A 57,671-nucleotide genomic window follows, 5' to 3' on the forward strand; every position below is an offset into this window, starting at 1 on the left:
CTCTCAGGCGATCGCGCGGGGAATCACAAAGACGGGCGTGACGGTTGAGATGATGAATCTGCGCTCAGCCGATCCGCAAGACGTCAACGAACTAGTAGGACGAGCGCGGGGCCTTGTCATCGGCATGCCACCGGCATCAGATGCAAAGGGTGCCCAAGCCGCTCTAGGGACTATTTTCGCTGCGGTCAATGACAAACAGGCTGTGGGTCTATTCGAGTCTTATGGTGGAGATGATGAACCCATCGACACGTTGACAACGCGATTCCAAGATCTAGAACTTCGCATTGCCTTTGCCCCCATCCGAGTTAAAGATACTCCTGACGAAGCAATTTATCAGCTTTGCGATGAAGCTGGGACGGACTTAGGTCAGCTGCTGGCACAAGCGAAAAAATTGAAAAAGTTGAAATCCCTTGATGCTGACTTGCAGAAAGCTTTGGGACGTATCAGCAGTGGCCTTTACATTATTACAGCTCAGAAGGGAGACGTTTCCAGCGCTATGCTAGCTTCCTGGGTCTCTCAAGCTAGTTTTCAACCGTTGGGCTTCACAGTCGCCGTTGCTAAGGACCGGGCAATTGAGTCCCTGATGCAGGTCGGTGACACCTTTGTGCTGAACATTTTAGAAGAGGGCAACTATGCGCCTCTGATGAAGCACTTCCTGAAGCGCTTTCCACCGGGTGGCGATCGCTTCGCAGGCATCCGTACCCGCCCCGCTCAAAACGGCTCTCCCATTTTGGGCGATGCTTTAGCTTATCTAGAATGTACTGTTACCAGCCGCATGGAAGTCAGCGATCATTGGGTTGTTTACTGCACTGTCGAAGAGGGTAAAGTATCTGACCCTGAGGGCATGACCGCAGTTCATCACCGTAAAGTAGGTACCTACTATTAAGACAATCCAACGCAAATAGGACTTACGAAGAAGGGTGCATTTCTAGGAATGCACCCTTCTTCATCCTGCCAAGAAGCCCGTCACCTAGACGTAACCGTGCAAAAAATCGTGGGGTTCATCTTCCCAGCAAGGCTCAGGATACATCCGAGCTAAATAACGATGAACATCGAGAGTGATGTCTTGAATCAGATCATTGTCAAAATCGAAAAGCGCTTCCAGAGCCTGGCGATCGCCCTCCCGCAGCTCTGCCAAAGGACTGGCGTGATGAACATCCAGACTTGGCGAAGTTACTTCGATTGTCTTAGCTGTGGGCAAAATAACGCTCTCGTCTGAACGCGACAAATACAAAGCATGAGTCGCGTCATGAAACGTCGTAGCGTATGAAGTTTGAACTGTCAGTGCAAACGATTGATTGTTGTTGCCATTCCCCCAAACCCTTTTGTTCCAAAAGGGAATTTCGGGGTTCCGTGAGATTAACCCTTCATCCATTCGATTTGATGCTGCCTAAATAAGACTGGTCCGACGAGCGCCAGAACTGGTAACGTACAGAGATTTAAAGACCCTACGATTTTGCAGAGTTTTTTGCTCTGGGTTTCGCTAAAAACAAAGCCCTAACGCCTATTTTCCAATCAAGTTCGGAACTGCGGACACCCTTCGGTAACTCTACTGTAACTTGCTATCGAAGTTTAAGGTGGGGTTATCCCCATATTCCATCTATTTTTTTGATGTTGATGACAAATTCTCGCTGGATGTACCAGGGGCAAATCTTGCTATCGTTTGAGTCTGAACGCTCTGTTTATTCTCAGCGTTAGGAACGGGAACTTATTTAAGTATCAACTTTGAGCTTTGGATTCGCTGATAACTCAATCATTCAAAACTCAAAACTGAGAACTTAAAATTCATTCCTTAATTGTCTGATAATTCCTTCATGAAAGGCTTGATGGCAACGTACACAGGTCCTGAGGCACTAGCTCGCACTGAAAGACCTGAGCGAATTGTTTTTCTAAAACAGGTTGAACTTGCAGTCGATCTAAACCCTGCTGAAATTCAGAAAGACTACCCACAGCTTTATCGGCAATACCGCAAGGAACGATGTGCTGAAACCCTGATAGGTCTGGGCAAATATTCAAGGCAAACCCATGCATTGTGATCCAACGACTCGCTTTGATACCGATCGCAGCTACTTTTCGGCCCTCAACCCACACTCCAGTCAATCCATCCGAGCGTTCTCCATCAATCTCAAAAGCCGATACGGTTCTGATAACAACCTCCTCTAGCTGCCGTAAATACCAATGAAGGTCCGGTCGATGTCGGCGAAGGTTAAGAATTGGATATCCCACTAGTTGTCCAGGACAGTGATAAGTGACCTCTCCCCCGCGTTCAATCCTCACGACAGGAGGCATGTGTGCGTTGGGTGTGAACTTCAAGAACGACTCATCAGCACCCTGTCCCAGGGTATAAACAGGAGGATGCTCAACGAGTAATAGAGCGTCTGGCAGGTCAGGGTTTTGACGACGAAGATGCAATAGGTTCTGCTGCCATCGCCAGACAATATCGTAAGAAACGGTCTCTAAGCGATAGAGCCAGCAAATGCGTTTGGCCATACCTTTGTTCGAATGAAGTGCGATCGAGGAAGCCACGGCTAATCCTGCTTTAATACTCGACAGAAATTTTCGTGAGAAAGAAATAAAAAAACATTACCGGTTGCAAAGGATTCTGAAGGAGACTGTCGTGCAGAATACAAGGTGTTAGGGTGAAATCATAAAGGAATATCGTACGGAGGCGACTCTATGAAGCTCGTGATTCAAGGTAAGAACATCGAGATCACGGATGCCATCCGCAGTTATGTAGACCAAAAGATTTCCAAAGCCGTCAGCCATTTCAGACATTTAACGCATGAAGTAGACGTCAATCTATCGGTCGCTAAGAATGCTCGGATTAATCCGAAGCAGAATGCGGAAGTGACTCTATATATTGATGGAGCTGTTGTACGAGCTGAGGAAAGCAGCGAAAACCTCTACGCCAGCATTGATTTGGTCTCCAACAAGATAACTCGTCAACTGCGGAAGTATAAGGAAAAGCGTCAAGGCCGCAAATCTACGTCTGTCAAGCCTAACGATGCATTTGTGACAACTGAAAACCCAAGCGTGGACGTTTCTCAGTTACTCAACAAATCACCCGAGCTTCCAGAGGCTGTCGTAAGGACCAAATACTTCTCAATGCCACCGATGACTATTAACGAAGCATTAGAGCAGCTTGAACTGGTCGATCACGACTTCTACATGTTTCTCAATTCAGACACGGGGGAAATCAACGTCATTTACGAACGCAATCATGGTGGATATGGACTGCTTCAGCCAAGACATAACCATCACTCCAAGGAGACCAGCCCTCAAAGTCGAGTAGTCTCTGTGGCATAGCTTAGCGTTCTATAATCAACTGCTAGTTTCCTCTAGATAACGCCGTCCCGTTAGATTGCCTCCAATGAGGTGCTCTAACGGGACCGTTTTGTCTCAGTCAGTTCCTCAGTTTCAAGAAAAAGCTGTCGTCAATGAATTTGAGGGTGTTGCTGAATTTGGGGATAAATGGATCAGTTGTCGTCTTGGCATAGTCGCCCTATATCTCCTGTCTTGAGCGGCTTTAAGCCGTGATTCCTTGGTAAAAAGGAAGCAATTATCTCTATTGATGAGCAACGCCAACCTCAGATAGTCAAAGATATTAGACGACTAGCCGTAAGAGAAACTGTTCTGGCCTTCTGTCCTTTGCGATGTGTCAGGAATCAAACAGTGCTGGACTTATTGAGAAGTTCATCCAATTGTCCTTGTTGCTCTAAGGCATATAAATCGTCACAGCCGCCAACATGACTATCATCAATAAAAATTTGAGGGAGTGAGCGTCTACCGCCAGCTCTTTGAGTCATTTGCTCTCTGGCTTCTTCGTCTCCATCAATACAGTATTCGGTGTAGGCGATCGCCTTCTTCTGGAGCAGCGCTTTAGCACGAATGCAGAAAGGACAGGTACTCCATGTGTAAACTTCTACGTTGGGCATTGCCATAGCGCGAAAACCTCAGATAAGATACTGCTTTCTTCCGTTTATCCTAACGTTTTAGAGTATCGTCAGCTTTGTCACCAATTCACCGTTGCTGATAGGGAATATCACAAAGTCATCGTTTTCTGTCTCACTTTAATGGTGTCTGGTTTGGAAAGTGCACCTTTAGACAAGCACATCAACTTCAATAGTTATTATGTGATTCTTAAGTTTGATATTAGGTTTCGTAATCCAGGTAAGAATAGGCACAGATTAATAGGTAACTTCCATGAGATATGATAAACACTATTGTAGAAGACGCCCGTAAAGCTAATTGATCTTGTCTTGATAAAGCCTGCGTTTGACTACAATCCAGTTGCTGAATCATACTTTTCTCTTAAGAATGCTCGTCTTTTATGAAGTATCTTATTTGACAAAGCACTACAAAGAATTGTCCCGCGTAAAGCAAGTCTCAGTAATGACTTCGTTTGTTTGTCGCTATTTTGAAACAGCACATGGGTAGACTGTCCGTAACTGAAAGAATCAAGGTTTCAAGATTAAGGTTTTCGGTTTGCATCTTTGTCTAGTGGTCTACCCCTCTATGTCATGGATTTTTAGTAATGACATCAATTAGGATAAACAAATGCTGATTAGGTATCCTTATGAATAGGGTTTGCCCATGAGGGTGGTTTTGCGTCTTTCGATTCAGGTTGTTGATTGATATAAGAGACTGGAGATCATGTTCGATCCCAAAACGCTGAGTGAATATGCACTCTCACATATGGACTCTTCAGATGAAAACATTCAGAACAGTTTGAACCTATTCCAAGTATTTCGGCGGCTATACGAACAAAACCCCTCACTGCTGAACGAAATCCTCAGCTTGGCAGCAGTAGATAAGCAGATGCCTGTTCGCCCAGACAACTTTTCATATGTGCTGGGGTTAGTCACTGACAAACAAGCACTCCTCATCACAAACGTTTCTGGAGACAGATCTCAGATTTTCTTACAGCCTCATCTTCAAAACCAAATTTGGACATTTGGCCGCGACCCTAATAAAGCCTCTCTGCCCATTCGCGATCGCCGTCTTTCTCGATGTCACGCCGCTATCCGCTACGATTCGGCTTGTGGGTTTGTCATTTACGACCTCAACAGTACTAACGGCACTTACATCAATGGTGTCCGTATCCGACAAAATCATCTTCTAAAGGATGGCGACCTAATTCGTTTAGGCAGCATGAATTTTGGCTTTTTCACGGGTTCTGACTTTCGCCGGGTTGGTTGCCCTTCCCCAGAAATCGTTCGGATGCTCAGTGAATCTTGTGTTCCACCCACCTCTCCCATGGAGATGATGGACGTAACGGAAGCAGAAGATGAAGACACTCTGCCGCCGAATTTAGAACAGACGCTGCACTTCATGAATAGAACGGAATTCATGAGTGAGCAGGATTAGCTTTACTCCAAATGAGCCGTCGTTAGTCCACTAGAACAAGACGGCGAGCACCGGGCTATAGCTAAGTACTTGGATGCTATTGGGTGCACAAGCCCAGATAGCTCAAACTATACTTTGATCCCCTTCTCAGTCGTGTCATAGAACCCACCTACAGGGGATTGATCTGCGCTTCTGCCCGGCTAAAAACCAGCCAATTCCAATTATCTCAGGCCTCTTGATAGGTCGCTCTAATCAAATCAATCCTGTTCTGATGGGCAGTTGTTCTGTCAAAAACATTGCCTGATTGAGCGGCCTTTCGGATCAAATCAGCTAACGCTTGCCTTTCAGTATCTAAGGAGGACAGCTTTTTAGCGAGCATTTGCCAGTCATCAACATCCACAAATTCACCGCCACCGTGGGGATTTACAAGTTCAACGGGATAGGCGCTTTCGTAGCCGATAATGGCACAACCTAGAGCAAGGGCTTCAATCAAACACCTCGGCGATTCAGGGGTTTTGTGACAGAACAAAAAGATGTGAGCGTTGCGGACAAACTCAACAACTTTTTCCCGCTCAGCCACGTAGCCTGGAAACGAGATATGGTCAGAAATTCCCAACGACTCCGCTAGATCTCTCATCTCCGATAATAAGGGCCCGTCCCCTATCCAGCTTGCCTGAACGGGTGTCCCTGATTTAACGAGCGTATCGATCGCGCGTATCCAGTCAAGAGGTCCTTTGATCTCAGCAGCCCGCCCTGCGTAGCAAATCCGCAGCGGATTGTCTTTAGACAGGACAGACTCTGCCTTTTGCTCAAGTTGAGAAGGGGTAATCTTCTCTTCACCTGTGACAGTTACGTGATAGATCAGGTTAGCCTTTCTGCAATAACGGGAGTATTCGTTGTAAGCATCTTGCCCCTGGATGAGTGCCATATGAGACTGGCGAAACAGATGCTCGTGGTACCGCTTCATGAGCGGTAAAGAGAGCGAATCCTTTATGAAGCGCTTTAGGAAAGGCTTCTTGCTATAGCTAATCTTCGCAACCTTGTGGTAAACGACATCGGCAGAGATAACATAGGGGCGATCTTGCTGAATAGCTTCTAAACAAGCTACAGCGGCCCAGTCTCCCACTAGGGCATGGGGAGAAAATTCCAGATATTGGGATTCCTGAATTCTTTTACTTAGGAGCGATCGTACTACAGAATAATTTTTGATAAAATCGTTAACTTTAAAAGCTTCAGGTAAGGGTAAAAACTCAAGCCGATGCCCATAGGAAAGCTTTTCAACGGGATAGCATTTCTGCAAACCAAAATTGTTGTTATCAGTTGTTACTGGACAGGCCAACGTGACTTTCTCAAAATTTTTGAGATATATCTTTAGAGCATCTAACCAATCAATATCAATCAGTAGCTGCCCATCGACGCTTCGAAGGACGCTGGGAAACACCTGAAGTACTTGTTCGTGCATAACCTTCTTGCAAAATCTAGTATTGGCACCCCCGGCTCATCGAAACCGACTTAAACGAACTAGCGCGATCGCCGCGCTAATTTCGTCTTCAGTTGAAAGCTTCTCAGAATCAGTTGTGAGATCGATCACCAGAAAACGAACCTAATTTCAAGCATTGCTTCCAAAGGAGGAAGACTAGCATTGGGTCCCAATCAATCATAACTTTGTGAGTTAGTAAACGGATTACGAATCTCCAAAACAAAATCTTATTGGAATTCAGGGTTCTATGATGAAATCTTCTTCAGCGTTGATAATACCTTGTGCGGCAGTCATGATGTATCGGGATATCAAAGTGGGAAGCTTATTTCAGGAAATGTCCCTCCAGAGACAACCCACCAGGATGTCAATCGCTCGTCGCGGGTTGGGAAAGCTGTATATCAGCCCTAGTAAAGATAGCCCTTGAGGTAATACACTCAATGTCCTCAATTAAAAAATTGGCCATTCAAGGCGCGATTTGGACATTTTTAGGATATGGCATGGGCCAATTCCTACGCCTTCTGAACAATCTTCTGCTTACCAGAATTTTGGCTCCTGAAGTGTTCGGATTGATGGCATTGGTGACCACTTTCCGAATAGGACTTGAACTGTTTACAGATATTGGAATCATACAGAATGTTATTCAGAGTAAACGAGGAGATGATCCAGACTTTTTAGATACCGCGTGGACTATTCAGGTTCTTAGAGGCTTTTTAATCTGGTTTTGTGTCTGCCTTATATCCGTTCCTTTAGCAAATTTCTATGGCGAACCTCAGCTTTGGCAGCTGTTGCCCGCTACAGGAATCACTAATTTAATCACTTCATTTCAAACAGTCCGAGTCTACACTCTAAATCGACATATCCAATTAGGAAAAGTCACTATATTTCAGTTTTTAGAGCAAGTTGTTTCGATTGTTGTTATGTTGGCAGTCGCCCTAATATATCCTTCAGTATGGGCAATTGTTGTTGGTACTATTGCAGGCTCTATTTACAAAGCTGTATTCTCTTATGTTTTATGTCCTGGTCCTCGCCATAAGTTTTCCCTTGAACCGGAAGCCAGAAAGGAGATTACGGATTTCGGTCGCTGGATATTTCTAACCAGTATTTTTATCTTTTTAGGCGATCAAGCCGACCGTTTGATTCTTGGAAAACTAATTCCAATTGAAGTTTTCGGGGTTTACAGCATTGCTGTCAACCTGGCTCTGTTACCCGTTCAAGTTGTTCAACAGCTGGGCTTCAAAGTCATCTTTCCCGTGGTTTCCAAACAGGCAGACCTACCAAGAGATGAGCTAACACAAAAGATCGTCAAACAGCGCAGAATTCTGCTAGTAGGGGTCTATCTCATTCTGATTCCCTTCATGTGTTTTGGCGACTACATTATTGATTTTTTGTACGACGAGAGATATCAGCAGGCGGGCTGGATGCTGCCAGTTCTAATGCTGGGACGATGGTTTGCCATGGTCAACGAAACCTCTGGCTCTTGTCTGCTGGGAATTGGTAAACCGTCCTACACCGCTAAGAGCAGAGGCATGAGCTTTTTCTTGTCACTCGTTGGCATCAATGTAGGGTTTGCTTTATTTGGAATTGCAGGTGCAATTTTTGTCGTTTCTCTCACCAATCTACCGATCGCTTTCTACCTCAGTTATGCGCTCTTCCGAGAGAAAATCAATCTGGTTCGCCAGGACATTGTTCTTACCCTCCTTTTAATAGTGATTGTGATAGCAGTCCTATTCAGTCGCAGTGCTCTTGGCTTTGGTAGTCCTTTTTCTGGATTGATTGCGAGCTGAGTTGATCAAAATTAGCATTCACAATCTGGAAAAGGCTTTCAAGCCTTGAAGAATACTCAATTACGGTGTTACTTAGGTCGTCTCCGTCACGAGAGTTTGAGTCACTTAAACTCTTGTGCAAAGTTAAAGTGGCAAGGGCACAGACTTGTTCAAGGCGTCAGCGTCAAATTGCCCTTCAGCTTTTTAGTCACCTCGTGGGTGTTAAATCTACTTGCTGTCCCTATCAGCCCTTAACAATGCCTCTTATTTCCAGAACCCGTACTCGGTGGTTAATTGTTGCTTTAGCTTTGAGTGCGATCGCGTTTTCTCCTGTCCGGGCACAGTCTCAAGAGCTATGTGAGCCGGATGGCAATTACGAATCACCTTCTGAAACACTACGGACAGTCGAACTGCCTGAATTAGGTGTTTCTGTCTCTATTCCTGAAAATTACCGCACCATGAAACTTCAGAATGGAGCTGTGCAGATTCTTCACCCTGACGATTTTGAATGGATTCAATGCGTTGCAAACGGCGGCAGGGGTGGAGGTGGCTACTACTTTGAAATGATTCAGAAGGTCATGCCCGACCCCACACTGAATTTACAAGAACAGGCTAGTCGCATGATGGGCAGCGATATTCAGATTATGGCCTACCAGCAAAATGGATTAGAGGGCTATATTGTCAATTCCGTTTATGGGTACAATGTGGCATTTTTGGGAACAATCCCCGGCTACCAACATCTCATCGAGGTGTCAGCAGGTTGCGACTGCGAAATTGAGGTTGAGGCAGTAACGGACCTCTTGTCGGAAGTCCGTCCCCTCTAGGCTTGTGCATTTAATCGCATCTAGGTGCACAAGCTTAGAGCCAAATGGCTCGCTGTCTTACCCTAGCGGGACTGGCAACGTCTTATATTCCCTAAAATTCAATCCTTGTCCTCTGGAGATGCTTCTGGACCACTTGGAGTCGAGGTAACATTATCAGCGCTGACATCTAGGGCGTAATCTAAAGGGGCGTTTTGCGTCGAGACCACAACGATCTCATAATAACCAGACTGAGGTAGCTGACCTGACCAAGTGCGATCGCTCGAATCCTCTAGCAATACAGGAATCTCATCAGTCGGATTGGGGACATAGACTGAGAGGCGAGTACTCTGAGGTGGAGCCTGTAGGTTAAGCCGCATAAATTGACCTTCGCTGAGGTTGATGGTGTAGATCCGTCCCTCCCCAGCATCTAGACGATCGCGCAATGATTGACCAAATTCTCCACTGCCGAATTGGATTTCTTCGCGACGTTCGCCTGATTCAATCGCTTGAACGCGATCATAGGCCAGCCCATGCCAAATTTGTCCAATAGGCTGATCAATGAAATCCTGAGCCGCATTTTGTGGATATAGATAGGCAAACTTAGCATCTGTCAGATCGTAGAGGGCGCGACTGCCAACAAAGTGCTGATTGACTTGCTGACGCCAGCGATCGCGATCAGCAGCGCTAAAACTACCCAATCTCTTCCGAGCCTCAGTGCTAAGGTTGTTCTCTAAGACGGTCAAAACTTCGTTGGAGATGCTGTCCCACTCAGCGCGTAGATCAGCGTCTTCAGGGCGATCGCTGAGCGCTTGTCCCTGCATTTGAGGAAATTGCGCGAAGAACAACTGATCGGTTAGCTTAACCAAAAACTGATTGTTAATCTGAAGCGCGTCCCTACGCTGCTTTAGGTCATTTTTTCGAGCTTGCTCTTCAGTCGAAAATGAGGGATTAGACGGTTCATTGGTTTCCTCCCCTGCAGAGGTTTCAACGTCGCCTGAATTAGATAGCGTTGTGGATCCGGTAGGATCCCATCGACTGGCAAGCCACCAGACTAGACTAATAGAGCCAATTAGCAAAAACAAACCTAGAAGCGCTTGCCAACAACCGTTAGTGTTTGCTGAGCGCTTTTTGCTAGGCTTAGGGGCTGAGCCAGGTGGAGCGGCAATGGTACTAGGAGGCGTCACCCCTCTACCTGGGGCCACTGCAACTGTGGGCTCGACATAGTTGTGGTTGGTATTGTTAGGTATGTAGGTCGGTGTGGCGTAAGTGTCAGGGTTGGACAGGGCCTTGCTGATCGCTGAGGCCGAGGAGTAGCGATCGCCCACCCGAGGCGCTAGCATTCGATTCAAGAGTTTTGTCAGGCGAGGACTCAGAGAGACATACTGCTGCCAGTGCCATTGCTTGGTGTAGCGATCGTACAGAACGTCTGGACTTTGGCCCGTCAGAAGCACCAATGCTGTGACTGCCAAGGCGTATAGATCGGCACTTGGAGAAACCTGCCCAGCTTCTAGCTGTTCTTCTGGTGCATATCCAACTTTACCTAGGCGTGTCGGAACAGTTGTAGCTCCTACTTGCTGCTGTACAGCGGTTGCCAATTGTTTGACACCGCCAAAATCAATTAGCACAGGCAAGCCGTCACTATTGCGCTGAATCAGGTTGTCTGGAGCGACATCTCTGTGGACAACACCGACACCATGAAGATAGTCAAAAACGGGCAGAATTTGCTGAAGCATTCGAATCACTTCGGATTCAGAGAAGCAGCTTCCTGAAGTTAGACGTGTTTCCAACAGCTCTTGGTAGGTTGGCCCTTCTACATAATCTTGGACTAGGAAAATGCGTCCCTGATAATTTGTTTGAACTCTCAGCAGTTCTCTAAACCGAGGAATCTGGGGATGATTCAGTTGATAAAGAACATCCGCTTCCCGCTCGAAGAGTTGTTTCGCCTTTTGTAACCCTGCCTCATCATTGACTTGGGGAAAAAATTCCTTGAGAACACACAGTTCATTGAAGCGGTTGATATCTTCAGCCAAATAGGTGTAGCCAAACCCACCTCGACCCAATTCACGCAGAATCCGATATCGGCTACCCAATAATTGATTAGAGCTGTCCATGCCGCCCAACGTCATCGTGTTTCTCCCAAGATCCTGTGTGCAGCGTATCGTATTGACCAAGAGGTGGAATATCCTCTGATCGTGCTGTCTAGTTATAACTTGCCATCTTCTTTTCCGGGTCAGACTAACGACTCAGAAAATACAGTTATAGACACTCGAAGACACCTTTCCTGAAAGCAGACGCCACAAAGTTTTATCAAGCATTTGCGACAATTTCTAGAATGCTGTTCCAGACCGAAGCGCATTCAGCTAACGACGACAAAACCTAGAATGGACCACCCAAGATTAATGCTCATAGTCATTCCTCATAGCTAACCCTGATGTTCAAAACCATATCAAAGCGTAGTTTTCAGGGGCAAAGGTGAAGAAACGGCTTAATCGCTCAGAGTATTTCAGCTTTACTTCGCGGTTTGATCACTATACCTTTGAGCGAGGCAACACTAGATCATTCAGCCCAAGTTTCGCTGTATCGCCAATACGGTGAACAGGAAATCCCACATCATAGCTACAAACTAATCCATGCAGGGTCACTATTTCAATTAAGTCACTCCGCTACGACAAATAAAGTTTCTCTCACCTGCTTCTGTAAAGTACGGCTGACATAACAGTCACCACTAAGGCAATCCATTAAAAGTTTGCTGGCATTGTAATACTCCTTAAGCATATTCAGTTGAATTGAATTGAAATTCCACTCATGACCAATATCTCGATTAGTCACAACACAATTCCTTAACTGTTTGGTCCAATTTCTCAAATCCTCCAGATGTTCTGTATTCTCTCCAAACATCCGTGACTGAACAAGGTGAGGTAGTGCGTTCACAATTTGCGACCAATTTTCTCTAAAGCTATTACTACTCAAGGAGGATTGCTGTACCATTCGGTTGGTTGCCTGCAAATCTAGTTCAATTTTGTGGCATAGTTCGGCGTATTCAGGAGTAGATGTTGGCATCTGCAATAGCTTATTTGAAGTGTTAATAACGCTGACAAGGGCCCGATCTAAATCCATTTCAGGGTGAATTGGCGTAGAGTTCACTGAACTAACGACTTCTTCTTGACTAATTGAATACATAAAGTAAAAAGCTCTAATGAAGTACTGCGGCATCTTGGCATTTGAGCTGAATGCTTTACGCTTAAGCCAACCAAAAAAATCGATCAGTCGAGATTGATCTTTCAGCATAATGTCTATCTTCTGCTTCATGAAGACAATCAAATCATCAGCGTTAGGTGACATACTAACGGCTAAAAGAAAAACTTCATTCCACTGTTTGTTTTTAACCTGTTCAAAAACGAGCTGAATTTTCTCAAGGTTTCGCTCATAAGAAATAGCACGAGCGGCAAAGTATTCCTGGAAACTCAGGTGAGAGAAGGAGTAAATGCCATGGGCACGCTCGACTAACAAACCATGTTGGGCTTCAATCGATCGCAACACTCTCTCAGCCTGTGCTTCCATTTCATAGGGAAGAAGCTTACGCCTTAGCCTGCCAGGGATGTGAACAATATACTCAGCGATATAAGTTGCTAGCGTCTGTTTCTTGAAAAATATCTCCGATCGTTCAAAAGCCTTTAAAGCAATATGACTGAGTAGCCCTATTTTTCTATCAACTGAAAGCTCCTGGTAAATTTGTCCTCGTTCAATATTACGACTAGCGTCCCATCGCCTCAGCAGCGTATATATTCCTTCTGAATAGAGTTCTGCACGGCTTGCAGGAAAATCAGCCTCTACCTCAAAGACTAAGCAGAGCAATGTCAAGAGCAGCGGATTTGTTGCCAGTTCTTGGATACGCGAGTTTTGTTGTAGCTTTTCTAAAAAGCTGTCTGCTTTCTCCGGTGTTTCCTTATAAGCAAACCAGTTTCTCGAAAAGGCTTCAATTTGCTCCTCATTGAAATCAGCTATTTCAACCTCTGTAAATTGCTCAAACACATATTCTTGGGCTGCAATACGGCATGTTAAGAGAAAGCGGTTTCCGTGAAAATTCTCAGTGAAACTTTGAATATGCTGATTGACTCGATGCATGTCCTCGACTTTGACTTCATCTAAGCCGTCTAAAAGTAAAAGAAGTCTCCGTTCCTGTAAAAGTCCCTCAATCTCGTAGTCGTTGATTCTCCATGGAGCATGTTCTTGAATAATGTATTCCAGCAAACTAGGTTGACTGTCTGCTTCAGCAAAATGCTTAAGGACAATAAAGATCGGTAAATGATTCGGAAAAAGCTTACGAGCGTTGCACTGAGTAGCAATGTGCTTGAGAAAGGTTGTTTTACCGGCTCCGGGTCGGCCCAATAACAACAACTTGTCTTCCTGCTGAATATAGTCAAGGCCAGATACTTTCTCAACAGTATGGCGTCCTAGCCCCAGTTGATTGAGATCATCGTTGCCCGACTGAAACGCACTCAACAGATCACTGACTCGCAGGCGTTGGTTGCGAGAGACCTGTTCTAAAATATTGACTTCTGTAAAAATGTTAGATAGTTCCAAAGGGCGCGTCATTGCGAGAACCCTCATGGAACCACACTCATTCTGAATTTTATCTTTTAGGCGATCGTTCAGTTCATCAACTAATCCATCAATATCGACATTACCTAGATTGGATGAACGATTAGGATTGGCCTTCTGATACTCTTCGCAAAGGAAATAGTGGAGGCGCGATCGCTTCCCACGTCCCCCATCTCTAAAACTAAACTTGGTGTAAACATTACCCATGCGAGAACGATACGCCGACAGGGTAAGACCAAGGATCTTAATGATGACAGGATCTTTCCTGCCGCTGTGAAAGGTTTCAACAAAAGCATCCTCCTCAAGCTTAGTCAAACCATACTTCCTTGCCATAGATACAAGGAAATCCTTCGGTAGTTCTTCCTGCATCGCGCGTGTAGATATTTTTTACCCTGTAGGGATATATTCAGGTAAAACCACGGAGAATGTCAACGCGCTTACTACAAAGAATAGTAATACTCATCTTAAATTTTTATGGTGGTCTTGATTGACATTTTCTTCAGTATTTGGTGTACTTTTGTTTGGTCTCGATACCAGTTGTTAGCTGAACTTGATGACGACGATTAACATTTTTTGGGCTGCATAGATGATGACGCTGCCTAATTCTCTTTAAGTTTTTGCAATTCTTGCACTTAATAGAAAAAGTCGGGGAAAGTTGGCTTTTCTCTAACGCTAAAGTCTAATTTTCAAATGCCATAGTTAGAGTGTTGTTTCCAGTTGAAAGCTATGAACACTCTAAATACCTTTGATTGCGGCTTTTCCAGCCCTTATCCAGTTGAGTTGTCAGACAATTTAGGCGTTGCTACGGTACTGAAAACCATTAAGCCTGATCATTTGGGGCGGGTACGCTTTGAGGCAACTGACTGGCCTGCACGGTTCTACTATCCCAATATGCAGAGCAAAGTTGCACCAAACACCGATGTTCATGTAGTGGGTCGTCAAGGACTAACGCTGCTCGTCGTGCCTCAACCCTCAAAGCTCTGTTGAGGTACCAACACAAACAGGAAAATTCCTTGAGTGAATTGATTGCTAAGAACCATAATGGAGACAACAGTCCGATGTAAAGCTTTTTGATGAAAATTTTCGTCGATTAAAGCACTGACAAAAGGCAGCTGACAACATAGTTTATTGATCCGTACAGGTGACCAAACTGCCTAAGTCATGTGATGACGGCTATACGTCCCGAGAAGACCTATTTTGTAAGCTCTTTTCGGGACGTTTTGTCTATGAGGTGATTCTTTCGTAAAAGAAGAGAAGATTAGAGGTGCTCTTCTGCGATCGGTTTGAATAGTTTGACGATCGCGTTGACTTGTTTCTAGCAACGATCATCCAGTCCAAGTCGTGTGGTTGTCATGCCCGTAACGTGGCAGCAGCGATAAACTTTCACTACTCAATGTCGTCAGGTAGGCGAGCAAATTTATAGCTTTAGCCATTTGGACTTGTACACCAAACAGCATTCAAGTGCTTAGTCTATAGCCAAATAGCTCGCCGTCTTGTTCTGAAAGATCTGGCAACGGCGATACGATCAGGTCAGTCGAGCGATCGCGTTCTCCTAAGTTTGACTGGATGATGGCCAAACGAACAAAACCTAGCACAGCAACTCAACTATCCCCAAAACAGGACTGAACTTGGGGAAACGCAAACGTTTGCAAATGATTGAGAGGGATGTCAGATACCCTACTCTTTAGAATGCTGCCTTTTCGCCCTAAGCTTTCACCTGAAACTGCTTCAGAGAATCGCTACAGTCACAATTCAAATATCTTTAAAGCCCAGCGACCCTGTTAGCAGCGTCTTAATTAGAACCTTTCGTCAGCCAGGAATTTTGCTAATTCGTTCGTTCGATCATGAATATTGTGTGGCATAGCCATATAGATTTATCAATGCCCAGAATTAAAATGATCCCGTTGCTGATATCGATTTAGATTCCATAAAAAATAATTTCGAGAAAGTCTTTAAAGTAAATTGTAGGAGCTATCAACTCTATCAATTTTTTCGGGCATATTACTTTCAAGCTGACTAACTTTTCTCTGGAGCTTCGAACAAGATCATCCCCATAAAAAATACCGAACAGTCTGTTTTTATGAAGACTGAAACCATAAAGCGGGCCGGAGCAGATCAAAATTTTGGACTAAGGTTTTATTCTGAATTTAGGGTGAAAAAGCCGTTAAGCAACTATAGATTATCGCATGTTGATACCTTTGATAGATATTTATGATCATTCAACTTTCTCGTTATAAAGCGACCAACCGTTCAGTACTAATAGGAATCAGATTGAGTGCATAATCATTGACTCACTTTTGGCTTAATTGTTTATCTCCAGTCCTCGATAAACAAAATCAGGTTGCTAAGGGGTGCTTATCTATTCGGTGTTAAAAACGCCGACGAAACTGCCCACCTAAATTTAAAGTAATGTTAATTCCTGCTCATTTTAATAACGTTCCAACTGTCGAGCGTTTGGTGAAAGTTTGGAGCGATCGCTACTTTCCAGATTTATCCTTACTTGATATTGGTCAAGATTCTAACGTTCAAAGCCAACTAAGAGAGGCTGCTTCATCCCAAGGTCGGATACAAACAGCGGAAAAGTTACCTTCCGAGTTAATAAAGAAAAGGTGTCAGTTAGGAGCGATCAGAACGCGAGAGTTATATCAGGATCAAGATACTCAATCTTTTCGAAAAGTCGTTCGCTTATCCGAAATCTCTAGCAAAATCTATGATCAACTACTCAAAACCTATCAAGAGGAGTCAACAATTGTTTTGTCCTCAAAAGGGAATTTGTGGAGTACTTCAGGAGCCACGTCCCTGGAAGCTTGGGGGTTCCCTAAGATTAGTAGATTGGCAAGTACTTTAGAACCTTTGCTACTGGAACTGCAAGAGCATATGGTCGCAAATGACTGGCGCTCTATTGGATTTGTTACAACCCAAATTAATCTAACTAATGCTCTATTGCTAGAAGAACTGACCTTGACAGAGCAGGTTTTAATAACGCCTTACCTGAACTTTCTAGAGGAACAAGTTGCATTGCCTTGGCAACGAATTTGCGTGGCTGCTGAAAGATACGATTTGGATTCCCCTTTGTTTGTCATTACCGAACAGATGCTATCGAGAATATCTGAAATTTCCATGGTGGTTTTCGAGCATTTGGGACAATCTTTTTCAGGTTATCGTAGTCGCCGAGGCGATTTTGAAGATGCTAAAATCATGCATTCTTGCTTACGAGACTTTGACATGTTTCAAACATATCTCTGGCTTTCCATATTGGATGATGATTCGACATTCATTGAGCAAGAATTAGCCGCCGTTTGCATCATGGTTTTTGATATTTTAGGCATTCCTTGGAAGATGACAGCGACAGCTACTCGTTTACTGATGGATGAAGTCTTAACCCATTTAGATTCGGATCAACAGGTTCTAGTTACCTACTACACCAAAACAATGGTTGAGACCTTCTCAAGAGCCTGATTAGGGCACGCTAAGAAGCATCTTTAATTCGATTGGGTGCAGAAGGTTGATTTGCTTAACCAACTTACTTAGAGTCGACCCCGTTTATTGATGCTGTCATTGACACCGTATCTAGTAGTTTAATTTCGATGCGATCGCAATAACTAGCACCGTCAATCCTAAAAAGCGGCGAAAATAGTTGACGCCTTGAAATAGTTCCATCCAGGCCCAGGTAAATAAGGCCCCAAAGGAGATCGTCTCAAAAAGAATCTGCAAATTTCCTGTCACAGGTAACAGACTCAACAACGTTGCGCTTAGCCAAACCAAAAGCGGAGGATTGGGCTTTTGAGCGATCGTCAGATTGCCTTCATTATCTTTAAACGCCCGGTCAAACAGAGTACTTTCCATGTCAGTTTTGCATGAGATTTTCACATCGCTGTAGCCATATGACCTCAGGCACCTCAAAGTGCCAAAGCCTATCCTGCGTCGAGGATCGATTTACCCTTTTCTTCTCTGCGTACAGCTCTACAGAAGCAAGCTACAGTCTTTCGCTGTATCAGTATGGAAACATGAGACCTTCGGCATGAGCCTGTATCTTTTGGCTGGAATTAGCCCTACTGCTTATCGCGTTTCGGCATACAAGACCAACTGATGCTGAGTTAGAAAGACTTCGTTGACGGGCTGCACTTCATCCCGATCCTGGCGCTTGAGGAGCATCATGAACGCTCCAGCACCGAGATCCGTATGGGGCCACAAGCGATAGCACGGTAATTCTGTTAGAGGAGATTGATGAAGACTGAGTGGGCTCATTGGGACAGGAACGAATTGAGGAAACTTTTTCAAAAACCAGGCACATACCTGCTCATTCTCTTCCGGGGCATAGGTGCAGGTAGAGTACAGCAAATAGCCGCTGGACTGTACAAGCTGTGCTGCGTTTGCCAGAATACGTTTTTGACGATTGGCATTGCGGTTTAGGGTGACTTTGTGAAAACAACCCGGCACGGCTTGTCCCTTAGCCAAAAGGGATTGTCCGCTACAGGGGGCATCGACTAATACGAGCTGAGCGCAATTAGGGGTTTGCTCTACCAAGACTGCTGGATCCTGATTCAACACGATCGCATCCATCGCACCACACCGCTTCAGATTCGAGATCAGAATTCTGACACGCTTTCGGACTACCTCGTTACACAGCAATCGCTTTGGCTTCAAGGCAACCCAGGTAAACAAACTTTTGCCGCCAGGAGCAGCACAAAGATCGATTACACTCTCGATTGCTTCAGGGATTGACAGAAGAGCAGAGACCGCAAACACAGAGGAGAAATCTAGGCAATAGAAATAACCTTTGTCATGCAGCGGATGCTGACCCGGACGAACAGTATGCGCTAAGCGATCAACGAAGGCAGGCTGCCAGGGGAGCGGCGGTAGAACTTCCCAGCTGAATTCAGGTGGTTTTGGTTGAGTCCACAGGATCGTCGGGGCAAAGACAGGCGGATGGAGCAGTGCTTGCATGAAGTCGGCGCGATCTCGCTCCGTATCAAACAGACGGTTCGCCAGCTTCACTAACGGCTTGGAAGGTTCTTTCGACGGTGCGCCCATTATTCAATGCTGATGCCACCCACCGTCTCCGCCGGACGAGGACGCGCAACCGTCGCCCGCTCAATCTTGCGGCTCTGCTTATGGTGCTTTTGAAAATACCGTTGCCAGTCCTGAGGCGCATCCATTGTTTCCCCACCGTGCTGGGTCAGCCGCTTACGGACCTGACAAAGGACAGGCGTATTCACACAGGCTCCTGAGATAATCACTTGTCCTTTTGTTAACGCAGGCAGTTCTTTCAGGAGATCACGACCCGCTGCTTCAACGCCATACTTAAGACTTTCCTGATCGACAGGATTCACAATTCGCATGAGGAACTGACTCATGCACTGAGACAACACATCGGAGTCAAGCTTTCCAGGACGCTGGGTGATTAGCCCAACACCCATACCGAATTTACGGCCTTCGCTGAGAATAGTGCGAAGGACCTGTTTACAGCGAGCCGGTTCATGAGCGGGGGCAAAACGATGAGACTCTTCCAGCAGAATAAATACGGGATAAGGCAAGTAGGTTTCGTCTTCCTCGGAAACGAGCTCTTTGGCCGTATTCATGCGAGCCTGATAGCTCTGGCGTAGAACTGCGGCACAGATCACCTGCTGTTCTTCCTGACTAATCTCATTCATTTGTAAAACAGTGACCTGGCCAGGTTCAAACAGATCTTTCGGCGACAGGTGATTCATGCGATCAAAATACCGGGAACTGGATAACTTTTCCAATTTCCATTCGATCGCTGGAGCCGACGAACCAATTTTGGGATTACCGTCTTCGTCCTCGGTCGTATCAGCCTCATTGACAGCACGGATCAGGTCCTGAACGTCCCACCGATAGTCGCCCTGACGATGACGCTTGAGAATTGCGAATGCTTTGTTGAGGATGGCTTGTTGGCGATCGCTCATATTCGGTAGCAGCGTTAGAATGTCGTAGTAATCCAGCGATGACATGCGGATATGAATATCGTCTGGGGTCAGGACTTTAACCGTGGGTGCGTAGCCGTCATCCCCTTGAAACGCAAAATGGCCGCGCATGTCGCCCAGGGTGCCGTACTCGCCATGGGGATCAAAGACTAAGACAGCTGCTCGGTTATAGGGCCGCAGCAGCTCCTCAATCAGGACGCCAGCTGTGTAAGACTTGCCTGAGCCTGTTCCCGCTAGAATCGCCATGTGGGTGCTGACAAGTTCTTTTACATCCAACGTGACCGGAACAGTCTCACCCGGACGCAGCAGCAGCGATCCCACATGGGCACCCCCGACCTCTCCTGTCTGCTTCTTGTTGACAACCTTAACTAAAGTCTCGTCGTCTACTCGATAAACCTTCGCGCCGGGATCTGGGGTCAGTCGAGGATTAATGAAGCCAAGGGCTGGGTGAAAATAGCCAATGACAGTGACAGTGACTTCATAAATTTCGGGATTGGGATAAGCGAAACCCACGAGGGCTGCGATCGCTTCTGGGCTGATCCCCGTGTCGGCAAAGATGCGGTCTGGCAAGTGGTCGATCAATCGCCGATCTGAAATTTTTCCTAAGATCTCTAAGGTCTCGTTGCTCTGCTGAGCTTGATAAGACACAAATTCACCAATCTTAACCTCTCGGTTGTCTGCCGTAATGAATAAATACTCGTTTCCGGTTTCTCCGGGGCCTTTGACAGTGCCGACAACATGAAGCATGACTTGAGGTTCACAATCAACGATACGGTTTCTACTGAAGATAGACGACTCACGCCTAAAACTGTGGCGATTCCACGGTGATTAGGATAAGGAGAGAGAAAGTAATCTATACCTATGCCTCATATTAGTAATAACTAGGGGAGTCATTCCTCGGTATATTGATTTTGAGAGCTATTTTGGGTTCAATGTTCTAAGCAAAAGTAAGCATCGCCATGACAGACGCTTCTTGTGAACTGAATACTCCAGCGGATCAGCCTTTGGCGAAAGCAAAAGGTGATGATTGTTCTCTAGAAATTTCTGCTGAAAAGCTACAAGGGCGGCAGCGGCGTATTTTGGCATCTATTTTGATTCCCTGCCCGATTGAGCAAGTGTGGCAAATCCTGACGGATTATGACAACCTGGCTGATTTTATTCCTAATCTGACAGTTAGCCGTCGCCTAGAGAGCACTGAATCGATGACGCTGCTTGAGCAAATTGGTTCTCAGTGCTTTCTTAACATTCAGTTTTGTGCTCGCGTTGTCCTCAAGATGGCCGAGCAATTCCCGAACCGCATCGGCTTCACCATGATTGAAGGTGATTTCAAAGCTTTTGAGGGCGCTTGGCGATTGGAGCCTGAGCAAGCCTTAGAGTCTAGAACTCGCCTGACGTATGAGGTGACGGTTTGTCCGCCACGAACCATTCCAGCCATATTGATTGAGCGACACCTACGTAACGACCTGACTCAGAATCTTCGTGCGATTCGCCAATATGCGATCGCTTCGGCAGGCGTGGCGTAAATTTTTCAACCTCAAAATAATTGGCTACCCTACTCTTGTTGAGTGGGGTATCTGGCATTATGGCAAAATCACAGTCATGTCTAACGGGCTTGCTGGCAGGATTTTCGCTGTTTAGCATCTTACTGCTGACCACGATTGCCTTCTTCTCCAGCATCTATGGCTGGCCCGTCTATCTGGAAATCCTCTCTCATTTTCAGCTGCAATATTTTATTTTGAGTGCGATCGCGCTAGTCGTCATTGCCCTAACCCGATACAAGGTCACTTTTCTGATCGGGCTAGCCTGCACTGTTGCTCTGAGTACTCAAATCTTATTCTGGTATTTGCCGCCGAGATTTCTGACCGCCAATGGGGACAGCAATCTGCGAGTCCTCATTTCCAATGTGAATACTCAGAATGAACAGTTTGAAGAGGTCCTAGCTTTTACGCGCCAAGAAGAGCCTGATTTAGCCTTGTTCATGGAGGTTGACGAGGGATGGCAAAACAGACTTGATGAGCTTAAATCAGACTTGCCGCATTCTTCTGGAGAAGCCAGTCCCTACAACTTCGGCATTCTGCTTTACAGCCGATATCCGTTAGAAACGGTTGAGATTAAAGACTTTGCTGAAGACAGCACCCCAAGTGTGGTGGCAACAATTCCTGTCAATGGGCAGCGTATTTCGTTTGTGGGCACCCATCCGGTTCCGCCTGTTAGATCCCAATATTTTCACTCCCGCAATAAACAGTTGGATCAAATGGGACAATATCTACAAACAGCGGCGACTCCTCAAATTGTTGTCGGCGATTTCAACATCACGATGTGGTCGCCCTATTACAAACGTTTCATCCGCAGCACAGATCTCAAAAACGTCCGCAAGGGCTTTGGTTTGTTGCCAAGCTGGCCGACAAAAGGAACGTATCCGCCCCTGCCGAACTGGGCACCCCTAATCTTCTCAATTCCCATTGACCACTGTTTGGTCAGCCATGAAGTTGCAGTTGCAAATGTGCGAGTCGGTCCTAATATAGGTTCCGATCACCGTCCGGTTGTGGTTGATTTGCGCATCTAGGATACTATTCCCTTCCTGCTACAGCAGATTCGTTTAATGAACCAGCTCCACGTAGGATGCCATTTGGCAACACAACATAGCCTGCCAGCTCTATTAGGAGAAGACGGCGAACCATCTAGCGATGAGCTCAACCCCGGATATCATTAGTGCACAAGCCTAGACGGTTACTGCTATGTGTATCGCATTCCCTCATTGCTCAAAGGAGACAACAGATTGAAACTAGAGCGATATCGGGCAAAGACGGTAACGGTTAATCGTCGCCGAGTTTATGAAATTAATGGGTGTCGGTATCCAGGGGTCACCACAATCTTGTCTGCAACCAAACCCGCCGAGGCCAGAAAAGCGCTTCAGCAGTGGCGTCAGCGGGTCGGTGTTGAGACAGCACAGAAGATTTCAAACAAGGCTTCATCGGCAGGAACTCGCCTACACAAGCAAATTGCTCGCTTCTTGGAAGGTCAGCTCGTGGACATTCCAGCTGACGTGACTGGCTATTGGGACTCTATCGTGCCAGTCCTGGAGGATGTCAGCGAAGCTTGGTTGGTAGAAGGAGCTGTCTGGCATGACGATGGGTACGTGGGATTCCCGGATGCCGTTATGACTTATCAAGGACGCATCTGTCTCTGTGATTGGAAAACGGCCATTAAACCTAAAAAACTAGAGTGGATTGGCGATTACTGCCTTCAGGTTGCCGCTTATGCCAAAGCTTTTGAACAGGTTTACACGGAAGCAGGAATTGAAGTTGAAGGCGCATTGATTGCGATCGCCCTAGATTCCACCCCTGCACAAACCTTTTGGTTGGATCGAGATGCTGTTGAACATCACTGGGACCATTTTCAACAGCGACTCGACGAATATTATCGCATTAGGCCCAGATATAACCGCCACCAGTTTCGTTAGGTCAGACGGCGAGTCATCTGACGATGCGCTGAGCACCCGAATGCTGTGCGATGTGTCGGTGAAACGGGCCAAACTGAAATACACGCCTTCGTCTTGCCCAGAGAGTCATCGCCTCGGTGAAGGCTTGCCAGCGTTCTCGTAGGTTTCATAGGCAGCGACAATACGCTGCACGAGCGGATGACGGACAACATCAGCTTGAGTCAGTTTGCAGAAAGCAATTCCCTCGACCGAAGCCAAAATCCGCTGCGCCACGCCTAAACCGGATGTTTGATTCAAAGGTAGATCTGTTTGAGTGGTGTCGCCCGTAACCACCATCCGAGATTTGAAGCCCAGCCGTGTTAGCACCATCTTCATCTGGGCAGGAGTCGTGTTTTGAGCCTCATCCAGAATGACGAATGCGTTACTGAGTGTACGTCCCCGCATATAAGCAAGAGGTGCAATTTCAATCACCCCTCGCTCCATCAAACCAGGAATCTTTTCTGGATCGATCAGTTCGTGAAGCGCGTCATAGAGCGGACGCAGATAGGGATTAATCTTTTGCTGCAAATCGCCAGGCAAAAAACCGAGTCGTTCTCCCGCCTCGACTGCTGGCCGAGTCAAGATTAAACGCTCATATTCGTCATTCATCAACGCCCGTACACCAACCATTGCCGCTAAGAACGTTTTGCCCGTTCCAGCAGGACCAGAACAGAAAATAAGGTCCTTCTTTTCGAGGGCTTGAATGTATTGGCGCTGGCGGAAAGTCTTGGCCCTGATGACATCGCCTCGGCGAGTCCGAGTGACTACTTCACTATGGATGGCCTTCAGTTCGTCTAGCTGATCAGTGTTAATGGCCTGGCGGGCAGTGAGAATGTCGGCACGACTAATAATATTGCCTTGACTCCATAATGGCTCCAAAGCAGACACAATATGCTGAGCGAGGTCTACAGTCGCTTGACTGCCTGATAGCAGAAGAGACTGTCCTCTCATGACAATATTGGCCCCTGTTTGCTGAGCCAGAAGCTTGAGATTCTCGCTTTGATGACCCGCAAGAGCGATCGCGCTTTCGGAAGAAGGCAGATCAATGTGGGCTGTCTGCTGCATACCGTGGAATGTTAAGTCAGCTCAGTCAGCGGTTTAATTTCGGCGGGGAGAAGGACGGCCCCCTCGTCGAGGGCGGCGATTGCGGTCTCCACCTGAGCCGTTATCCGATCCCGAACGAGACTCATGGTTGGATTCTCCGTATACGTCCAAAGACACTTTTTGGTCATATAGTGCAGCTGTTGTTTCTAGAACGGTACGAATCGCTTGAATATTGCGCCCGCCTCGACCAAACATCCGCCCCCGATCATCAGTGGAAAACGCAACCCGCAGCAACACCCTACGCCCATCTCCAATTTGCTCAATATCCATTTTGAGGTCTTCAGGAGTATCGAGAAAGGGCTTCATCAAGTGATGAATGAGTCCCTGATAATCGGGTTTGTCCGCCATAGCTGCTAATCTCACTTAAATTCAGGAATTTACAGGACTGTTCTGAGTCTCTGCCTTTAATTGTTCAAAAACATTCGCCTTCTCTAAAATTCGGCGGACAGTAGGTGTTGGCTGTGCGCCCTGCTGCAAGCGGCGAACGATCGCGGGCACCTCTAGGCGAGTTTCGTCAGTACGGGGATTGTAATAACCCAATTCTTCCAAGGGACGACCGTCTCTGCGAGTCGTGCTTGGCATAGCCACGATTCGATAGCTAACCTCCCGCTTTTTCCCAAATCGCTTCAAACGTAACTTAATCATGGATGTTCAAGTGCTTAATGACGCCAAATAATCAGAACTGCAAGAACTCAATCCTAAAGAACCAGCCCTAGCTGTGCAAGTTCTCCATTTTACCAGGCTTCTTTAAATGTGCAGCGATCACGCAAAAATCTAAGAGAGACAAAACCTATGATATAGCTGTCGCCGGTTTCGCTAGAACAAGACGACAAGCCAACTAGCTATGCGCCAAGAAGCATCCAAGTGCTATCGGGTGCCTAAGCCTGAAGGACTAGAAGGAGCTTCAGGAAAACATTTATCGCTGGTAGGGTGTCATTAGGCGCAGCGTAATGCTCCACAGCCGGATATTTCTATTTTCAAAAATCTCCTAAGGAACAGGAACTTATTTAAGTATCAACTTTGAGCTTTGGATTCGCGGATAACTCAATCATTCAAAACTCAAAACTGAGAACTTAAAATTCATTCATTCCTAAGGCTACATTTCACCAAAGTGATTCGTAGAAGCAATGAGCGATAATTCGTCCTATGACCTATGAATCCAGACTCCTTGGAGGGTGATGCTGATGCCAATGTTGAGCGATATCAAGACGACGACAAATCCACACTCGCTCAAACCCTTGAACATAGTCCAGAAATCTTGCGAGTGCAGCTATTCGCCCTGGACGCCCGGAAAGACGACAATGCAAACCAATACTCATCATTTTGGGAGCCGTCTCTCCCTCAGCATAGAGAACATCAAAAGCATCTCGTAGATACGTAAAAAATTGCTCCCCTGAGTTAAAGCCTTGATAGGTGGCAAAGCGCATGTCGTTGTTGTCCAGGGTGTAAGGAATAACGAGATGGGGGCGATCGTAGTCATAAACCCAGTAGGGCAAATCATCTGCATAGCTATCTGCATCGTAGAGAAACCCTCCTTCTTCAACTACTAGACGACGAGTGTTAGGGCTAAGACGTCCTTGATAAAAACCTAGTGGTCTCTGCCCAGTAACAGCCCTCTGGATTTCGATAGCTTTATCAATATGCTCTCGTTCTTGGTTTTCTCCGACGTATTGATAGTCAATCCATCGATAACCGTGGCTAGCAACCTCCCAACCGGCTTCAACCATTGCCCTTCCCGCTTCAGGGTTGCGCTCTAGCGCCATAGCGACAGCGTAAACTGTGATAGGAATTTGCCGTTGGGTGAACAAGCGATGCAGCCTCCAGAAGCCTGAACGACTGCCATATTCATAGATAGACTCCATATTGAGATTTCGTACCCCCGGCAGTGGAACTGCCCCAATGATTTCGGAAAGAAAGGCTTCAGAGCTGGAATCGCCATGCAGAATGCAGTTCTCTCCACCTTCTTCATAGTTGAGGACTATTTGGAGTGCCAGCCGAGCATCGCTAGGCCATCCGGGATGAGGCGGAGTTTGACCGTACCCAACTAGATCCCGAGGATATTTGGACGACATAAATAGGGCCTTCTACAAGTGACTACAACGCATCATGAACTGCTGAAGATTTTTGATGTAAAGCTCTATACAAATAGAGGAGATCCGATTACCTTGAACTTTTACATATGAAAAATTAATAACAGCTATAAGCTATACGATGAATCAGCCATATATCCGTGGGCGCGTGTATATAAGCTTCATTCAAACCGAGTGAAATCTTCTAACTTTTCAGAAGAGAGAAAGCAATTCGAATTCATCAAAAAAGTAATCGAAATCACATGACGTTTTGTATCTAGATATACCTTGAGCAAAAGTACTTAATCGTAACTTTACATAAGTTAGAGACGTCATCAAGATTATGACAAATCGATACCTTTGCTATGGGCGATGCTATGTCACTCCCTTTAACTTCGGAGCATTGGTTTATGCCTTTACATATGCACACGCACGAAATTTTGGAGTGTATCAGTTATGGAAAATCTTCAATCAGCTTTGACGGTTGTTCAGCCCAGCGGTGCTCTTACTGCAGCCAATGCTTACAGCTTGGAGACTCAGCTTTCTGAGCATATTTCTTCCGACAGTTCTTCAGGTCTCATGGTTGACATGAGTCGTGTTGAGTCGCTTGACAGTGCTGGCCTAGTGTCCTTGATTTCTGTCCTTCGGATGGCTCGTAACCTTAGCAAGCGGTTTTGCCTGTACTCGGTTCCTCCGTCCATTCGGATTGTTTTTGAGCTAACTCAGCTAGATCAAGTGTTCGAATTTGTCGAAGAGTTTTCTGTTAAAGCAGCCTAGTGGTTGTTTATTTACGGCTCCTTGCTTACTTGCACCTCTCGGGTGCATCTTGACCATTAGCAGATTTTCGACTGAACCGTACTAGGTTCTATCAATTACTCATAGGGCCGCATTAAGAATATCTAAACCATTAGGCTAACAGGCTGTGTTATGGCAGTTTGTTAGCCAATTTATTGTTGGGTGTTCACTAAACGAATATCGAGCAATTGGTCCAAGCCCTACTCAAACGGGCTAGCCAACTTTAGCGCCAGCACAATCACCATCCATAGATTTCTGAGTCAACCTTAGGGTCTAGCCAATACTCTCTGCCAAGATAATCACGAGACCTGTTCGCCCGGTCTCCAATGTGGTGTCGCTGAGGAAATCCACTACTTTGATCGACAAGATTTCTTCCACCAGTCCTGAGATCTTAGGTCGTATTGCTGTATCCACATCCGAGCGTATCTGTTCCACATCAGATTGAATATCATCTGAGCTGGCTCCATCAATAAGGATTTGCTCTGTTTTAGTTAAAGAATCCTCTATTATTACGGTCACTTTGTCGCCCAAAATGTGACAAGTAACTTTCCCCGTAGAATGCCCTAGCTCTTGCTTGTATAGCTTTTGAATTCCTTGAGACAAGGCTCTTTGAAGTTGCCCTTTAGTCTGTTTGAATTCATCACCATTGATCATAGGTCGCCCACCGTAAACTGAATCTAATATGTAAATAGACCTTAGATTTTATATAAATATTTTCTTGAGGAATAACCTGTTTCACGAATATAGATGATCTATTTCATGCAATAGTATTGTTTGCAGAAACACCATTTAGAAGCAATAGTTCGTCAAGCATTTCAAACAGGCTCACGAGCTTAGTGATACATCATACATAAAGCTTTACTTCTATCAAATCGCTAGAAGCAATATATCATCTTCACATTTAAAAAAACTAATTCTCCAGTAAAGTCTGAGGATATCTATTGAAATATCTCTTATTAAGCATCCTCATGAGAGAGAAAGCCTGAAGAGGTTGAATTGATATCCCTAAAGCATTCGCTTCTCCACTCTCTTAATCCAAACAAATGAGGCGTCTCAGTTTCCTCTACCTAAAGCGATAGAAAGGGCATCGCCCTAATGGAAGATTATTCAAAAATAAAAGCTCTGCTCCTTTAAGTTAAGAGCAGAGCTTTTGAAATGGTGATGGCCGTGTTCACGACTTAGTGAACAGGTCGCGCGCCACCTACTTGTAAAGCTCGGTAGCTAAACGTAGTGCTAGAAAACCAGGAACTAGAGCAACCGCTAGGGCGACAAAAACTTGAGTATCTGACATAGCCGTTTATCCTTTTTATAGAAACGTTAGCGAGCCTCTTGTATCCGAGGCTGAATTAATTCTTGACTAAGATGCTGAGTTTATCTGTTTATCAGGGCGCAACTGTTACACAGCGTTACCTAGATGTTGCGAGATATCATCTAAAGCTGACATTATTTTCGGACGTTTTTCCTCAACTCACAGCGCAAATTTTTGTGCGAGTAGCATCGCTCGATGTCTAGACAACCCTGCGTTTTTCGAGCCTTTTGGCGTCAGATACCGAGTTCCTTTTGGATTTTGGGGAGTACCAGTTGACTAAAATATCGTGCCCTATGTCACTTCGCTAGTTCCGGTTGCTAACCGATAATAGGATTAATTTTCAACGAGTGCCGTGAGGAATTCTGCTCTGTATCCTGTGAACGACCCTGCTCGCCCGCCTTTTAGTCATCATTTGAGGCGTATACAGCGTGACGTCTTGAGAATGGGGGCATTGGTTGAGAATTCCTGCTTGCTAGCAAAACAGGCACTCTGCGATCGCAACCTAGAAGCTGCTCAAAGCCTCAAAGCACACGATCGCCAAGTCGATAAGTTCTATCGCCAAATTGAAGTTGACTGTATTGAGCTGTTGATTCATCCACCTGAAGGGATGCAGGACCTACGGCATATAAGCGCTTTTATGCAGCTCGTTCGTGATTTGGAGCGCATTGGTGACTATTCAACTGATATTGGTGAAGCCGCTATCAAGCTATTCCCCCATCCTGCTCATCCCTGCTTAGAACAAATTCGGGTGATGATTGATCGTTGTCGCTCAATGGTGGCCTTAAGTCTGTCAGCTGTCTCGGACTTAAACGCTGACGTGGGATTGGATCTCAAAGTCAAAGACGACGCTGTCGATGAAGATTACGACCTGCTATACGATCGCCTGGTTCATTCCCCTTTTCCTGACATCGATGTTGAAGTGACTGTTCTCTTAGTACTAGTCATTCGTTATCTAGAACGCATTGCTGATCACTCGACTAATATTGGGCGTCGCATCGCCTTCGTTATTACCGGCGAACGATAACGTTAAACCTCAATCCTCGTTTCTTGATCCCTAGTACACTACGGCAGAACTTGCTCCCCGTTCAAAACACTAGGAAAGCTGATCCGCCTTGGTTTTGTAGAGCTTTGCTCTTCTCGCAGAGTGTTCTGGATCTGCCTTTTGAATTCCGTGTAGCCATACTAGATTTTATTTCGGTTTGAAACCCGTAGCCTTATCAACGAGAGCTGGTGAGACTGTTGAGTTGACAATTCACAACATCTGATGAGGAATAGTCGCTAAAAGTCAAGCAGTAGAACGAAACCCTTGGTGTAAAAGGGGTTAATCAATGCAGAGGCTTCGATCAAACAGATCATCATTAGGCCATCTCAAATCTAAAAAGTTGTGAACTTTTCAGATTAAGGTATAGTTGTAACGGCTTAGGGTTAGCCAAAACTCTGCGAATTTGAGTAGTTGATCCCTTAGTGCACTCCTGTCTGAGCGGTTCCAGCAATTCCCAATACGTCTAATACCTGACGAGTTCTGAGAAGGTATTGACTATAGGAACTGAAGCAACAGGCTTATCCAAGGTATTTGCCTGCACAGGGAGAAGTGTTTTATTAACTACTTGGACACTATTATGACAGACCCATTGAAAGGGTGCGTCATTGCGGTGTTTAGTTCAGTTAACGGTTATTCCCTCGCCAGTTGTGTTTGATGGTTTCCTTCTTCAGGGGAAGAATCTCCAGACCGACGATGTTGTGTTGCTCATTCGCACCAGTTAAGGAATAGTCGCTTCATGAATTTTTCGATCGCCTCACTACTAGCCAATTTTACTGACGACAAAACGCTGACGTTGAAGGCTATTCAAAAGAAACTGCACTGTGATACTGACGATAACATTCGAGAGTTACAAATTGCTTTAGATGCCCTAGAGCGAATTAAGGTTCTTGAAAAGGAAAAAGGAAAGTATCGGCGCGTTAGCGAAGACGGTGTTGTCGAAGGGAAGCTTCGATGTTCAAGCAAGGGCTTCTGCTTTGCGATTCAAGATGATGAAGCTGCTGACGATATCTACATCCGTGAAAGCCAGCTCAACACCGCCTGGAATGGCGATCGCGTCCTAGTACGAGTCACCAAGGAGGGTAGCCGACGTCGTAGCCCAGAAGGAGAAGTGAAAGTTATTCTTGAACGGGCGAATGCTTCGGTGCTAGCCAGAATCAAGCAGGAAAATAAGGCCTATCAGGCTGTTCCTTTAGATGATCGCTTGCTCTTTGAGTTGAGCCTTGAAGGAGAAGAAAAAACGCTCGCAGAAGCGATCGACAAACTAGCCCATGTCGAAGTGGTTCGGTATCCGCTGGCTCAGGATCCTCCCCATGGCCGTGTTGCCCAAGTTTTGGGAAGTGATGCCGAAGATTCTTCAGACATCGACATCGTCTATTGCAAATACGATTTACCCAGAACCTTCTCAGATGACGTCATGGCGGCTGCCCAGTCGCTACCTAATCGAGTCCGCAAAGCAGACACCAAAGGGCGTTTGGACTTGCGAGATCAGATCACCGTTACCATTCATGGCACACAAGCTAAGGTGATCGACGATGCTCTCACCGTAGAGCGCGATGAAGACGATAACTGGAAGCTCGGTGTTCATATTGTTGACGTTGCCCACTACGTTCCAATCCATTCACAACTTGATCGAGAAGCCTTGAAACGCGGGACCGCAGTGTATTTGGGGAACGAGATGATTCCCATGCTGCCCACCTCAATTTCAACTTCCCTCTGTTCTTTTGTTCAAGGTAAAGACCGTTTAGCCATCTCAGTCATTGCCACCCTTAATTCGGACGGAGAGGTCTTAGAGTTTGAGATCCAGCCTAGTGTCATTTCTGTCGACCATGCACTGGTGTATCAGCAAGCCCAGGGCATTCTGGTTCGTGATGATGAGGAAGAATTGGCAAAGCTAGGTTTGAAGGCAAAAGATCTCAAAAAGTTGGAACCTGCCTATGACCTAGTTGAGCGTCTGAATGAGCTGAGTCAAATTGTCCGTCAGCAGCGCATGAAGAGAGGCTCTTTTGAGCTTAATCTGCCGGAACATGAGTTTCCTGATGATGCGAAGGAACCTCTGGCCTCCTATGCCTCGCCTAAATTCCAGTACGACGATGAAGGGCTGTTAGGCGTCATTGTGGTGTCTTCTTCACTCACTGCCCGCATGATGGTGACGGAATTCATTTTGCTGGCAAATCAGCTAGTGGCCTCTCATCTTAAGGCCCTAGGCGTTCCTGCAATCTATCGCCTGCATCGGACGCCGACGACCTCTGACGTACAGGAGTTGATGAAGCTGGCAGAAAACATGGATATTAATCTGGAGCTGGCGGAAGAAGAGTCTATTTACCCAATGGACTATCAGCGGTTCACTAAACAGTTTGCGGAGTCGCCTTCTGAAAAGATTTTGACCTATCTGCTGCTATCTACTTTTAAGCCGGCCTTTTATGGAATTCATCCTGACCTTCATTTCGGTCTCGCGCTGACGGACGGATACACTCATTTCTCTGCGCCCACCCGACGCTATCCTGACCTTATGGTGCAGCGGATTCTCCATGCCGTTTTCAAAGACGGTCGAGATCGCCGCTCTACTCGCTCAAAAGACCGCGTCAATTTGCGCCACAGCAACTGCCACGGCAGTATTAACTGGAACGTGCTTCCACCCGATATTAATAACGAGCTGGAAGACTATATCAAGCGCATTGTGGGTCCGTTGAGTGAACGAGAGCAGCTAGCTCAGGATGCTGAAACAGATTTAGAAGGTCTGAAGAAGGCAGAGTTCATGCGGGACCACACGGGTGCTGTGTTCCACGGTCTGATTACGGGCGTTCAGTCCTATGGTTTCTTTGTAGAAATTGAGGAGCTGTTGGTCGAAGGATTAGTTCACGTTAGCTCTCTGAAAGACGACTGGTACGAATATCGATCGCGTCAACAAAAGCTCGTCGGACGCAAGAATCGCCGTCAGTTTCGGTTGGGCGATCGCGTGGAAGTGCAAGTCAAAAGCGTGGATTACTACCGTCAGCAAATCGATTTAGTGGTGGTAGGCGGCGGTAGTGAAGCCAGTGAGGACGACATTACCGATGAGGATTACTCCATAGATAATGGCGAAGACCTTCCCAACGGTGATGAGGAGCACGTTAGCGACGAATCTGAATAAATGCAGGCTAACGAGCAACTATTACCTATCACTTTAGGCATTACAGGAGCCTCAGGCTTGATTTACGCGGTCAGGGCGGTCAAATATCTCTTGGAAGCGGAGATTCCTATCGAGTTAGTGGCCTCCAAAGCAACCTATCAGGTTTGGAAAGCTGAGGAAGGGATTCAGATGCCCGCTGAAGTTAACGCTCAGGAAAACTTTTGGCGGCAGCAGGCAGGGGTCCCTGATGGTGGAAAGCTACGCTGCCACGCCTGGAGTAATGTAGGCGCGAATATTGCCAGTGGGTCATTCAAAACCCAGGGCATGATCATCATGCCGTGCAGTATGAGTACGGTGGGCAAACTTGCAGCAGGTCTCAGCTCCGATTTGCTAGAACGAGCTGCCGACGTGCAGTTGAAAGAACGCAAACCGCTAGTCTTGGTTCCCCGAGAAACCCCTTTGAGCCTTATTCACCTGCGCAATCTAGTTACCCTTGCGGAAGCGGGGGCCCACATTGTGCCTGCGATTCCAGCTTGGTACCACAATCCTCAGACCATCCTAGATCTGGTTGATTTTGTCGTGGCTAGAGCGCTAGATCAGTTCGACCTGGATTGTGTCCCTCTGAAACGCTGGCAAGGGTGAGGAAGAAAGACAAGCCCCGTAGCTCAGGACAGGGAGAATTATCGTCATAGCCCTGACTAGTGGTCTGTCTAGCTTGAATTTGTAGATTGGGTTGCCGTCAGAAAACTCAGCGTATCCCTGAACTGATGTCAGCTCTATTTCCGGAGTTTAAAGAGGTGCTTGGGAAGTGAATTGTGAGAAAGAACGAGTCTTTGTAAAGGTACGCCCATCCATATGTCTTTGCGTAAAGCCTTATCAATATTTCTCTGACGAGAGCTAGGCTTCTCAATGGGCTTCCTAGTCTAGAAACGTGCTCGTTCATCTCTAACTTTGCAGGACATATTGACACCTAGTAAATATAGGAGACTAGCCATGAAACAGACCCACACCCTATCTCCATCTACCAAAGTTGAGCCTCTCGTCGGATCGGTGTTTCGCGATTCGGCGGTAGCTACTTTCAGCTTTCTCGCGATCGTGTTTCTCATTTGTCTATGAGAGAGATTTCGTCTATGAGAGAGATTTCGTCTATGAGAGAGATGAAGTTAACGCAGAACAACGCACGCTTTAACTGAGAACAGGACTCTTACCTTTGTCAAACTCTGGCATAGTGGGAAGAGACTTGTTCCCTTGCCTAATGCTGGACTTCAGAAATACAAACACTGTTTGGGCATCCGTTTTCGTAGAAACCCTTGCCCGCTTGGGCGTCACTACAGTCGTTATTTCACCAGGCTCCCGCTCGACCCCCCTCACATTTGCTTTCATCGATCACCCTAAATTCACTGCAATTCCAATTCTGGATGAGCGATCAGCAGGCTTTTTCGCATTGGGGGTGGCAAAAGCTAGTGGCCAAGTCACTGTTCTGGTATGCACTTCAGGAAGTGCTGGTGCGAACTATTTCCCGGCGGTGATTGAGGCTTATGAGAGTGAAGTACCTTTGCTGGTACTCACTGCCGATCGCCCTTATGAGCTAAGAGACTGTGCCTCAGGGCAAACCATCGACCAGCAAAGGCTTTTCGGACGATATGTGCGAGGTTATGCCGATATTGCTCTGCCCGAAAGCTCTCTCGACCAGTTGAGATATTTGAGGCAGACTGTCCTGCAAGCCTGGCATCAATGTCAATTTCCTGGTTTGGGTCCGGTTCATCTGAACTGCCCTTTTCGTGATCCCTTGGCACCCATCCCATCGGCTTTAGCTGACCCTCTAATTCAGCAGATGGACGATCACTTTTTTGAGCATCTTGATCTGATGGCCGTTAGGGGAGCCCCGACCTTCGCAACAGAATCGGTTCCATCCAAGCTGGGGCAAACCAGCCGGGGGCTAATCATTGCTGGACCAGTACAGCCCCAAAAGCCTAAGCGCTATTGTGAGGCGATCGCTACGCTTTCTCAATTGCTAGGCTGGCCTGTGTTGGCAGACGGATTGTCCCCTTTACGGAATTACGCCCGTCTCAATCCCAGCCTGATCACGACTTATGATTTGCTGTTACGCCATCCCCATCAGACAGGGGCACTTGTGCCGGAACAGGTGATTCAGCTGGGAGCACTGCCAACCAGTAAAGTACTGCGTCAATGGCTCAAGCAGATTGATCCGCTGCGTTGGATTGTCGACACCAGTGGACGGAACAAAGATCCAGTACACGGGACCACGATTTTCTTGGGGATCTCGCTGGAAGCCCTCATTGCCCATATTCCACCTCGTGAAAGGAACGATTCGTCCTATTGTCAGATGTGGGTGGAGCGCGATGATAACGCTCGTCAGCAACTTACACAGTCCTTAGAGCCTTTGGAATACCTTTTTGAAGGAAAGCTGAGCTGGCTGCTGCCCACGCTGTTGCCCGCCAACACCCCATTGATGATTGCCAACAGCACCCCTGTACGAGACGTTGAGTGGTTCTGGTCTGTGAATGACAAGGGCATCCAACCCTACTTCAGTCGAGGAGCAAACGGCATTGAAGGAACCCTTTCTACCGCTCTGGGAATTGCTCACCATCATCAAAAAGCAGTGTTGTTAACGGGCGATTTAGCCCTGCTCCATGACAGCAATGGCTTTCTCAACGTGGCTCAACGAAGCGGTCACTTGACGATTTTGCTGATCAACAATCGGGGTGGCGGCATTTTCGAATCACTGCCGATCGCTCAGTTCGATCCCCCCTTTGAAACCTTTTTTGCCACCCCGCAGCACATCGATTTTTCGTTACTCGCGGCGGCCCACGGTGTGACCCATGAGACCATTGACTCCTGGGCGTCATTAAAGACCGCCCTGGCAGAGTTGCCGTCGTCAGGGGTGCGCCTGCTAGAACTAAAGTGCGATCGCAAAGCCGATACTCAGTTTCGCTCAGCGCTATTGCAGTCGGCTGGTGCCTAGCTTTCCATGTCAGCGAGGGATTTGGGTACGCCCGCCGTCAAAACTTCCTGTCCCAAATCTGTAACGAGCACGTCGTCTTCAATGCGAACGCCAATACCGCGCCAGCGCTCATCCACTTGAGGTTGTCCTTCTTCGGGTTCGTAATCAGGCGTGATGTAAATTCCCGGCTCTACCGTGACGACATTGCCCACCTCGAAGGGTTTCCAGGTCTTATCAGGATTACGCAAAACACCCGTATCGTGGACATCCAAACCTAAGAAGTGACCCGTGCCATGCATAAAGAATGCCTTGTGCTTTTTCTCTTCAATCAGCGTATCGATGTCGCCCGTTAGCAAACCTAATTCAACTAATCCTTCGGTAATCGTGCGAACAGCTGCATCATGAAATGCATTGAAAGGATTACCAGGTTTGACTTCTGCGATCGCTTTCAGTTGAGCATCCAGCACCAGTTCGTAAATGATTCGCTGCTCTTCGGAAAATTTTCCGGCAACTGGAAAAGTTCGAGTAATATCTGCGTTGTAGTAGTCAATGCTGCCGCCAGCATCAATAAGCAGCAGGTCCCCCGCCTGCATTTGACGGTTATTCTCAACGTAGTGGAGGATGCACGCATTGTCGCCGGAGGCCACAATGGATGGATAAGCCGTTCCGCCTCCGGCCAGCTGAAACAGATATTCCATCTCAGCCTGAATTTCATATTCGTATCGTCCGGGTTGAGCGATCTCCCGCGCATGATTGTGAGCTTTGACGGACACTGCTACAGCCTTGCGGATCAACTCAATCTCTTCGGGGCCCTTAATGCGGCGCATTCCCTGCACCAGCAGACGACCATCCTCGATCGCAGTGGGACCCGTGCCACGCTTAACATAAGACGCTAATAGCCGCCGCCAATGCGTGATGATTTTACCGTTGAGGGCTTCATCATGACCAAAGTGATAGTAGAGGCGATCGCCCCCCTTCAAATACCCAGGCAGTTTCTCATCTAGTTCGTTAATCGGAAAAACTTCGTCTGCGCCTAGCGTTTCTTTCGCTACGTCAACTCCGAGCCGACGCCCGGACCAAATCTCCTGCTCTTTATCCTTGGGTCGCACAAATAGGACGAACTTGTGTTCCTCGTGGTGAGGAGCTAACACCGCGATCGCCCCCGGTTCGTTGAACCCCGTCAGATAATAAAAATCGCTATCCTGTCGGAAATTATGCTCTACATCGTTGTGCATAACGGCCATCGGTGCACTGGCAAAAATAGCCGTTCCTTCACCGATGAGTGACATGAGAGTTTGGCGTCGCTTTTGATAGATCGTTTGCATCTGATTGAAAGGGTTAAAAGAGAGGAGCAAATAAGAGCGATCAGGAGTAACGGTCGTCGAATCGATAGCTTAAAAGTTCCGACGCAGAATGAGACGAAAGCACGACAGAGATCTAGCCTTTGACCTTTGAGGTCAATTCTCAAATTCTGGTATCTGGTACTCAGCGGCTATATCAACCGCCATTGGAGCTTAGGAACCAGCACCTATGCAGGGATTTACTTCGCATTCTGATTCAGTCATAGGCAACCTGCTCAAAATTGGGAACTTGGGGGATTTCTGAAAATAAAAATATCCGGCTGCGGTGCATTACGTTAGCCAATGTCACCCTATCAGCGGTCAATTCTTTCCTGGAGATCCCCTTAAGACTCATCCATCCCCTAACGAATAGGTCAATAGTTGAACAATCATGCCATCTCCACCGGGGAGGTTATCTGTGCTCAGGGTAACGGAATTACCATCAGCTTGGCGCGTTGGTGTATTTTGCATAAGTTCCATGAAAGGCTGAAGTCCTTCAATATCACAGGTTTCGGGATCAGCCGCAGAGGTGAGGTAGTGAGTAGGAATAACGATGCGCGGATTCAACGCCCGAATAGCCGCGATCGCCTCTTCTGCGTTGTATGCTTTGGGACCGCCACCGACGGGGACCAACATGACGTCAGGACGACCTAATTGAATCTGGGCCTCGACCGAGATGGGAGAAGCCGCACCCCCCATGTGGACAATATTGAGCCCACCTTGCTCCCAACGCCAGATCAGGTTTTTCCCAAAGCGGCGTCCTCCTCTGCGATCGTGATCGACTTCAACGGATCGCATACGAATAGGAGACAGTTCGTATTCTCCTTGCTCCGTCAAGATAGGAGGATTACCCGGTAGACCTTCTAAATTTCCGCCTTCGTCGAAAAGTCGACTGCTGATGAGCACAACGTCAGCCGATACCGTAGGCTCAGCAAAACCAGCCGTACAGCCTATGGCCTGAAAAGGATTTACTAGAATCCGCCGACCGTCACCTTCGAACAAAAAACACGTATGCCCTAGCCACTGTAGAGTCACCCCAGAAGACTGAGCCTGAGCAGTTCGCCAAGTTGAGGTAACGCCTAATCCTAAAGCGGTGATAAAACCTGCGCCTAATTGCTGTACAAACCGTCTACGTTGCATTTTTTGTCCCCACTTCCCTTCACACCGGACTTATCCAACCAAGCTTGGTTTTCGCCCCTTAGTTTCCCCTTTCAGGAGAGATTAAAGTTTAGACATTCCCAAGATTGAAAACTTGATGGAGCTAAGCGTATAAGCCCTTTTACAGTAACTATAAATTGCCGCTGGCGTAATTATCCTATCGCCTTGCAGCTATCTTCGTGGGCAGTAGCTGTTGATTACTCCTGCGTGGATAAAAAGCAAACTCCCAACTTTCCGCAATTATTAGCCTGCGAAAAGCTGGGAGTTTAAGGCTGGTTATGGTTATCTCTAAAGAATGAAACCAGGATCTGTAGTTTCTAAAGAAATAGTCCTTGAAGACCTACTTGAGACCTGAGCTACTCCTAGAAGCCATGATCTGAATCGGTCCATGCTTCACAGATCTCGGTATAGCAGGTCACCATGACAACTTCTACGACAAAGTCTCCCTCATAAGGCGCTGTCACAATCGGGTTAGAATCCACCAAAGTATCCGACTCTATGAGCTCATTAGTGTAAGCATCGTAGAGATAAATATCGAGGTCGTCACAATCAGCATCACAGCTAGCGAAGATATTTTCGTCAGCCAAGAAAAACCCTTCGTAAATCGCTGTCTCACCGCTAGATAGAAAATCAGCACGAGAACTATCGTAACTATCAGCATTTGCGACAGGAGCGGAAAGCATAATTGCACTGCCGCCAAGACCAAAGGCCATTAGTCCTCGCAAAAAACGGTTGAACATTGAATACCTACCTTATGTTGTTGTGGAGATTCGTGTAGCACACTACATTAGATTTCCCATCGAGCGTACGGGTAACACTCCGTCAGGCAAATTCAGTAATAGCACCGAAAAGTCTTACCACAAAAACCTGGGACCAACGGCTAATCACTTAAGGGCAGGTGCTAGTAGGATTGCTGCACTGTTCGCCAACGGAAAGCCAACCGATCGCCGATTCAGACTGTACTTCCAGCCAGTCTCCCGAGCAATCCAGCAGCGATACCTCTGAAAATTTAGGAACTTCTGCTTTAACACCCGAGAACCCATCAGGCGCCTCATACAGCTTAGCGGGAGCATCTGGATTATCGAGACTAATGCTGGTTGTGGTCACCCCTAGATGAGGTGCGTAAACCCATCCTGGTTGGTCAAGTTCTTGTTGACTAGCACTTTGAGCCTCATTGATTAGGAACCATCCATCCGTTGTCCCAACAATTGAGACTTCCACAGGCTCAGTGGTTGGCAAAACATCCAGCACTGCAAAATCAGTGCCAGGTCCATTACGAACATTCAGACCCGCAGGATCCGGATCAGTGACAAAGGCCCGTGCTGAACAAGACTGTGCGATCGCGGCGGGAGACGGAGAGGCCGTCGTTTGCGGATCCTCAGTGGGTGTCGCCTCGGCTGCATCCGATTCGGGATCAGGGAGGGCTGTCTCTTGAGGTGCGTCTGTGCCTGTTGCGGTTTCAGCCGGTTCGGCGGACGTCTCTGTCGTCTCGCTAGTAGACACGTCAGGTGTTGTGGCTGACTGACAAGCAGTGAACAAGGCAACACTGGCGATCGCGCTCAAGCGAACAAGTCTGTCTAATCTCAAAACCATGTTTCTGCGTCCAGAGGAAGTGGCTTTAGTGAAGCAAACTTTTGGAGAATATTGCCAAAAAATGACAGTTTTTTAAGGCTCATCGCAACAAGCCCCAACAGCACAATCATAAGACTCGATTGCAGGAAAGCAGTACTGTAAAGTGTGGATATGTATGATGAAGATGATCTAAAAATTGTTGATCCAGACATCGAATTTGATGATCCACTGGATCACATTGCCCCTCCCGGTGAAGCCGGGGAGGAACCTCAGTATGACCCTGAGGAAATGTTGTCTTTGCTAAATTCTTCGTCAGCGCAGCAGCGCATGATGGCGGCACGAGCATTTTGTGAGCTGGAAGAACCCCGTGCTGTTTCCCGTCTTGTGGAGTTATTGAAAGACAGCTGTCCTCTAGTCCGAGTGAGTGCGGCTTATGCTTTGGGGCGAAATTGCACTCAAGAGGCGATCGCTCCTCTGATCCAACAGCTGAGTGATTGGAACGGCTATGTCCGTAAAGGCATTGTTTGGGCTTTGGGTAATAGCCATACTCCTGAGGCTTTGGAACCTCTCATAGATGCCCTCAGAACGGATATTCCTGCGGTCCGGCTCTGGGCAGCCAGTGCTTTAGCGCAAATGACAAAGGTCAACTACGAGACGGTGGTTGCTGCCCTTCCTCCCATCATTGAAGTCATGCGTCGCGATCCCATTGCGGCAGTCCGCAGCAACTGCGCCTGGGCCATTGGGGAACTCTGTCGAGAATTGCCTTCCAACGTGGTGTATGCAACGGCGATCGATGCCCTCATTGAAACGTTTGCCGAAGACGATGATCTAGGCGTACGGGAAGATGCTCGCACAGCCATTTTGAATGTGGGCGATCCAAGAGGACTGCAAATTATTGAGGAGCTTGAGCAAGACGGTTGGTTTTAGCGACCTACCTGCGGAATCTGACTAGAAGTAAGGGGTTGCCTACAGCTTTGCATTACCACAACTCCTGATCAATCAGGTGCGGCGACTTTTGCCTCTAGGGCTGCAACGTAGTTGCCAATGTAGTGATCCCGTACCCGTCGACTGACAAGCTGCCAGGTCAATAGGGTGCCTAGACGATGTAGTTCGGGGACGTGTTCAAATCCCTGCCATAGCCTGGGTACGCGGGTCACAACATCCCAGCCATAGACAAAGCGATGGCTGTCGGGAACTCGCTGACGAAAGGAGTTAACCAGGGCTGAGTTGCCGACACGAGGCGCACCGAAGGTATGAAGGGAAATGGGTTGCTCGGTGTGCTGAGTGATGTTGTATTGAATATCCAAAGCGGCGATGGTGGCGATCGCACCCCCCAGACTATGCCCCGTAACGGTCACTGCACAATCAGGAAATTCGTTGACCACTTTGAGCACGCGATCGCGAACAGCAAAGTATGCCGTCATAAATCCTTGATGAAACCGGACATCTGTCGTTGTTTCATCACCATAGGGATAAATTTTTTTGCGGAATTGAAAATTGTTGATCCAATCAGTTCCCTTTTCTGTTCCCCGGAAGACAATATACAAGTCTTTACTATCTACTTTGTGGAGAACAGCTGCCTGAGTATCGGTCTGGCCTTCATCTTGACTTTCAATCAAGGTGGCATCAACCCCAGGTAGACTCTCAAATTTAAGAATCGCAAACTCTTTGTATATTTCCTGACTTAAGCGGGCGCAGGTCAAAGCAACTGTAGTGTCCAGCATGGGTCATCTCGCGTGTGGTTGTCAGCACGACCAATCGAACTCAATTGATGAGTTGTACATCCATCTACAATAAGTCGCTCGATTTTCTCGGAATCATTTGTAAAAACTATTAATAAGTTCGGATCAACCCATTAATTGTGCTCAAAAAGTTGTGATTGCCTCTGATGAGGTCACTGGGTGATCTGGGAAAACTGGTGGTATCCGTGAAAACCATGATCTCTGCTGCACCTTAACCCTAGGAACTGTCTGACACTAAGAGGAAACCTCATGCGAGTTGCATTTGTCTTGCCTGGGCTTCATAAAGTTACCCGTGGGGCTGAAGTAGCCTTCGAAGCGATCGCCCACGAACTTTCTCAATTTGAAGATACCGAAGTCACCCTAATCGGTTCTGGAAAACCGATTGAGACAAGTGCCTATGACTTTCAGCATGTAAGCAGCACGCCTAGAGAAAAATTTGAGAGCTGGCCCAAGTTTCCCGTCTTTCGGGAGGTATATGTTTACGAAGAATTGTCCTTTGTTCGTCACCTGCCCAAGGTCTATCAACCGGACCACTTCGATGTCACCGTTACTTGCAGCTATCCCTTTATCAACTGGTTTTTGCGATGGCAGGGGGGGCGCAAACGTCCTCCCCATGTGTTCGTGACACAAAATAGCGATCATCCCGCGATCGCCTCACAATCTGAGTACCGTTTCTTCTCCTGTGAGGGATTGGTTTGCACCAACTTCGAATACTTTGAGCGCAACAAAGCTACCTGGAATTGTGCGTTGATTACAAATGGAGTAAATCCTGAGCGGTTTTATCCCCAAGAGGTCGACCGTACTCAGTTCGGCTTACCCAAAGATGCTCCAGTCGCGCTCATGGTTTGTGCTCTGATGCCCTCTAAGCGAGCGATTGAGGGCATCAAGGCTGCGGCTCAAATCCCTGACTTGCATTTGGTGCTCTGTGGTGACGGCCCAGAGCGCGATACGGTCCGTCAGCTCGGGGAGCAGCTAATGGGCGATCGCTTCCATCCGAAGAAGCTGCCTTTTGAGCAGATGCCCGATATTTATCGAGCTGCTGATATGTTCATGCACTTCAGTCTGGATGAGCCTTTCGGCAATGTCTATTTGGAGGCACTAGCGACTGGATTGCCCATTGTTGCCCATGATCGAGAGGTCACACGCTGGATTGTTGAGGATAATGCCGTGTTGGTCGATTCCACCAGCACCGAGGCCATTGCAGCGGGAATTCAAAAAGCTTTGGCGTTAAAGGATGCTGATTCAGTTGCCGCCCGTCTAGCCCTTATTGAAAAGCGCTTTACTTGGAAAGCAATTGGGCAGCAGTATTACGACTTTTTGCATAAGGTTGTTCAATAGGCTGGCTTAGATTTGCGGGTCTGTGGTGTCCTTTGGGCTGTCGTCAGCAGAATAAGAATAGTCGGAGTTAGGCATATCCTCTGCCAGAGGACGAGGTAGAGGTTCTAGAGGACGGCCTTCAATGACCTTTTCGCCAGATAATTTCCGTGACACACCAATAATTATCCCTCCAACGATTGGGATAGCAGGCATGACAATGAGCCAGGCAACCGAAGGGGCTTCAGGACCGCTGGCAGCCGTAGCTTGAGAAGAACTCGAATAGCTCGGTTGAGCGATGGCTGCCCCTACGGCTATCCCCGCTAACAGTAAAAGAGTACCGACAGAAAAGCGATATCGCCCAAATCGGATCAAAGATCGGCACATTTTTACCGGTTTATAGAAGAGAGATGAGGGCGATCGCCGCACTGGTTTCTTTGTCCAAAAGTTCACCATCAAATACCGTGTTTTAGCAATGTGTGAGGAATCTTTTCCAGTTTAGATCTATGCGTTTTGGCAGGTTGTTTACAGTCTTGTTTGTGCGATTTGGGGGAGTGGGGAGTTGATATGGCACCTCAAACGGGGAAACTCCACAACCAGAGTGGTAGGGTGAGCAAGAGCATGACAGAGCTAACCCCGATACAGGTCACAGATAACTCACGGTCTAGGTTGAACGTTTCTGCAAGAACCAGGGTGGCAAATGCTGAGGGCATACCAGCCTGCAAGACGATGACTAACCGTGGTGCACCTGTGATGCCAAAAACGGTTAGTAGCAGACCAACCAATAAAGGAGCGATCGCCATACGAATGATAGTTGAGGCGATCGCCGGCAGTATCTGTCCCCATGAACGAAGCTGTTGCAGTCGTATTCCCATCAATATCAAAGAGAGCGTAACCATCGACCACGCAAAACCCTGTAGTCCTGAATCCAGCCAGTTTGGTAAGGGAACGGGGCGTAGGGCTAAACCCATTAAAAATGCAGGAAGAGTGGGTGCTTTGAAGAAGGCGACGAGACTCTGCTGCCAAGGTGAAATACTTTTTGTTAAGGCATTGCTTCGGCTGTAGTGAGCGCCGATGATCACGCCTAGTCCGTAGGCTGCAAATAAGGTGCCTAGCAAATCATAAAAGATGGCCCAACCGAAGTAGGGTGTCCCTAACTGTGGCAGTAATAGCACAACGGGATACCCAATATATCCGGTATTGCCAACCATCGTGGAGATTAAGAACGTGCCTCGGGTGGTGGCCGTCCACGTCCGAAACAAGAGCTGTAGGCAGCACCAAGCTAGAAACAGGGATGCAGCAAAAGCAACCCAAGCCATGAGCGGCGAAATTAGCACCCGACCCGAGAGATCAACTTGCCGCAAAAAGTGGATCAAGCTGCCTGGAACACCAATCCAAAAGAGAAACTTGCCGAGGTAGGCGGGGACCTGATGCTGTAGAGGTCGGTTAGAAAGGTGCTGAACTTGGGGTAGCCCTAGCAAAATGCCAATGAGGATGCCGATTAATATGCTGCCGCATAGTGGCAGATAGATTTGAGCCAAAACCCACACGAATCCCCCAGAAGTAAAGTTTTTGCCGCGAAGGTAAGGACCGCCACTCTCATGGAGGTCGTTCAACTAGAACTGATCCCTTTGAAGAAGAATGTGAATGCTCTGTAGCAGTTCACATTCAAACCGGGACAGGATTGATATGACCAAGCCAGCCAACTCATCTCAACCGAATCTGAGATGGATGCGGTCCACAATAGGTCGAAATTTCGCGAAGTTTCGAAGGGTTTAGAGCAAGAAGACTCGTAGAATAGGTCCCTTGATCTCTAGAAGCAGTGTAGGATGGACGTCTTTGTGTGTCGATAGATAGCCTATATCAAATTCAAAGATGGTTTCTATCTATGGGGGACTAGAAACCATCTAGGTCTAAAGCTTTAGAACCACCTTGCTGAATCTGAGCCAAAATGACTCCTAATTGACGCCATACCAGCCAAGCCATCAGCCCAGTTAGGACGGCAGCCATAGCATAGGCAACCTTGGCGGAAAATCCGAAAAATTGAATTCCTGATGCAAGTGAGACACAAACACCGATACAAATTCCAGTGTAAGAAACCTGTAAAGACGCCCCTCGAATATCTTCCAGGGAACTGGCTGTTGGATCCTTCGCCCAATCTCGGGTTGCCTGCTGCAGGGATGCACTGAAGGCGGATCCTGCCGAGATCGCCGCTAGAAAACCGGCAAGCATCAAAACATACGGTGGTTGTGGATACACAGAAACCTCTTAATGATGATAAAACGATGCGGAGAATGTATGGCTTTAGCCATCTAGGTCTTTGCAACAAATAGTATCCGGGTGCTTAGTGCATAGCCCGATGGCTCGCCGTCTTGTCCCAACGGAACGGCGACGGCTGTCAAATCTCAATCATTATATCGGTCGTTGCGATCGCTCAAGAAGACTGTGCCGACTGAAAGCTATCAGCGAAGGCTGCGACTGGAGGAATGAGTCCCGCTGCCCGTTCAACTGACGTTTGCAGCAGTACATCCCAAGCAACTCCCAGAACTTTAGAGGGAGTTACGTCATCTTTCACCAGATTCCACAACTTTTGCACCTCTTCAGTATGGAGGCGATCATCCTCAGTTATTGCCAAAATGAGGCGATTGCGAATATAACGTCCATCTTCCGACATCAAAAACTGGATACCCAAGCTGGCCGTTGGCAAGATATCGAACTGCTCATCGTTACGAGCAATTCGCAGCAGGTTCTCAAGTCGCTGCCACTGGAACTTGCCATCTTTGAAAAGAATTTCCAGCAATCGTCTGCGCAAAGAGGGCGTTTCGCCCCGCAAAAGTCGTCGTGCCACATAGGGATAGGCAATATCGACAATCTTGAAATCTGGATTGAGGCTGAGGGCAACCCCTTCTTGCGTGACGAGCGATCGAATGATAAGCGCAAATTTAGCAGGGACTCGGAAGGGATATTCGTACATCAACTCCGAGAAGCGATCTGTGATGGTTTTGAAGTTAAAGTCTCTGACTTTAGCACCCAAGGCATCGCCTAAAACCATTTCCAAAGCCGGAATAATTGGGCGAATGTCAGTTTCAGGAGTCAAAAAGCCTAATTTGACAAAATCTGCTGCTAGATGCTCATAGTCTTGATTGAGCAAATGGACAACGGCATCCACCAGTGTTTCCTTCGTCTCTTGACTGAGCTGATCCATCATGCCGAAGTCGATGTAGGCCATGCGACCATCCGCCATAGCAAACAGGTTACCCGGATGAGGATCGGCGTGGAAAAAGCCATGCTCCAAAAGCTGCTGTAGACCAGAAGTCACGCCTGCCTCAATCAGCTTGTCGGTATCTAACGAAGCAGCTTGAATACTAGCAATATCTGTAAGCTTGAAGCCGTTAATCCATTCCAATGTCAAGATTTTGCCGCTACAGTAGCGCCAGAAAATGCGCGGCACCTTGACGGTAGGATCATCCTGGAAGTTGGCAGCGAACAACTCAGCATTACGCCCTTCATTCAGGTAGTCAATTTCTTCGAAAAGTTTGCTCCCAAATTCATCCACAATCATGCTCAGGTCGTGCCCCAAGTTGAGTGGCAAAAACGGCCCCAAGAGCTTGGCTGCAAATCGCATGATGAAGAGGTCACAGGTAAGAACAGGGATCAAATTAGGCCGCTGCACCTTGATGGCGACCGCTTCGCCACTATGGAGTTGTCCCTGGTAAACCTGGCCTAAACTGGCTGCAGCAACAGGTTCAGAAGAAATTTGCTTGAAAATCTCATCGGCTGAGTAGCCTAGTTCAGCTTCTAGGATCGCCATCGCCAGTGTCGTCGGAAAAGGCGGCAGCTGATCCTGTAGTTTTGTTAGTTCTTCTAAAAAATCTTTTCGAATCAGGTCAGGACGAGTGGAGAGAGCCTGACCTACCTTGATAAAGGTTGGGCCTAAGCGAGTCAACAGTTGCCGGAGCTGAATAGCCCGTTTTTCCAGATTACGTTCTTCGCGATTAAACCAACGATCGCTTTGCAACCCCAGCGCAAATGCACCTACCCACCAAAATATTTGGAGCGATCGCCATAAAACTTTCCAAGGTCGCCGACTGTAAAATCTCGCAATAACAGTTGGGTCATAAACTCTAGACTCAAACAACAAAGTCTGCATCGCGAAACTCCTCACAACCAGCTGCAACACACAAGCTCTCAGGACAATCCTTCGAGGAGCGCATCAAGAAACCGCTAGTCATCCAAATTTGAACTAATCCCTAGATTTGTTTATCTAGCGTGTAAAGAAAAGGATGCGTATTTCAGCGCTCTTAACAATAGTATAGATAACTACAGTTAATCCCTGTCGTTCTTAAGAACTTGTTAAGCAACATTAATTTATGCTGGACCATTGACTCAAGTCAATGAAACATTAGGCTTTTGCGAGATAAAAATCAATGCACCGGTTAATCTGCTATTCATATTTATCGCTTATTGAACCTGGAAAACTGATGTGGAATGGGTTGACATGATTGAACTAGGGGTATTGCAGCTAGTTTTGTCTTTGGGGTTAGTCGTAGGGGCGATCGCCCTAGTTCGCTGGCAAAACCTTGGCATGGAGCTGACGCTCTTGAATGCGACTTGGCGAACACTCTTTCAGCTGTTTGCCGTGGGTTATCTGCTGGGAATTGTCTTTGCTTGGCGCGATCCGCTCAGCGTCATTGCCGTCCTAATGTTTATGCTCTCGGTGGCAGCTGTGGTCGCCCGCAACCGAATCAGCAAGCGGATGTCCCGATTGCTGCCCATCCTGGCAGGTTCACTCTTGACCAGTACCGCCTTGACGATTGTCTTCACGACAGGTGTCGTTATTCGACCTGATGTATGGTACGAACCGCGCTATGTCATTCCTCTAACAGGAATCGTGCTGGGCAATGCTATGACTGCGGCAACGATCGCGGGCGATCGCCTTGTCACTAGCTTGAAACAGAACCGCATCGAGATTGAGACCCATCTCAGTCTGGGCGCAACGCCTGACCAAGCCATCCTGGCTTTTCGCAAGGAGGCCGTGAAAGCGGGTCTGATTCCAACCGTAAACGCCATGATGGTCGTTGGAATTGTAAAACTACCGGGCATCATTACGGGACAACTGCTGAGTGGTGCTGATCCCCTCAACGCAGCTTTTTACCAAATGCTCATCATGTTTATGCTGGCCTTTTCAGACCTATTGGCCTCGGTCCTCGTTACGATGGGCATCCAGAAACTCTTTTTCAATTCGGCAGCGCAGTTAGTTCGACAATAAAGATGTGAGAGTGTAAAGGTAAAGCAGCAGGAGTAAGGACGGAAAGGGAAAACCGAATGACTTTCTCCTTGCCCAAATTCGTTTTGGAGAATGGCAACATTCATGCCAAATGACTCCCTAGCACCGCTACGCGGAATTCAAAATTCAAAATTGGCAGACCACTAGTTTACTTGCCTAATTCTGGACCTCTATATAATTCTGGACCTCTACAATAGAGGGACCTGTTAACCGTGTCCCATGACTGGTAAGCCCAAATTTCCTGGGATGAATCCGTATCTTGAACATCCGGCTATTCAAGGTGGCCGCAGATCGGATTATCAAATTATGGTGAGTCGATCGCCCGAACGCCCCATTGCTGAACGCTATCCCTTCAATCTACAAGACTCCATTCCTGGCTTCTTTTTATCGCTGCAAGCTGGCGATGTAGAACCCGTTATTGATATAGGTCAAATCCTTCATCAGGCGTGCAAAGAAGCCGCGATCGATTTAGCGATCGACTATACTCAGCCTCCAACACCACTTCTGAGCGAAGTTCAGGCTGATTGGCTCAAAACATTGGCAAAGTCCAGCTGAATGTGCTGCCTCAAAGCTAGACAATTTTGAATTTCACATAGGGCGTGATCACTCCCTAGAAAAGCCGCCGTACTCGGGTCTGTACCGAGCGATAAATTGCCGATCAACATTGTAAAGAGAAATGGGCAGCTGTATCTGGTTGCCTAACTGCATGATGCTTTGAACAAGCTGGTGTGTCTCTGCAATAACAGAGTCACTGCGGGAGAGGCGACCCTGGGTCGAGGGCGGGGAAATTGATTGGCTGACAGCGCTATCGTACGGTTCGCGGAGAATAATTTCGATTTGTCTGGAACTGTAGGTATACGTGCAGATGCCAGCCGCGATCGGGCACAGGTTTTGCAAATCATCTTCAATGGTTTGTAGCGCGACGGCCTGCTTTAGTCTGGTCTGGGCCTGCTTTAAGGAATCCTGATAACTCCCAAGATGGCCTTGGGCTTCGCCGTAGCGAATCGTGTTTTTAGGAACCTGCCGCATTTGAGCATAGGCATCGCTCCAATGATTGACGGCTTGAGTCCACTGGTTGCGTCGTTCGGCAGCCTGTGCTTGAGCCGCATCAGCCAGGGCATCTTGATAAGCCCGTTCTCCGGCTTTTTCGAAGGTGGTACGGGTACGGGTTTGGATAAATTTGCTGCGATAGTCAGACCGTAGCGATCGCGCCTCCTCATGGGCCAATGATCCTTGGGGAATTAGACTTAGAGCCTGGGTTGCTCGGTCCCACTCGCGTTGAGCATTCAGCCAGTCTGTTAACGTCGCGGCATTTTCAGTATGAATTGTGGCAAGTTGAGCGGCTTGAACCGCTTTATTAAGATTAGCTTCTGCCTGTTCTTCGACTAATAGCCGCTGGCCGATAGCCTCACGATTGGCTTCATATTCTGCAAGTTTGAGTTGAGCAAACTCTGATAGCGGGCTGCTGTCTGGCACGCGGTTGAGGTGATTAATTGCCTTTTGCCAGAGCAAATGAACTTCGACCCAAACAGGAACAGGATGGGGCGGATCTTGGCTCTTCTCGGAAGCGGTCGTTGCATCTTTTTGAGCCGCAATAATCCACTCCAAATCGGAGAGTTGAGTTCGATAGCGCACCAGTTCGGCTTGAGCGGCATCGTAGTGAGGTGACCAGGGAGGAATCGCCGAAACTAGGCGAACGGCTTTTTGTACATCATCGTGGGCGCTCGCTACCTTCTCTGGAGTCGGATTGCCCTGCAACTGATTGAAGGTTTCTTGACTCAGGTCACTAGCGGTTTGTCGCCGCTCGCAGCTGCCGACTAGACAAGGCCGGGTTACGCTGTACGCGATCGCTCCGACTGTCAGCCCTGCAATCGCTAGTCCGCCGACTGATCGCCAAGGTAACTCTTGCCAATCGGCTGTGACTCGCCGCCATTTTGCCCTAATCTGAAGGGTGCTAATGAACTGCTGCCATTGTTGACTGAGCGGTTGCTGAACAGTCGTTGAGGTCTCAGGGATCTCTTCCTCAAACGGTGGAGGCGTCTCCTCTTCCATAGGATTAGACAGCAAAACGAGTGCCCCAGGAGCAACGTCCGTCTCGTCGCTGCCAGTTTCTGTGGGTTCGCCAATGGTGGGTGGATCAAATAAGTCTGAAACCGTGTCGGCAGGTTTCCAACCACAGCTGCGGGCGGCATAGGGGCTTGCCGTGCCTCGCTTCCTTAAGTACAGCCTGACAGGCAGTTCTCCCTCTGAATTTAAAAACTCCTCCAACAACTCGGTTTCCGTAAGTCCTTGACTCATGGATAGCGCCAAGGCTTTGAATCGGCGATCGCGCTCGGTGGCGGTGACGGCTGTTTGATTGTCCTCTGACAGCACCAACAATCGCCCTTGTTGAAACCGACAGCGAATGGTGGGGGGAGCATCGGGGGAAAGTTGAGCGATCGCGGTTTGAATCCGATGTTCTAACGCAGCGACAAACTGATCTAACGCGGCAAATGAGGATGAGGAAGTCATAACCCTAGAAATGAGCGGAACCCTGACACCTGTCTGACTCGCGTCCGCCCGAGTTGGCATCGCCCCAGAAAAAATCTAGAAGTCACCGAACTTAGCAAACAGCGCATCAATCGCCTCAACCGTCTCAGACAGAACAATGGAAAACCTCACGTTCAATCCAGTTGAGTGTCATCTAAAACGAAACAGTGCTGGTTATGGCATCGAAGTATAGCAAGGGTTTTTGGGTTTAGAACATCTCTTGAGACGTATCTCTCTGCCTTTAGGAATATGCGCTTCCTAGATGGCTGTTTTGTAGCTGCTTTATCAAACTAACGCTTTGCCTATCAGCATCAGCACACTACCCAGAAAGAGTAGGCTGAACAGCACAGCTGAATCCGAAATGGCTTAGCGCTCTGTGATAACTACACCTTGTTGTGATATGACAACATCACGCTGCTTCCATCCAGTCGTAAATTTTTTCTAACTGCTCTAGCGTAATTAAGCCGTATTGCCAGAGGACCATTGGCAAAGGCCCTGGATCCTGCTCACAGTGGCGTAGCGCCATCTTAATGGAGTCCTGAGAAACGGCTAAGTCATTCTGCAGAAATCGAATTAAGCTGTCGTCGCGTTCAGTTGCTATATCTCGCATGTTTACTGCCATCCCTCTGGCAACCCAGTACTGCACATAGTTGGCAAGATTGTATCCAAGCCTTTCGGGGATGCACGATTCGGATAACCGATTCAGACAATACCGTAGTTAGTACGGAAGTTACGGATAAACCTTTCCAGGAACTTAAACATTAACAGGAGAGAATTACTAGCGAAAAGCTGAAGCCACTTAAGTCTTTCCTTTCCTCTGGTCCACACTGCTAACTATGCATCCTGCCTATCAAGGTGGCAATAGAGTATCAAATCTTTCTTGATTTTGACCAGTGCTTCGACGATAGTTTTATAGTTAAACTTAATGAAACTCAAGACTACGATAAGTAGCTGCAACTAATCGTTTACTGTTTGAGGCATATTTAACCACTCAATTGCAACGGTGTCTCCAACTTGTAGGTTGAGGTCTCCAGCCAAGCCACCTCGAAGCTCGATCACCTGATCTACGATTTGCTGATCAGGTCCGTAGGTGGGGCAGGGCATGGACTCGCAGGGGGGAACATTACTGGCGATATCAACGATTTGTCCTTGATAGATAAACACCATATCTAGAGGAATGAGGACATTTTTCATCCAAAAGCTCACACGGCGAGCCGGATCGAAGGGAAACAGCATGCCGTGGTCGTCTGCCAATGACTCACGGGCCATTAAACCAATGGCTTGCTGTTGCGATGTCAGCGCCACCTCTAGACCAATTCTCTGGCCTCCCAACTCAACGGCTGCGGTTATCGGCAGGTTTTGACCCTGGGCATCGAGTTGACGACTTAAAAGTGGAGACATCCGTTTTTCCTGCTGTGGCTTTTGGGCGATCGCGGGAACATCCGCCGGCAAAGAATTGGCTTCAGATAGGGCTGATGTACCACAGCTAGTTATCCCAACCAGGGTGATAAGCACACAGCTGGCAATTTCTGTTGACCACTTGAAAATCACAAAGCACACTCCAAACTCACACGTTGAGCCATGACAGATCAGCAGGACTCAGGAAAACAGGCAATCCAATGCCTTAAGGTCTAACCGTCTTGTCCTGACAGAACTAACAACCGCCATAGCTTAGATGCCCTGCTACATGAACCTATCGACCTAAGACTAGGTCGATAGAGTTTGACGACAACTGTTGAACTAGGTTTCAGCAAGGCTTAACTGTAAGGAATCTGGGAAAAGGATAAACCACTAGGCAACGGGTCTATTTAGCTCTCTCTCAAAACATAACCAACACCCCGAACAGTCTGTATCAGGCGTTTCTCATTGTTGCCGTCGATTTTGAGGCGAAGATATCGCACGTATACTTCAATGACATTAGATTCCCCCATGAAGTCGTAACCCCAGACATTTTCGAGAATTTGCTCTCGGGCAAGCACTTCACGCGGATGCTCCATAAGATATCGCAGCAGTTCAAATTCTTTCATCGTGAGGTCGATCTCACGGCCATTACGGGACGCTGTTCGGGTGCCTAAGTCCAGCGCAAGGTCGCTAAATCGCAGCTGCTCAGACGAGGTATCGCCGGGTTGCAAATAGATTTGGACAATTTTTAGGAAAGCATCCTCCTGGTAAGGTTTGAGACAATAGTCATCGGCTCCAGCCTCCAAACAGGCAATCCGGTCTTCAAGCGTATCCCGAGCCATGAGCAGCAAAATTGGAACGCAAAACTGAGCGCTGCGGAGCTTTTGGCAAACATTCAAGCCAGAATCGCTGCCCAACAGTCGATCAATGATGATGAGCGCAGGTTGAATTTTCTTAGCTTTCTCAATTCCCTTTGCTCCGGTCGTCGCTGTTTCGACCCCATAGCCAACTTCTTCCAAATCATGGCGAATACGATCTGTGAGATCACCGTTGCTGCAAATTAGCAACACTTTGGGAGCAACGTTATCGGCGTGACTTTCCATAAACAGTAGGATGAGCCGAGATTGTACAACCCCTATCTTAGAAGCACGGGACCGATGCATATGAGCCGATCGCTCAACTCTGCTCTGTTTGTTACTAATTTGAAAGAATCAGAGTGTGTTTCAAACCCAGAAAGTGCCGTGAAGCGATGGCAACGGCAGCTGTTAAGGCAGTTCAACAGAGGTGGGTTTGGCGATGTGTGGTAATCCCCATCCTAGCTTTTCCCTGAGCACTTTGAAGAATTCAGGCGATCGCAACCGGATAAATTTGGCTGTGTAGGGCGATCGCTCAGTCACCACCCAATCTTCTGGCATGACGTAGGAACCCGCGTTGCCATCGACCACCATCACCAGTGGATCCGTATTGGCCGAGGTGATCTTCACCGTCTCTGAGTCAGGAAACACAATCCCCCGGGAAGCCAAGGAATGAGGGCAAATGGGGATGAGCTGTGTGACTGAGACACCGGGAGTAATGACTGGACCACCAGCGGATAAGGAATAGGCGGTAGACCCAGTTGGTGTCGAAATGATGATGCCATCCGCAGCGATGTCCACTGGGGCATGATTGCCTACAGAGACCTCGAAATGGCACATGCTGGTCAGCGGCTCGCGATGAAGCACCATTTCATTCAAGCAGAGCACCTCCCACGCAACGCGATCGCGCTGACAGACCTTAACCACAATCATGGAGCGCTCTTCGAGGCGATAGTCACCCTCCAATACCCGCTCCATAACGTTAGGTAGCTGATTTAGATAAGCTTCTGTCAAGAACCCCATGTGCCCAGTATTGACCGTTAGGAGCGGAATTCCAGCTGGGGCAACCTGCCGAAAGGCCGACAAAACGGTTCCATCGCCCCCCAACACGAGGGCAAACATCATCGACTCATCGAAGTGAGGCGGCACCAAACTTTCAATTGGCGTATGACAGACTGGGCGTCCAGGACTGGAATACCCCAGCAAACCGCCCAAACCATTAGCAACATGAACTTCACAGCCTAGAGCTGTCAATTTCTCTTGCCAAACTACAGCAGCTTCACAAGCTGCTGGTTTAATGTCGTTGAAAATAATCCCAACCTTGGGCACGCGTCACGTCCGAGGGTCTAAACAAAGCTCTTTAGGGCAAACTTGAAGGAAAACCCGCTCCTGCTTTGGTATCGATCCGTCTCTGTGAAGAGAGGCTACCAGCTTACCCGTCTTAATAGGCTACCGCCTTTTTAGACCGCTTGCAGAAGCGTCTCCAAATTTGCATCTATTTGGGATTTATGCTTGCCCCAAAGCGATGTCTAAAAACATCATGGTGACAAAGCCTAGCATCAGTCCTAAGGTGCCCCTCTGACCTTGGGATTTTTGTGAAATTTCAGGGATAATCTCATCCACGATGACAAAGAGCATGGCTCCAGCGGCAAAAGCCATTCCCCAAGGTAGGGCTTCTTGGGCAATACCGACAATGCCCGCTCCAACAATGCCGCCCAGCGGTTCAACTAGTCCTGTCAGGGTTGAAATGCCCAAGGCATACAGGGCTGAATACTCCAAGTTGCGAAGCGACCAAGCGACAACTAGACCTTCCGGCATATTTTGAATGGCGATGCCCAGGGCAAGAACGATCGCGGAGGAAGTACTACCCGACCCAAAGCTAACGCCGACCGCCAAACCTTCAGGAAAATTGTGCAGTGTAATCGCAGCGACAAATAGCCAAATGCGCTTAAGGTTCTCAGCTTTGGGGCCTTCTTGTCCCTTGAAGAAATGTTCGTGGGGAAAGCGATCGTGGATCACCCACAAAAGTCCTCCCCCCAATAGGACGCCAATGACTATAATCATCGCTGCGATCGCCCTTGGATAGCCCAGTGCGATCGCGGCTTCAGTACCCGGCACAATGAGTGAGAAGGAGGTTGCTGCCAGCATAACTCCGCCACCAATACCCAAGAGAACACCCTCTGTCCGTTCTGAGGGATGGGTTGGTAACAGAACAGGTAAAGCGCCTAATCCGGTCCCAAGGCCAGCTAGCAGACTCGCGATCGCGCCCCAAATTAAGGTATCCACAATTCAATCAGTTCTCAAAGTGGGTGTGAGTGTGTGGTTTAACCAGTTTCTAATCGTTGCATAGTTCACCGATGCCGCTAGTTTAGCGGCTTTGTGGAGACTCATTTCTACAGCTTATTCATACCGGGTTGAGGATGCTATTCTGGCAAAACTTGTTATCGATTCGCGATTTTGGATGTCCGGTTTTGGATTGACAACTGTAAGCATTGCGGTGCTCTCAATTCCCAGCCTTTGAAGCAGCCACGCGAAGCGATGTTGATGGCTTTTTAAGAGCTGCCTATTGTCCACCTAACTCACCTTGGAATATGACTCCTGCTCTAACTCAATTCGGCGACCAAATGTCTCACCTGACGGGTGTACGAGCCATCATGAAAGACATTATCGAAACGTTACGAGCAGGCGATGGGCAGTCGTTTATTAATTTGAGTGCAGGCAATCCCGTCATTTTGCCGGAAGTAGAACAGCTTTGGCGTGACTGCACAACGGATTTATTGAACAGTTCCGACTACGGTGAAGTCGTCTGTCGCTATGGATCGAGTCAAGGCTATGAACCGTTCATTGAAGCGGTTCTGGCAGATTTTAATCAGCGCTATGGCCTGTCATTAACGGATCGCAACATTCTCATTACGCCCGGCAGTCAGTCTCTCTATTTCTTTGCGGCGAACGCCTTTGGTGGATATGCCGCTGGGGGGCAGCTGAAAGAAATTGTCCTACCCCTCAGTCCTGACTACACCGGATACGGCGGCGTCTCTTTGTTTCCGCAAGCTCTGAAAGCCTATAGACCAACCCTCGATGTTGATGCGCCTTCTCACTCTTTCAAGTACCGTCCCGATTTCAGTCAGCTAGAGATTACCAAGCAAACTGGGTTTGTCCTTTTCTCCCGACCCTGCAACCCCACGGGCAATGTGCTGACAGACGATGAAGTGAACCGCATCGCTGATTTAGCTGCTCCCCACAATGTCCCCGTTTTCATTGACTCCGCCTATGCACCTCCCTATCCTGCGTTGAATTTCACAGGCATGACCCCCGTCTTTCGGGAAAACACGGTGCACTGCATGAGCTTGTCGAAAGCGGGACTGCCCGGTGAGCGCATCGGCATTGCCTTGGGCGATGAATCCATCATTCAAGTGCTTCAGTCTTTCCAGACCAATCTTTGTATTCACTCGTCCCGCTATGGTCAGGCGATCGCAGCCCGAGCCATCGCGTCGGGAGCACTAGCGGACATTTCAGAAGCGGTTATTCGGCCCTACTACCAAAACAAGTTTGCGGTGCTTGAAGACAGCTTGACGTCATTCCTGCCTAAAACAGCACCTTGGTATTTGCACCGAGGAGAAGGCGCTATCTTTGCCTGGCTGTGGTTTGATCAGCTTTCCGCGACCGACCGAGAGCTATATCAGCAATTAAAGCGCTACGGGGTCATTGTTGTTCCTGGCAATCCTTTCTTCCCAGGTCTACAAGAAGCGTGGTCCCATACCCAACAGTGCATTCGCATTAGCCTGACAGCGACGGATGAGGACATCGTTCAGGGCATTCGCCATTTAGCAACGGTTGTGACTGAGTTGTATGCCCAGCAGTCTTCACACTCTCCAGTCATGGCGGGTTCATCTTTGTAAGAGTGGGTTATGGCAGATTCGCTGCAAGAGGAATGGTTGGAGATTGGCCGCATTGTTGCTCCTCAGGGATTAGATGGATCGTTACGGGTCTATCCCAACAGCGACTTTCCTGAGCGGTTTTTGGAACCGGGCGATCGCTGGCTCTTGAAACCCGGACAGAGCACTCCTGAAAGTGTGCAATTACTCTCGGGACGTTACCTCAGTGGTAAAGGACTATACGTCATCAAACTCAAAGGCATAAATTATCGCGACCAGGCAGAAACTCTACGTGATGCCAAATTGGTCGTGTCAGCGGGCGATCGTCTGGAATTGGAACCCGATGAATTCCATGTTTCAGATTTAGTTGGGCTTGAAGTCCGGTTGCAAGATACGGGACAAGCCATTGGCACGGTAGTGGATATCTATGCCGCTGGCAACGATTTGCTGGCAGTCCAGCTCAAATCGGATGGCGTAACAACGACCCCGTCACAGCCTACTAACTCTAAACCCGCTAGTCAGACTCAAGGTCAGAACAATCCAGTTCTGATTCCCTTTGTTTACGACATTGTGCCCGTTGTAGATTTGGCAGCGGGCTTCATCGAAATTACACCTCCTAAAGGTCTTCTGCCGACTGATTAGTCTCAATGACTGCCGATTCTTGCCGCGAAAATCCCCTCTTTTTGCTTCATCGCTTCCAAAAAGCTGACATTTCAGACCTGGGTTGGAAATTCAACCCCTTACTCGTGATGGCGCAGAATCCTAGAATTTGGGCTGAGCAACCCA

General features: G+C 47.6%; 51 protein-coding genes. 21 read left to right on the forward strand and 30 right to left on the reverse strand.

All coding sequences use genetic code 11. The features are described 5' to 3' along the window. Positions 1 to 886, forward strand: an 886-nt coding sequence (locus tag PN498_RS06030) for a flavin reductase (RefSeq protein ID WP_272061818.1), incomplete at its 5' end; no start/stop codon positions are given. 84 nt (positions 887 to 970) lie between these two features. Here PN498_RS06030 and PN498_RS06035 read toward each other — a convergent pair. Together PN498_RS06035 and lipB are read right to left on the reverse strand one after the other, a co-directional pair. After that, positions 971 to 1,375, reverse strand: coding sequence for a hypothetical protein (locus PN498_RS06035; RefSeq protein ID WP_272061819.1), 405 nt, complete (start codon positions 1,373 to 1,375; stop codon positions 971 to 973). A gap of 437 nt (positions 1,376 to 1,812) precedes the next feature. Further along, positions 1,813 to 2,490 carry a lipoyl(octanoyl) transferase LipB gene (lipB, locus tag PN498_RS06040; RefSeq protein WP_272061820.1) on the reverse strand — a complete coding sequence of 226 codons (678 nt, stop codon included), beginning with the start codon at positions 2,488 to 2,490 and terminating at the stop codon, positions 1,813 to 1,815. 186 nt (positions 2,491 to 2,676) lie between these two features. On the opposite strand from lipB, the gene hpf reads away from it, so the two are divergent. Further along, the gene (hpf, locus tag PN498_RS06045; protein WP_272061821.1) at positions 2,677 to 3,306 is read left to right on the forward strand and encodes a ribosome hibernation-promoting factor, HPF/YfiA family; all 630 of its coding nucleotides are present in this window, start codon (positions 2,677 to 2,679) and stop codon (positions 3,304 to 3,306) included. Between the two features lie 359 nt (positions 3,307 to 3,665). On the opposite strand, the gene grxC is transcribed toward hpf, so the two are convergent. Next, complete coding sequence (gene grxC, locus PN498_RS06050; RefSeq protein WP_272061920.1) at positions 3,666 to 3,935, reverse strand: glutaredoxin 3; 270 nt, start codon at positions 3,933 to 3,935, stop codon at positions 3,666 to 3,668. A gap of 718 nt (positions 3,936 to 4,653) precedes the next feature. Between grxC and PN498_RS06055 the strand changes: the two genes are divergently transcribed. After that, the gene (locus PN498_RS06055; RefSeq protein WP_272061822.1) at positions 4,654 to 5,367 is read left to right on the forward strand and encodes an FHA domain-containing protein; all 714 of its coding nucleotides are present in this window, start codon (positions 4,654 to 4,656) and stop codon (positions 5,365 to 5,367) included. Between the two features lie 205 nt (positions 5,368 to 5,572). Here the strand turns inward: PN498_RS06055 and PN498_RS06060 are convergent, their stop codons facing one another. Continuing rightward, entirely contained in the window at positions 5,573 to 6,808 is a 1,236-nt protein-coding gene (locus PN498_RS06060; protein ID WP_272061823.1) for a glycosyltransferase, read from the reverse strand. A 455-nt stretch (positions 6,809 to 7,263) separates the two neighbouring features. Between PN498_RS06060 and PN498_RS06065 the strand changes: the two genes are divergently transcribed. Continuing rightward, positions 7,264 to 8,610 (forward strand): oligosaccharide flippase family protein, encoded by a 1,347-nt coding sequence (locus PN498_RS06065; protein WP_272061824.1) that lies wholly within the window; start codon positions 7,264 to 7,266, stop codon positions 8,608 to 8,610. A gap of 236 nt (positions 8,611 to 8,846) precedes the next feature. After that, positions 8,847 to 9,413, forward strand: a complete 567-nt coding sequence (locus PN498_RS06070) for a hypothetical protein (protein WP_272061825.1) — start codon at positions 8,847 to 8,849, stop codon at positions 9,411 to 9,413. A 98-nt stretch (positions 9,414 to 9,511) separates the two neighbouring features. Here PN498_RS06070 and PN498_RS06075 read toward each other — a convergent pair whose 3' ends face one another. Both PN498_RS06075 and PN498_RS06080 read right to left on the reverse strand, forming a co-directional pair. Continuing rightward, positions 9,512 to 11,518 carry a serine/threonine-protein kinase gene (locus PN498_RS06075; protein WP_272061826.1) on the reverse strand — a complete coding sequence of 669 codons (2,007 nt, stop codon included), beginning with the start codon at positions 11,516 to 11,518 and terminating at the stop codon, positions 9,512 to 9,514. A 529-nt stretch (positions 11,519 to 12,047) separates the two neighbouring features. After that, the gene (locus PN498_RS06080) at positions 12,048 to 14,363 is read right to left on the reverse strand and encodes an NACHT domain-containing protein (protein WP_272061827.1); all 2,316 of its coding nucleotides are present in this window, start codon (positions 14,361 to 14,363) and stop codon (positions 12,048 to 12,050) included. A gap of 357 nt (positions 14,364 to 14,720) precedes the next feature. Here PN498_RS06080 and PN498_RS06085 point away from each other — a divergent pair, with 357 nt between their 5' ends. Together PN498_RS06085 and PN498_RS06090 are read left to right on the forward strand one after the other, a co-directional pair. Next, positions 14,721 to 14,981 carry an NfeD family protein gene (locus PN498_RS06085; RefSeq protein WP_272061828.1) on the forward strand — a complete coding sequence of 87 codons (261 nt, stop codon included), beginning with the start codon at positions 14,721 to 14,723 and terminating at the stop codon, positions 14,979 to 14,981. A gap of 1,422 nt (positions 14,982 to 16,403) precedes the next feature. Beyond that, positions 16,404 to 17,453 (forward strand): hypothetical protein, encoded by a 1,050-nt coding sequence (locus PN498_RS06090; RefSeq protein WP_272061829.1) that lies wholly within the window; start codon positions 16,404 to 16,406, stop codon positions 17,451 to 17,453. 111 nt (positions 17,454 to 17,564) lie between these two features. Here PN498_RS06090 and PN498_RS06095 read toward each other — a convergent pair whose 3' ends face one another. From PN498_RS06095 to PN498_RS06105, 3 genes are all read right to left on the reverse strand, one after another. Continuing rightward, the gene (locus tag PN498_RS06095; RefSeq protein WP_272061830.1) at positions 17,565 to 17,840 is read right to left on the reverse strand and encodes a hypothetical protein; all 276 of its coding nucleotides are present in this window, start codon (positions 17,838 to 17,840) and stop codon (positions 17,565 to 17,567) included. Positions 17,841 to 18,053: 213 nt separating this feature from the next. Next, positions 18,054 to 19,028, reverse strand: coding sequence for an RsmB/NOP family class I SAM-dependent RNA methyltransferase (locus PN498_RS06100; RefSeq protein ID WP_272061831.1), 975 nt, complete (start codon positions 19,026 to 19,028; stop codon positions 18,054 to 18,056). Then, positions 19,028 to 20,686: an ATP-binding protein gene (locus tag PN498_RS06105; RefSeq protein WP_272061832.1), complete on the reverse strand. Its 1,659-nt coding sequence runs from the start codon at positions 20,684 to 20,686 to the stop codon at positions 19,028 to 19,030. The genes PN498_RS06100 and PN498_RS06105 overlap by 1 nt, the downstream gene beginning before the upstream one ends. A 212-nt stretch (positions 20,687 to 20,898) precedes the next feature. Here PN498_RS06105 and PN498_RS06110 point away from each other — a divergent pair, with 212 nt between their 5' ends. From PN498_RS06110 to PN498_RS06120, 3 genes are all read left to right on the forward strand, one after another. Further along, positions 20,899 to 21,462: an SRPBCC family protein gene (locus tag PN498_RS06110; RefSeq protein WP_272061833.1), complete on the forward strand. Its 564-nt coding sequence runs from the start codon at positions 20,899 to 20,901 to the stop codon at positions 21,460 to 21,462. Positions 21,463 to 21,521: 59 nt separating this feature from the next. After that, complete coding sequence (locus PN498_RS06115; protein ID WP_272061834.1) at positions 21,522 to 22,505, forward strand: endonuclease/exonuclease/phosphatase family protein; 984 nt, start codon at positions 21,522 to 21,524, stop codon at positions 22,503 to 22,505. A gap of 213 nt (positions 22,506 to 22,718) precedes the next feature. Next, positions 22,719 to 23,402: an exonuclease gene (locus PN498_RS06120; RefSeq protein WP_272061835.1), complete on the forward strand. Its 684-nt coding sequence runs from the start codon at positions 22,719 to 22,721 to the stop codon at positions 23,400 to 23,402. A gap of 105 nt (positions 23,403 to 23,507) precedes the next feature. On the opposite strand, the gene PN498_RS06125 is transcribed toward PN498_RS06120, so the two are convergent. The 4 genes from PN498_RS06125 to puuE form a co-directional block, all read right to left on the reverse strand. After that, positions 23,508 to 24,485, reverse strand: a complete 978-nt coding sequence (locus PN498_RS06125) for a PhoH family protein (RefSeq protein WP_272061836.1) — start codon at positions 24,483 to 24,485, stop codon at positions 23,508 to 23,510. Between the two features lie 33 nt (positions 24,486 to 24,518). Next, on the reverse strand, positions 24,519 to 24,872 hold the full coding sequence (locus PN498_RS06130; protein ID WP_272061837.1) for a KH domain-containing protein: 354 nt from the start codon (positions 24,870 to 24,872) through the stop codon (positions 24,519 to 24,521). 21 nt (positions 24,873 to 24,893) lie between these two features. Then, positions 24,894 to 25,169, reverse strand: a complete 276-nt coding sequence (rpsP, locus tag PN498_RS06135) for a 30S ribosomal protein S16 (protein ID WP_272061838.1) — start codon at positions 25,167 to 25,169, stop codon at positions 24,894 to 24,896. Positions 25,170 to 25,675: 506 nt separating this feature from the next. Then, a complete protein-coding gene (gene puuE / locus PN498_RS06140; protein ID WP_272061839.1) occupies positions 25,676 to 26,596 on the reverse strand; it encodes an allantoinase PuuE in 921 nt (306 codons plus the stop codon). A 453-nt stretch (positions 26,597 to 27,049) separates the two neighbouring features. On the opposite strand from puuE, the gene PN498_RS06145 reads away from it, so the two are divergent. After that, positions 27,050 to 27,370 carry an STAS domain-containing protein gene (locus PN498_RS06145; RefSeq protein WP_272061840.1) on the forward strand — a complete coding sequence of 107 codons (321 nt, stop codon included), beginning with the start codon at positions 27,050 to 27,052 and terminating at the stop codon, positions 27,368 to 27,370. A 291-nt stretch (positions 27,371 to 27,661) separates the two neighbouring features. Here the strand turns inward: PN498_RS06145 and PN498_RS06150 are convergent, their stop codons facing one another. Together PN498_RS06150 and psaM are read right to left on the reverse strand one after the other, a co-directional pair. Next, complete coding sequence (locus PN498_RS06150; protein ID WP_272061841.1) at positions 27,662 to 28,042, reverse strand: DUF2294 domain-containing protein; 381 nt, start codon at positions 28,040 to 28,042, stop codon at positions 27,662 to 27,664. A 547-nt stretch (positions 28,043 to 28,589) separates the two neighbouring features. Further along, entirely contained in the window at positions 28,590 to 28,679 is a 90-nt protein-coding gene (gene psaM / locus PN498_RS06155; RefSeq protein ID WP_272061842.1) for a photosystem I reaction center subunit XII, read from the reverse strand. Positions 28,680 to 29,049: 370 nt separating this feature from the next. On the opposite strand from psaM, the gene phoU reads away from it, so the two are divergent. From phoU to menD, 4 genes are all read left to right on the forward strand, one after another. After that, a complete protein-coding gene (gene phoU / locus PN498_RS06160) occupies positions 29,050 to 29,721 on the forward strand; it encodes a phosphate signaling complex protein PhoU (protein ID WP_272061843.1) in 672 nt (223 codons plus the stop codon). Between the two features lie 754 nt (positions 29,722 to 30,475). Next, entirely contained in the window at positions 30,476 to 32,869 is a 2,394-nt protein-coding gene (locus PN498_RS06165) for a ribonuclease R family protein (protein WP_272061844.1), read from the forward strand. After that, complete coding sequence (locus PN498_RS06170) at positions 32,870 to 33,490, forward strand: flavin prenyltransferase UbiX (protein ID WP_272061845.1); 621 nt, start codon at positions 32,870 to 32,872, stop codon at positions 33,488 to 33,490. It abuts the gene before it with no gap. Between the two features lie 613 nt (positions 33,491 to 34,103). Then, positions 34,104 to 35,834, forward strand: coding sequence for a 2-succinyl-5-enolpyruvyl-6-hydroxy-3-cyclohexene-1-carboxylic-acid synthase (gene menD / locus PN498_RS06175; protein ID WP_272061846.1), 1,731 nt, complete (start codon positions 34,104 to 34,106; stop codon positions 35,832 to 35,834). On the opposite strand, the gene PN498_RS06180 is transcribed toward menD, so the two are convergent. The 4 genes from PN498_RS06180 to PN498_RS06195 form a co-directional block, all read right to left on the reverse strand. Continuing rightward, positions 35,831 to 37,138 (reverse strand): aminopeptidase P N-terminal domain-containing protein, encoded by a 1,308-nt coding sequence (locus PN498_RS06180; protein ID WP_272061847.1) that lies wholly within the window; start codon positions 37,136 to 37,138, stop codon positions 35,831 to 35,833. The genes menD and PN498_RS06180 overlap by 4 nt on opposite strands. 366 nt (positions 37,139 to 37,504) lie before the next feature. After that, entirely contained in the window at positions 37,505 to 38,293 is a 789-nt protein-coding gene (locus PN498_RS06185) for an MBL fold metallo-hydrolase (RefSeq protein ID WP_272061848.1), read from the reverse strand. A gap of 380 nt (positions 38,294 to 38,673) precedes the next feature. Next, positions 38,674 to 39,051, reverse strand: coding sequence for a hypothetical protein (locus PN498_RS06190; protein ID WP_272061849.1), 378 nt, complete (start codon positions 39,049 to 39,051; stop codon positions 38,674 to 38,676). Positions 39,052 to 39,199: 148 nt separating this feature from the next. Continuing rightward, positions 39,200 to 39,904 (reverse strand): SH3 domain-containing protein, encoded by a 705-nt coding sequence (locus PN498_RS06195; RefSeq protein WP_272061850.1) that lies wholly within the window; start codon positions 39,902 to 39,904, stop codon positions 39,200 to 39,202. 150 nt (positions 39,905 to 40,054) lie between these two features. Between PN498_RS06195 and PN498_RS06200 the strand changes: the two genes are divergently transcribed. Next, positions 40,055 to 40,810: a HEAT repeat domain-containing protein gene (locus tag PN498_RS06200; RefSeq protein ID WP_272061851.1), complete on the forward strand. Its 756-nt coding sequence runs from the start codon at positions 40,055 to 40,057 to the stop codon at positions 40,808 to 40,810. A 68-nt stretch (positions 40,811 to 40,878) separates the two neighbouring features. Here the strand turns inward: PN498_RS06200 and PN498_RS06205 are convergent, their stop codons facing one another. Then, a complete protein-coding gene (locus PN498_RS06205; RefSeq protein WP_272061852.1) occupies positions 40,879 to 41,607 on the reverse strand; it encodes a lipase family protein in 729 nt (242 codons plus the stop codon). Between the two features lie 267 nt (positions 41,608 to 41,874). Between PN498_RS06205 and PN498_RS06210 the strand changes: the two genes are divergently transcribed. After that, a complete protein-coding gene (locus tag PN498_RS06210) occupies positions 41,875 to 42,963 on the forward strand; it encodes a glycosyltransferase family 4 protein (RefSeq protein ID WP_272061853.1) in 1,089 nt (362 codons plus the stop codon). A 6-nt stretch (positions 42,964 to 42,969) separates the two neighbouring features. Here the strand turns inward: PN498_RS06210 and PN498_RS06215 are convergent, their stop codons facing one another. The 4 genes from PN498_RS06215 to PN498_RS06230 all read right to left on the reverse strand — a co-directional run bounded on the left by PN498_RS06215 (position 42,970) and on the right by PN498_RS06230 (position 47,089). Then, positions 42,970 to 43,326 (reverse strand): hypothetical protein, encoded by a 357-nt coding sequence (locus tag PN498_RS06215; RefSeq protein WP_272061854.1) that lies wholly within the window; start codon positions 43,324 to 43,326, stop codon positions 42,970 to 42,972. Between the two features lie 188 nt (positions 43,327 to 43,514). Continuing rightward, positions 43,515 to 44,489, reverse strand: a complete 975-nt coding sequence (locus PN498_RS06220; protein ID WP_442951405.1) for an AEC family transporter — start codon at positions 44,487 to 44,489, stop codon at positions 43,515 to 43,517. Positions 44,490 to 44,835: 346 nt separating this feature from the next. Further along, the gene (locus PN498_RS06225) at positions 44,836 to 45,198 is read right to left on the reverse strand and encodes a hypothetical protein (protein WP_272061856.1); all 363 of its coding nucleotides are present in this window, start codon (positions 45,196 to 45,198) and stop codon (positions 44,836 to 44,838) included. Positions 45,199 to 45,373: 175 nt separating this feature from the next. Beyond that, the gene (locus PN498_RS06230) at positions 45,374 to 47,089 is read right to left on the reverse strand and encodes an ABC1 kinase family protein (protein ID WP_272061857.1); all 1,716 of its coding nucleotides are present in this window, start codon (positions 47,087 to 47,089) and stop codon (positions 45,374 to 45,376) included. 333 nt (positions 47,090 to 47,422) lie between these two features. Here PN498_RS06230 and PN498_RS06235 point away from each other — a divergent pair, with 333 nt between their 5' ends. Continuing rightward, positions 47,423 to 48,208, forward strand: a complete 786-nt coding sequence (locus tag PN498_RS06235) for an ABC transporter permease (protein WP_334312226.1) — start codon at positions 47,423 to 47,425, stop codon at positions 48,206 to 48,208. A 237-nt stretch (positions 48,209 to 48,445) separates the two neighbouring features. Then, positions 48,446 to 48,781, forward strand: a complete 336-nt coding sequence (locus PN498_RS06240; protein WP_272061858.1) for a DUF4058 family protein — start codon at positions 48,446 to 48,448, stop codon at positions 48,779 to 48,781. A 48-nt stretch (positions 48,782 to 48,829) separates the two neighbouring features. On the opposite strand, the gene PN498_RS06245 is transcribed toward PN498_RS06240, so the two are convergent. The 6 genes from PN498_RS06245 to PN498_RS06270 form a co-directional block, all read right to left on the reverse strand. Further along, positions 48,830 to 50,737 carry a hypothetical protein gene (locus tag PN498_RS06245; RefSeq protein ID WP_272061859.1) on the reverse strand — a complete coding sequence of 636 codons (1,908 nt, stop codon included), beginning with the start codon at positions 50,735 to 50,737 and terminating at the stop codon, positions 48,830 to 48,832. 427 nt (positions 50,738 to 51,164) lie between these two features. Further along, the gene (locus tag PN498_RS06250) at positions 51,165 to 51,365 is read right to left on the reverse strand and encodes a DUF2949 domain-containing protein (protein ID WP_272061860.1); all 201 of its coding nucleotides are present in this window, start codon (positions 51,363 to 51,365) and stop codon (positions 51,165 to 51,167) included. A 347-nt stretch (positions 51,366 to 51,712) separates the two neighbouring features. Continuing rightward, a complete protein-coding gene (locus tag PN498_RS06255; RefSeq protein WP_272061861.1) occupies positions 51,713 to 52,306 on the reverse strand; it encodes a DUF192 domain-containing protein in 594 nt (197 codons plus the stop codon). Positions 52,307 to 52,563: 257 nt separating this feature from the next. Beyond that, positions 52,564 to 53,259, reverse strand: a complete 696-nt coding sequence (gene nblR, locus PN498_RS06260; RefSeq protein ID WP_272061862.1) for a response regulator transcription factor NblR — start codon at positions 53,257 to 53,259, stop codon at positions 52,564 to 52,566. Positions 53,260 to 53,421: 162 nt separating this feature from the next. Further along, positions 53,422 to 54,339, reverse strand: coding sequence for an NAD(+) kinase (locus PN498_RS06265; RefSeq protein ID WP_272061863.1), 918 nt, complete (start codon positions 54,337 to 54,339; stop codon positions 53,422 to 53,424). A gap of 177 nt (positions 54,340 to 54,516) precedes the next feature. Further along, positions 54,517 to 55,296, reverse strand: a complete 780-nt coding sequence (locus PN498_RS06270) for a ZIP family metal transporter (RefSeq protein ID WP_272061864.1) — start codon at positions 55,294 to 55,296, stop codon at positions 54,517 to 54,519. 305 nt (positions 55,297 to 55,601) lie between these two features. Here PN498_RS06270 and PN498_RS06275 point away from each other — a divergent pair, with 305 nt between their 5' ends. Next, a complete protein-coding gene (locus PN498_RS06275) occupies positions 55,602 to 56,909 on the forward strand; it encodes a valine--pyruvate transaminase (protein WP_272061865.1) in 1,308 nt (435 codons plus the stop codon). A 9-nt stretch (positions 56,910 to 56,918) separates the two neighbouring features. Beyond that, positions 56,919 to 57,527, forward strand: coding sequence for a ribosome maturation factor RimM (gene rimM / locus PN498_RS06280; RefSeq protein WP_272061866.1), 609 nt, complete (start codon positions 56,919 to 56,921; stop codon positions 57,525 to 57,527). The last annotated feature ends 144 nt before the right edge of the window (positions 57,528 to 57,671 follow it).

The organism is Oscillatoria sp. CS-180, from assembly GCF_028330965.1.
Taxonomy (GTDB): domain Bacteria; phylum Cyanobacteriota; class Cyanobacteriia; order Phormidesmidales; family Phormidesmidaceae; genus Halomicronema.

What these genes read in the sequence shown, in the direction of transcription:
- PN498_RS06090 (WP_272061829.1), top strand. Translation starts at nt 16,404, where the DNA reads ATGTTAATTCCTGCTCATTTTAATAACGTTCCAACTGTCGAGCGTTTG.
- rpsP (WP_272061838.1), bottom strand. Translation starts at nt 25,169, where the DNA reads ATGATTAAGTTACGTTTGAAGCGATTTGGGAAAAAGCGGGAGGTTAGC.
- PN498_RS06070 (WP_272061825.1), top strand. Translation starts at nt 8,847, where the DNA reads ATGCCTCTTATTTCCAGAACCCGTACTCGGTGGTTAATTGTTGCTTTA.
- PN498_RS06190 (WP_272061849.1), bottom strand. Translation starts at nt 39,051, where the DNA reads ATGTTCAACCGTTTTTTGCGAGGACTAATGGCCTTTGGTCTTGGCGGC.
- PN498_RS06125 (WP_272061836.1), bottom strand. Translation starts at nt 24,485, where the DNA reads ATGCAGCAGACAGCCCACATTGATCTGCCTTCTTCCGAAAGCGCGATC.
- grxC (WP_272061920.1), bottom strand. Translation starts at nt 3,935, where the DNA reads ATGCCCAACGTAGAAGTTTACACATGGAGTACCTGTCCTTTCTGCATT.
- PN498_RS06245 (WP_272061859.1), bottom strand. Translation starts at nt 50,737, where the DNA reads ATGACTTCCTCATCCTCATTTGCCGCGTTAGATCAGTTTGTCGCTGCG.
- PN498_RS06150 (WP_272061841.1), bottom strand. Translation starts at nt 28,042, where the DNA reads ATGATCAATGGTGATGAATTCAAACAGACTAAAGGGCAACTTCAAAGA.
- PN498_RS06055 (WP_272061822.1), top strand. Translation starts at nt 4,654, where the DNA reads ATGTTCGATCCCAAAACGCTGAGTGAATATGCACTCTCACATATGGAC.
- PN498_RS06215 (WP_272061854.1), bottom strand. Translation starts at nt 43,326, where the DNA reads ATGTGCCGATCTTTGATCCGATTTGGGCGATATCGCTTTTCTGTCGGT.
- PN498_RS06250 (WP_272061860.1), bottom strand. Translation starts at nt 51,365, where the DNA reads ATGCGAGATATAGCAACTGAACGCGACGACAGCTTAATTCGATTTCTG.
- PN498_RS06165 (WP_272061844.1), top strand. Translation starts at nt 30,476, where the DNA reads ATGAATTTTTCGATCGCCTCACTACTAGCCAATTTTACTGACGACAAA.
- PN498_RS06075 (WP_272061826.1), bottom strand. Translation starts at nt 11,518, where the DNA reads ATGACGTTGGGCGGCATGGACAGCTCTAATCAATTATTGGGTAGCCGA.
- PN498_RS06240 (WP_272061858.1), top strand. Translation starts at nt 48,446, where the DNA reads ATGACTGGTAAGCCCAAATTTCCTGGGATGAATCCGTATCTTGAACAT.
- lipB (WP_272061820.1), bottom strand. Translation starts at nt 2,490, where the DNA reads ATGGCCAAACGCATTTGCTGGCTCTATCGCTTAGAGACCGTTTCTTAC.
- psaM (WP_272061842.1), bottom strand. Translation starts at nt 28,679, where the DNA reads ATGTCAGATACTCAAGTTTTTGTCGCCCTAGCGGTTGCTCTAGTTCCT.
- PN498_RS06060 (WP_272061823.1), bottom strand. Translation starts at nt 6,808, where the DNA reads ATGCACGAACAAGTACTTCAGGTGTTTCCCAGCGTCCTTCGAAGCGTC.
- PN498_RS06105 (WP_272061832.1), bottom strand. Translation starts at nt 20,686, where the DNA reads ATGCTTCATGTTGTCGGCACTGTCAAAGGCCCCGGAGAAACCGGAAAC.
- PN498_RS06065 (WP_272061824.1), top strand. Translation starts at nt 7,264, where the DNA reads ATGTCCTCAATTAAAAAATTGGCCATTCAAGGCGCGATTTGGACATTT.
- PN498_RS06210 (WP_272061853.1), top strand. Translation starts at nt 41,875, where the DNA reads ATGCGAGTTGCATTTGTCTTGCCTGGGCTTCATAAAGTTACCCGTGGG.
- PN498_RS06230 (WP_272061857.1), bottom strand. Translation starts at nt 47,089, where the DNA reads ATGCAGACTTTGTTGTTTGAGTCTAGAGTTTATGACCCAACTGTTATT.
- PN498_RS06205 (WP_272061852.1), bottom strand. Translation starts at nt 41,607, where the DNA reads ATGCTGGACACTACAGTTGCTTTGACCTGCGCCCGCTTAAGTCAGGAA.
- menD (WP_272061846.1), top strand. Translation starts at nt 34,104, where the DNA reads ATGCTGGACTTCAGAAATACAAACACTGTTTGGGCATCCGTTTTCGTA.
- PN498_RS06145 (WP_272061840.1), top strand. Translation starts at nt 27,050, where the DNA reads ATGGAAAATCTTCAATCAGCTTTGACGGTTGTTCAGCCCAGCGGTGCT.
- PN498_RS06115 (WP_272061834.1), top strand. Translation starts at nt 21,522, where the DNA reads ATGGCAAAATCACAGTCATGTCTAACGGGCTTGCTGGCAGGATTTTCG.
- PN498_RS06185 (WP_272061848.1), bottom strand. Translation starts at nt 38,293, where the DNA reads ATGCAACGTAGACGGTTTGTACAGCAATTAGGCGCAGGTTTTATCACC.
- PN498_RS06085 (WP_272061828.1), top strand. Translation starts at nt 14,721, where the DNA reads ATGAACACTCTAAATACCTTTGATTGCGGCTTTTCCAGCCCTTATCCA.
- PN498_RS06200 (WP_272061851.1), top strand. Translation starts at nt 40,055, where the DNA reads ATGTATGATGAAGATGATCTAAAAATTGTTGATCCAGACATCGAATTT.
- PN498_RS06275 (WP_272061865.1), top strand. Translation starts at nt 55,602, where the DNA reads ATGACTCCTGCTCTAACTCAATTCGGCGACCAAATGTCTCACCTGACG.
- hpf (WP_272061821.1), top strand. Translation starts at nt 2,677, where the DNA reads ATGAAGCTCGTGATTCAAGGTAAGAACATCGAGATCACGGATGCCATC.
- puuE (WP_272061839.1), bottom strand. Translation starts at nt 26,596, where the DNA reads ATGTCGTCCAAATATCCTCGGGATCTAGTTGGGTACGGTCAAACTCCG.
- PN498_RS06095 (WP_272061830.1), bottom strand. Translation starts at nt 17,840, where the DNA reads ATGGAAAGTACTCTGTTTGACCGGGCGTTTAAAGATAATGAAGGCAAT.
- PN498_RS06080 (WP_272061827.1), bottom strand. Translation starts at nt 14,363, where the DNA reads ATGCAGGAAGAACTACCGAAGGATTTCCTTGTATCTATGGCAAGGAAG.
- PN498_RS06170 (WP_272061845.1), top strand. Translation starts at nt 32,870, where the DNA reads ATGCAGGCTAACGAGCAACTATTACCTATCACTTTAGGCATTACAGGA.
- PN498_RS06035 (WP_272061819.1), bottom strand. Translation starts at nt 1,375, where the DNA reads ATGGATGAAGGGTTAATCTCACGGAACCCCGAAATTCCCTTTTGGAAC.
- PN498_RS06100 (WP_272061831.1), bottom strand. Translation starts at nt 19,028, where the DNA reads ATGGGCGCACCGTCGAAAGAACCTTCCAAGCCGTTAGTGAAGCTGGCG.
- PN498_RS06195 (WP_272061850.1), bottom strand. Translation starts at nt 39,904, where the DNA reads ATGGTTTTGAGATTAGACAGACTTGTTCGCTTGAGCGCGATCGCCAGT.
- nblR (WP_272061862.1), bottom strand. Translation starts at nt 53,259, where the DNA reads ATGGAAAGTCACGCCGATAACGTTGCTCCCAAAGTGTTGCTAATTTGC.
- rimM (WP_272061866.1), top strand. Translation starts at nt 56,919, where the DNA reads ATGGCAGATTCGCTGCAAGAGGAATGGTTGGAGATTGGCCGCATTGTT.
- PN498_RS06130 (WP_272061837.1), bottom strand. Translation starts at nt 24,872, where the DNA reads ATGGCGGACAAACCCGATTATCAGGGACTCATTCATCACTTGATGAAG.
- PN498_RS06110 (WP_272061833.1), top strand. Translation starts at nt 20,899, where the DNA reads ATGACAGACGCTTCTTGTGAACTGAATACTCCAGCGGATCAGCCTTTG.
- PN498_RS06180 (WP_272061847.1), bottom strand. Translation starts at nt 37,138, where the DNA reads ATGCAAACGATCTATCAAAAGCGACGCCAAACTCTCATGTCACTCATC.